This is a genomic window from Allobosea sp. 47.2.35 (assembly GCF_024655635.1).
In the GTDB taxonomy this organism is placed as follows: Bacteria; Pseudomonadota; Alphaproteobacteria; order Rhizobiales; family Beijerinckiaceae; genus Allobosea.
On record NZ_JANLGI010000003.1, the window covers coordinates 112497 to 167562 of the forward strand.

Consider the following 55066-nt stretch of genomic DNA (forward strand, 5'->3'; position numbering starts at 1 on the left):
ACGATGAGAACCTCGACGTCACCGCCGACCACATCATGGTCCTCAAGAATTGCGGCCCGGTCGGCGGCCCGGGCATGCCGGAATGGGGCATGCTGCCGATCCCGAAGAAGCTCCTGAAGCAGGGCTTGCGTGACATGCTGCGCATCTCGGATGCCCGCATGTCCGGCACCAGCTACGGCGCCTGCATCCTTCATGTCGCGCCCGAAGCCTATATCAAGGGCCCGCTCGCGGCGGTGCAAACCGGCGACATCATCAGCGTCGATGTCGAGGCGCGCAGCATCTCGGTTGACCTGACCGACGCCGAGATCGCTGGTCGCCTCGCCGTCTGGACGCCTCCGAACCGCGACTATCCACGCGGCTGGGGCAAGATGTCGGCGGCCCATATCCGCCAGGCCGACAAGGGCTGCGATTTCGATTATCTGGAGGGGACGGCAAAGGTGCCGGAACCCGAGATCCACTGATGCAGGATATCCGCGACATCGAGCGCGTCGCCATCATCGGCGCCGGGCTGATCGGCAGCTCATGGGCGGCCCTCGCCATGGGCCATGGCCTGAACGTCTCAGCCTACGACCCCGCGCCCGGCGCCGAAGAGCGGTTTCGCCATGCGGTCGACCGTGCCCGCGCTCAGCTCGCCGAGCTGGGGCTGGCGAATACCGGCCAATACCAGTTCACCGCCGATCTCGACGAAGCCCTGCAAGGCGTTGATTTCGTTCAGGAGAACGGGCCGGAGAACGAAACGGCCAAGCGCGAGCTTCTCGCCCGACTCGATGCCGCCCTGCCGCCCGCGGTGATCATCGCCAGCAGCACCTCGGCGCTGCTGCGCAGCGCGATCGTCGCCGATTGCCGGGACAAGCGCCGGATCATCGTCGCCCATCCCTTCAATCCGCCGCATCTGGTGCCGCTGGTCGAGGTCGTCGGCGAGGATGAGGCAGTGGTCGCGCGCGCCGCTGCCTTCTATCGCAGCCTCGACCGGCGCCCGGTCATCCTCCAGCGCGAGATGCCCGGCCATGTCGCCAACCGGCTGGCCTCGGCGCTCTATCGCGAGGCGGTCCATCTGGTCGAGCAGGGTGTCGCCAGCGTCGCCGAGATCGACGCCGCGCTCTGCAACGGCCCCGGCCTGCGCTGGGCCCTGATGGGCCCGCATATGACCTATCATCTCGGCGGCGGCGAAGGCGGCATCGCCGGCTATCTCGCCCATCTCGGGCCGAGCCAGGTCCGACGCTGGCAATCGCTCGGCACGCCCTCGCTCGACGCGGACGTCCAGCACAAGATCATCGAGGGCGTCGCCGAGGAAGCGGCGGGGCGCACGATCGCGCAGCTCGAGGAGCGCCGCGACGAAGGTCTTCTCGCCCTGCTACACGCCCGCAAGCTCGTCAGCGAGTAAGCGCTACAGTTCAGCGTCGAAGGCGACCGCGTCGAAAGCCGCCCTCACCCGCCCCAGCGCCTGCGCGGTAACATAGGCATAGGCGCGCTCGGCCGACTGCGCGACGACGCCCCGGTCGCTACCCTGCACGTTGATCTCCAGCGAGACGGTGGCAGTCACGCTCGGCGTCGTCCGCATCGGCACCGGCAGGGGGAGACTCTGCCGGCTCGCCGCCGCCGCGGCCTGATAGGCATCGATCAGCACCTGTCCGTCCTGCTTCAGGAAATAGCGCCGGCACAGCATCTGCTCGACGGAGAGCGGGCGCGTCGCCCAGTCGGTGGCAATCCGTCCACGCTCCAGCTTGATCCGCGCGAAACTGACCGCGCCCGCGCTCGGCGAAAGCCGCACCTGCAGCACGCCGGTGTCGCCGGCGGCAGGCGTCAACGTTACCGAACGGCGCCCGGCACCTGCCGTGATCGTGCCGGACTGGCTGCCGATCGTGACCGCGAGGCTGCCGCCGGTCAGATCATCGACCGAGAGCGTCAAGGGCAGGCTGGCGAAGGACGAAAGCCCCCAGAGCGCCGGCTCGACCGGCTGGATGATGGCGCCGGATGTCAGGGTGATGGCGAAGCCGCTCAGCGAGAGATTCGCGCCGCCCGGCGCCGCCTTCCAGCGATCGAAGCCGTAGACGCCGGCCGCCAGCGCGCCGCCGGTAAAACCACGCTGATTGATCGCCATGTCGCCATTCACCAGCAGGTTCGTCCCTGCGGCCCAGGGCGAGCCCGGCAAGGTGACGCTCCCCGACGCACGGTCGATCGCCAGCGCATCATGCCAGGCCGAGCCGTCGGCACTGACCTTCACCCGAAAGTCGTCGTCGCCGGCGAGGCCGAACTCGGCCCGGCCCGACCAGTTGCTCTGGAACAGCAGGCTCGCGGTGTTGCCGGCCGCGTTCTTGTTGATCTTCAGCCGGTGATCGCTGCCGGCATGGTTGAAGAGGCTGGCATCCGAGGACAGGGCAAGACGATTGGTCGTGTCTGCGGTCGCATTCACCCCCCAGCGTTCGGCGCCGAGGCTGCTGAGCGGGCTGTCTCGACGCCATTCCGTGCCGGTCCAGAGATTGTGTTCGGCCTCGTCGATCACCCAGGCCTGCCAGCCGGCGCGCGGCACGAGGAAGCTCCAGCCGCCATCCTCGAACAGCGCGACCTGATCGGTGCGCCCCGCGAAGGCGCCGGTGCCGCCCGCCGGCACGATATAGGCCGAGAGTTCGGTCGGCGAGATCGGCGGCGCGGTCTGCGTCCGGCTGTCGACGGTGAGATGGATCAACCCGTCGAGCCGGGTCAGGGCGTCGTTATGGGTGACGTGCTTCTGCGCCTGCCCGGCGGCGAGCAGCGGCAGGAAAAGACGGGGCGTGTCGGTCATGGGGCCTCGCGGGCGGGGATTTCAGCGAGGCGGATTATCGGGCGGCTGCAAGGACCGGGGATAAACTCAGCCGAAACGGCGTGGCCGCAATCCGGCGTGGAACCAGTTGATCAGCGAGTAGATGTCGTGGACCGGGAGCCCGGTCGCCGCCTGCACATCGGCGGCATAGGGCGGCATGTTCGTGCATTCGAGCACGATCGCGCCGACTTCCGGGTGCCGAGCGACGAGATCGAGCGCCGCCTGCACCACGTCCTGCCGGGCAAGCTCGACATCCATGTCGTCCTTCTCGGCCTTGATCAGGACGCGGAAGAACTCGCGCCCGTTCTCCGTGCCGATGACAGGCGTATCGAGCGGCACGCCAGCCGCCTCCAGATGCTTTGGCGTGAGCGACCCGGCCGAGACGGTGACGATACCGACGCGCTTGCCGGGGGGCAGTGTCGCCTGCACCCAGGGCACCTGCATCAGCGAGGAGGTCGCGACCGGCACACCGACGGCGGCCGCGAGCTCGCGCTGGAACAGCGAGAGGAAACCGCAATTGGTGGTGATCGCCTCGGCGCCGAGCCGGACGAGATCGCGCGCAGCCTCGATGAAATCCGGCAGCAGGCCCGCGGCGCCCTTGAGCACCACCTTCTCGGGGCTCGCACCGCCGACGACGCGGTACAGCACCGGGAAGGGCCAGGTCGTGCCATTGCCCATGTCGCCGGAGATCCGCGGAAAGCGGGCTTCCAGCATCAGGATGCCAAGTGGAACACCATAAATCGCCTTGCCGCCGCGCGCGATGCGCGTCGGCGAAGGTGCAGTCGAGAACTCCGTCATCCAGCCTCCGCTTGCCGATGAGTCGGTATGCTAGCGCCTGAGTGGCCGGTCCGTCACGCGCCGGAACAGCTTGCTGAAGCAAAATTGAAGAGAAACGTCATAGGGTTCGGCCGGAAACTCCGGCCGCTGCCATTGCTTCGTCGTTTTTGCATCGCCATAAGATCGGCTCTCGTTCCGCTCTCGCGCGATTCCGCCGGTTCTGGTCCGTATCTTGCCTGCAGCGCCTCGCCATTCGTCCGGAGCCCGGCCTTGATTCTTTCGCTCGACAAGCTTCGCCGCCTCGCCGTGCTTGCGGGCTGGGCTGCCCTGCTCGCGATCCTGTTCTCGACATTGTCGCCGCTGCAGGCGCGCCCGCACATCCCCTTCTTGGATCCGGATATCGAGCGCTTTCTCGCCTATTTCGCCGCCGGCGCCGCCCTCGCCTTCGCCTATCCGCGCCTGCGCTGGCTCGTGCTGGCGGGCATCGTAGCCCTCGCGATCGGCCTCGAATGGCTTCAGACCCTCGAAGAGACACGCCATGGCCTGCCGCATGATGCGATCGTGAAGGTCATCGGCGCGACGCTCGGCAGCATCCTGGCCGCAGGTTTCGACCTGATGATGCAGCGTTTCCGCAAGCCGGCCTGATTCATCCCGGCACAACACGCGCCGACACCTGCCTTTTCAGGCGTCCGCCTTCATTCCGTTTCCCCCGTCACCGCCCCGAATTGACCCGGCCCGCACCGGCACGCGGCTTGCGACCTCGCTCCCCATCATGATCCGGCGCCGGCGCGATGTGCCGTTACGGAACATGCGCAAGCCGCTGGGGGTAACTATGAGCGTCAATGATCTGAGCGGGATGCCGCAAGTCCTGCCCGACAACCGAGCGGGCATCTGGCGTGTCTGGTTCGGACCGCTGACCGCGGTGACGGATGCCGCCGTGGTCGCCGCCCTCGTCTATGCGGCCTCGTTCGCCTACCATCTCGGCGCCACGAACCTGCCTGGCATCGACCGCTCGACGCCGGAACTGGCGGCGATGCTCGCGACCCTGTTTGTCTTCGTCAACCTGATGCGCGGCCGCTATCAGATCGGGAACTATCTCTCGACTCGCGGACAGATCGGCTCGGCCTTCGCCGTCTGGAACATCACGATGGTCGCCTTCCTGGTTCTGCTGTTCCTCGCCAAGATCGCCGATCACTACTCGCGCGCCATCATGGTCGTGACCTATCTCTCCGGCATCCCCGTCATCGCCCTGTCGCGCTCGGCTGTCGTCCGGCTGATCGCAGCCGGCAGCCGGACCGGGCGGATCACGGCCGAACGCGCCTTCCTCATCGGGCGCGAGGCAAACATCATGTCCTTCGTCTCGCGGCACAAGCCTTGGCACATGGGCTTTGCAGTCACGGATGTCGCTTTCTTGAAATCATCGGCTGAAGCCGGCACCGCCGCCCTTGCGGCCGATCTCGCCGCGGCCGTCGCGAACTGCCGGGCGAAGCGACCGGACGCAGTCTTCATCGCGGTTCCCTGGTCCGATCAGCACACTATCGCGGCCTGCGTCGATGCCTTCACGAACCTGCCGGTCGCGATCCATCTCGCACCCGAACCGATCATGGATCGCTTCGGCAATGCGCATATCGTCCACACCGGCACGCTCTCGAGCCTGCGCCTGACACGCCAGCCGCTCTCCGCGGTCGAGATCGCGGTCAAGCGGGCCTTCGACGTCGTGGCCGCCGCCGCCGGCATCATCCTGACCCTGCCGCTGCTGCTCCTGATCGCGGCGCTGATCCGGCTGGATTCCCCCGGTCCCGTCCTGTTCCGCCAGCGGCGCTACGGCTTCAACCAGCAGGCCTTCCGCATCTTCAAGTTCCGCACGATGTCGACGACGGATGACGGCAAGGTCGTCGTCCAGGCCAAGCGCAACGACCCCCGGATCACACGCCTCGGCCATTGGCTGCGGCGCTATAATCTCGACGAATTGCCGCAGCTCCTGAACGTTCTCGCCGGCGATATGTCGCTCGTCGGGCCGCGCCCTCATGCGCTGGCGCATGATATCGAGTTCGAGCGCAAGATCGCGAACTACGCCCGCCGCCACAACGTCAAGCCCGGCATCACCGGCTGGGCGCAGGTCAACGGTTTCCGCGGCGAGACCGATACCGACGAGAAGATGGCCGGCAGGGTCGCCTATGACCACTGGTACATCGATAACTGGTCGTTCTGGCTCGACATCACGATCCTGTTGCGGACCGTCCTGAGCAAGAAGGCCTTTGCGAACGCGCGCTGAGTCGCCGGCCGCGCTCAGCCGCGGCTGCCACGCCGGGGCGTCACAGCGTCGGCCGGCGGAAAGGCGCCGCGTAGCTTCTGCATCATAACAATACGGCAGAAGGCCAGCCCCATTTTCGCCGCCGCTCCAAACCGGCGCAGCCGCCTCGGCAGAAAACGGCCGGACAGGGCGCCCGCCTCCCCGGCAGCAAAGCTCGGAAAGCTCCCGGGCAGGTTGACGCGTTTTCCACGGATTCGGGCCGTGTCGCATTGCGCGCAGAACTGCCGAAAACGTGCCTTCGGCAGATCGGTGACGATCACATCCGCATCTGCCGCAGCGATGTGATCGAGAACGGCGCGATCAGCCGGCCCGGCGAAGTCGGCGTCGCAGATGCCGGCGACGCGCAGCGCCGGCCAGTCCGCCGCGATTCGGTCCCTCAGCGCATAGATCGCGCGATGATCGCCACCGAAGAAGAAAACGGCCTGGTTCCGCCCGGCGCAGTCGCGCAGAAAGCCGGCCATAGCGCCTTCTCCGCCATCCCGCGCGGGCGTTGCAAGGAGGCGTGCCTGGCCCTGAATGATGCTCGACTGCACGGCTATCCCGACATGAATACGGATTGCACGCCGGACGGTCCGGCACGCTTGCGCTCCATCTCCGAGCGATATGGTAAATTTTTTATGATACGTGCCGCAACGTCAATGTATCGGCACTGCCGTTTTGCGGGGATCAGGTGACGTGGCAGGGCGCCATCTGCGCCGGATCAGACGAGGTGGCGCCACACCGTGCGGCCAAGCCAGAGGCTCCACCCGGCCACGAGAGTCAGGGCCAGCAGCGTTGCCCCGATGATCAGGGAGCGCCCGATCAGAATGCTCACGACGCTGTCCGCGATCTCCGGCTCATTGTCGTTCGCCGCCTGCGGCCGCCGGCCAAAGCCGGGAGCGTGAACAGGTGCCGGAAACCGAGGCACGCGCTCAGGTCGCATGGAACACTCTCGCAAAGTTACTCAGGCGTTAAAACAGGACCCGGTATCAATGATCCAATTCGCGACGAAATAAAAGCGCAAGATATGCGCTATCCGCCATATTGAGTGTCGGAAACCTGCTCCATCCAATCGACGACCTTGCCGTCCTGCACTTCCTGGATCGCGATATGGGTCATGGCCGTCGCCGGAGAGGCGCCATGCCAATGCTTCTCACCGGGCGGGAACCAGACCACGTCGCCGGGCCGGATCTCCATGATCGGCCCGCCCCAGCACTGTGCACGACCAAGACCGGCGGTAACGATCACCGTCTGCCCGAGCGGATGGGTGTGCCAGGCGGTGCGTGCCCCGGGCTCGAAGGTAACGCTCGCGCCCTGGACGCGCTCCGCTGCATGGGCGTTGCAGAGCGGATCGATCCTGACCGTCCCGGTGAACCAGTCCGAGGGCCCCTTCCCGGAAGGCCGGGAGCCAGCACGCGTGATGTCCAAGAAATCTCTCCTCGCTTCAACCGGAGTTCGCGGGAACCATGCCGCCGCCGGAGCCCGGAATCCAGCCCTGCGTGACTGCTGGCCGCATTCGGAACGGAGTCGATGGAATCGTCGATCGCTCACAGATGTTTCGCCGAAACCTGCGCGGCGCATCGCTTGACAGCATTCCGGGTGGATGATTGCCTATTATGGTCTATATAACATAATTACGGAATAAAAAGACGATGAGGAAACTGCTTGCTCTCATGGGGGTCGCCGCGTCGATCTCGCTTTCGTCCGTCGCGCCGAGCCCTGCCCAGCAGGCCGGCGGCATCGTCAATGTCGCGGTGATCGGCGAGCCCGCCTCGCTCGACCCGGGCATCAGCGCGACCGACCTCGTCGGCATGATCTCGCAGCATGTCTTCGAGACGCTGTTTACCTTCGACAGCAAGTGGAACGTCACGCCGCTCCTCGCCGAGGCGATGCCAAACGTCAGCGCCGACGGCACGGTCTACAAGATCGCGATGCGACAGGGAATCAAGTTCCATAACGGTCGCGACATGACCGCCGAGGATGTCGTCGCCTCGCTGAAGCGCTGGATGGAGGTCGCCTCGCGCGGCAAGCAGACGGCGCTCTACGTCAAGTCGGTCGCTGCGACCGGGCCGAGCGAGGTCACCATCACGCTGAGCCAACCCTATGCGCCGCTGCTCTCGCTGCTCGCCTTCAACAACTCCGCCGCCGCGATCATGCCGGCTGAGGCCTTGGCGACGCCGCTCAAGGAGGTCATCGGCACCGGCCCCTACAGGCTCAAGGAGCACAAGCCGGACCAGTATGTTCAGCTCACCCGCTTCGACGGCTACAAGCCGCGCAGCGAGAAGGCCGACGGCTTCGGTGGCGCCCGTGTCGCCAAGTTCGACGAGATCCGCTTCGTCCCGGTGCCGGACGCCAATACCCGCGTCGAGGCCGCCATCGCCGGCCAGTTCGACTATGTCGACTCCCTGCCCGTCGAAGCCTTCGCGCGGCTGGAGAAGGGCAAGGCGAAGCCGGCCCTGCTGAACAATTTCGGCTGGCCGATCTTCGTGATGAACAACAAGCAAGGCCCGCTCAAGAACGAGAAGATCCGCAAGGCGGTTCAGGCGGCCCTCAGCGAGACGGACATGCTGGCCGCCGGCTTCGGCGACCAGAAGTTCTATGCCGCCGACGGCGCGATGTATCCGGAAAGCTATGCCTGGCGCAGCGATGTCGGCGTCAAGGGCAACTACAATATCGCCGACGACAAGAAGGCGGCCGCGCTGCTCAAGGAGGCCGGCTACAAGGGCGAGCCGATCCGCATCCTGACCAGCCGGCAATACGAGTTCCACTACAAGATGGCGCAGGTCGCGCAGATCTATCTGGAACAGGCCGGCTTCAAGGTCGATCTCCAGGTCAGCGACTGGGCGACCATGATCCAGCGCAACAAGAAGCCGGAGCTCTGGGAAGTCTTCATCACCCACAGCCCGTTCCTGCCGGAACCCGCGCTGAACTTCATCCTGTCGAAGACGGCCGGCGGCTGGTGGGATACGCCGGAAAAGGAAAAGGCGCTCGATGCCTTCAACAGCGCGACCAGCCAGGACGCCCGCGTCAAGCACTGGGTCGAATTGCAGAAGCTGATCTTCGAGCAGGCCCCGATCGTGAAGATCGGCAATTTCAGCGCGCTCTCGGCGGTCGCGCCGGGCCTCACGGGCTTCACCCCGTCGCCCTGGCCGGCCTTCTGGAACGTCGAGATCAAGCGCTAAGCCATAAGCGCCGCGTTCCCCCGGGGAGCGCGGCGCTTCCACATCGGACTCAAGCCTAAAAGCCTACCATGCCCCGCGCCTCGCTTACCCTCGATCCCGCAACGATCGCCGCCCGCATCGCCCCGCATGTCGCGGTCTGGAACAGCGAGACCTCGCCGGGAATGGTGATCGCCGTTCTCTCAGGGGGCAAGGTCGTGCACGAGGCCGCCTATGGCATGGCCGATCTTGCCAACGGCATCGCGCTCTCCAGCCGCTCGGTGGTGCGGATCGCCTCGCAGAGCAAGCAGTTCACCACTTGGCTGCTGCTGGCGTTGGAGCGCGAGGGCCGGCTATCCCTGCAGGACGATGTCCGCACCCACCTGCCTTGGCTGCCCGATTACGGCCGGACGATCACCCTGCACCATCTCGCCTCGAACACCTCGGGCCTGCGCGACATCCTGGAGATGATGACGATCGGCGGCGTGCCGATCCTCGCGCCCTCCTCGCGCCGATACGCCTGCAATGTGGTCGGCCGGCAGAGCGAGCTCAATTTCGAGCCGGGCTATGACCTGCTCTACAGCAACAGCAACTTCCTGCTGCTCTCCGAGATCCTGGAGAAGGTCTCGGGGCTCAGCTTCAACGACCTCCTGAAGGAGCGCATCACCGGCCCGCTCGGCATGCACGATACGGCCTTGATGCCGCGCGACGACGTAATCCTGCCGCGGCTCGCCGGACATCACCGCCGCGGGCCGGACGGCAACTGGCTGAAAGCCGCCTGGGGCATCGCCATCGGCGGCGAAGGCGGCATGGTCTCGACGCTGCACGACATGATCATCTGGCAGCAGAACCTGCGCCAGCCGAAGATCGGCGACGCGCAGATGATCGCGCGCATGGAAGACGCCGGCGTGACGATCAACGGCGTGCCCTCGCCCTATGGCTACGGGCTGGTGCGCGATAGCGGCGCTCTCGGCGAGGCGGTCGGACATGGTGGCTGGATCGCCGGCGCGCGCTCCGAGTCGGTCCGGTTCAAGGAGGCCGATCTCGGCATCGTCCTGCTCGCCAACCACGACGACTGCGCGCCTTATGTCGTCGCCCGTTCGATCGCGCACGATCTGCTGGGTAAAGCCAGCGAAGCGCGGGAGCAGGCGTTCGAACTCCCCGCCGGCACCTATCGCGACGAAGCCGGCGACGACGCGTTCCAGATCGAACTGCGCCAGGGGCAGCCCTATCTGGTGATGAACATGGGCGGCGCACCGCTCCTTCCCGTCGGCGACGGAAGCTGGCAGCCGCAGGCCTCGATCCCCGCCTTCTCGCTGAAGCTGGAAGCCGGTGGCACGCTCTCGGCAACGCGCTTCGGCCGGACCCGTCGCTTCGTCCCGATCGCGCCGACCGCGACCCCGATCGATCGCTTCGCCGGCAGGAGCTTCGCGGCAGAATCCGGCGCCTTCCGCGGCGAGACCCGCAAGGCCGGCTCCGACCTGCATCTCACTCTGTCCTCGCCCGAGGGCAGCCAGCGCATCAGGCTCGTCGCCCATGGCGATGATTTCTTCTTCGCCCATCCCGTCAGCACCGAGGTGCATGACCAGTGGCGCGTCTGCCCCTGGGTGCTGCCCTGGCTCTTCACCGTCCGCATCACGAACGATCGCCTGATCATCAACAGCGATCGCACCAAGCGGTTGGTGCTGGGCGAATTGGCTCCTTAGGCAGCCCTTGCGCGGCTCAGTCGCCCCGGCTCTCACTCGCCCAACCTCACTCATAACTTCTTGGAATGAAGTTCGGATTCCTTTGAATTTGCAATGAGGGTTGGCACGCGGGAGGCTCCCATCATCGAGGCCGCGCAGAACGGCCCGCACGAGAATCGGGAGCCATCAGATGAAGCCATGGGTGTTCGCATTGTCGATGCTGGCGGCCAGCGCCGGCCCCGGCGCAGCCGAAGTCATTCACGCGACCTGGGGCGGCGGCGGCGCGGCCGTGCTGCGCGAGCATTTCCAGGTTCCGTTCACCCAGAAGACCGGCATCGCCGCTCGCATGGCCGAGGTGCCGAACACGGCCGGCGCCGTTCGCTCGCCCTCCGCCTCGCAATATAACGTGGTCGAGGTCACCTATTTCGAGGCGATCGGGCTGGCCAAATCGAACCTTCTCGAAACCTTCGAGGACAAGGAGATCCCCTCGATCGCCAACCTGCCGAAGGAGCTGGTCGTCCGGAACAAGGATGGCAAGATCGTCGGCCTTGCCACGCATTTCGGCTATTACGGCATCGCCTTCAACAACACGCTGGCCAAGGCCTCGGATTTCCAGTCCTGGAACGATCTCACCGACGCCCGCTGGAAGGGCAAGCTCGCGGTCACGCGCCCGGTCTATGCGACTTCCTACGACCTCACGATCCTCGCCCATGCCAATGGCGGCGGCGCGGCCAAGATCGAGCCTGGCATCGAGCCGCTGAAGGCGATCTTCGCCAATTCGCTGACGACCTATACCTCGCTCGCCCATATGAACACGCTGCTGACGCGTGGCGAGGTCACCGCCGCACCATTTTACTCGACGCGTGTCTGGAGCCTGCGCCGCGACGGCCAGAAGACCATCGAGCTGGCGATCCCCAAGGAGGGCGCGCTGATGCTGCCCTATGTCGTCGTGGTGCCGAAAGGCTCCGCCGAACGGGCGCAGACCATCACCTATCTCAACGAACTCCTGGATGCCGCCGCGCAGACCCGGATCTCCGGCCAGAACGGCTCGATCCCGACCAATAACAAGGCCGTGCTGCCGCCCGAATATGAGCAGGATCTCGGCATGACCCGCGAGGCGCTGATGAAGAAGATGTATATTCCCGATTGGAATGTCATCGTCAGCGACTACGAGGATCGGCTCAACCGGGTCGAGCAGATCGCCGCCGGCAAGCGCTGATCTCAGCGCCCAAGCCGCGATCCGCCGAACATTGTCTCACCCCACTCGCTTACCCGGCGGATTCGATCGATGTCCCCTGCCCAGCCTGAAGCCCTCGCGCAGGCCGCGCCCTCCCGTGCGGCCCGCGGTTCCATCGATGTCGCCGGCGTCGCCAAGGCCTATGGCGCGACGACGGTGCTCTCCGGCCTCGATCTCGCGGTCGAAGCCGGAACCTTCGTCACGCTGCTCGGCCCCTCCGGCTGCGGCAAGACCACCTTGCTGCGCCTGATCGCCGGCTTCATCCAGCCCAGCGCCGGGTCAATCGCGATCGACGGACGCGACATGGCGGGCCTGCCGCCGCAGCGCCGGCCGATCGGGATGGTCTTCCAGAACCTCGCCCTGTTCCCGCATTTCTCGGTGGAGGAGAACGTCGCCTACGGCCTGCGCCTGCGCAACGTGCCGGAGGCGGATTTGCGCCGGAAGGTCGGCACCTTCCTCGATCTCGTCGGGCTCGGCCATCTCGGCAGCCGCCGCATCTCGCAGCTCTCCGGCGGCCAGAAGCAGCGCGTCGCGCTGGCGCGTTCGCTGGTGCTCGAACCCTCGATCCTGCTGCTCGACGAGCCGCTCTCGGCGCTCGACCTGCAGCTCCGCAAGCAGTTGCAGGTCGCCCTCAAGGAAATCCAGCGCGAACTCGGCACCACCTTCGTCTTCGTCACCCACGACCAGGAAGAAGCGACCCTGATGTCGGATCGCATCGTGGTGATGAGCGCGGGTGCGATCCAGCAATACGACACGCCGCCGGCAATCTATTCGCAGCCCGCCAATCTCTTCGTCGCCAAGTTCGTCGGCGAGCTCAACGAGATCACCGGCCGCGTAGCAGCGGTGACGACCGGCAGCGTTGAGATCGACGGCCCGGGCGGCCGCCATGGCCTGCCGGCGAGTGGCGCTCGTGGCTTCTCGCCTACCGCAGGCGCCAATTGCGTGATCGGCCTGCGCCCCGAACGCATCACGATCCTGCCGCCGGATGCCGATGCAAGCGGTCGCATCGCGCTGCCCGGAACCGTCGTCGAGCGCATCGCGCTCGGCCCGGTCCTGCGTTTCGTCCTGCGCTGCGGCGAGCAGCGCCTCGTCGCCGTGCGGCTCGCCAGCGACGGCGCCGCCCTGCCGGAGGCCGGCTCGCCCTGCCGCATCGCCTTCGATCCCGCCGACGCGCAGCTCTTCGAACCGCTCGCAGCGCCAGCCGCCGCGAGCTTCGGAGAGAAGCCATGACGGAGACGCAAGCCTCCTCGCCGGCAAAGGCGCTGCTGCTCCTGCCGGTCCTCGTCCTGCTCGGCCTGTTCTTCGCCTCGGTCTTCCAGCTCTTCTCGAACGGCTTCGCCGATGCCGATGGCTGGTCGCTGCGCTATTTCCGCCAGATCCTCAACCGCAGCGATTATCAGGTGATCTTCGCGCGGACGATCCTGTCATCGCTGACGGTGGCCCTCCTCTCGGTAGCCCTGTCCTACCCGATCGCGCTGCTGCTCTGGCGGCTCGAACGCTGGCGCAACACGCTCTTGATCGTGGTTCTCGTGCCCTGGCTCGTCAGCCTCGTCGTGCGCACCTATGGCTGGCTCGTGCTGCTCGGCCCCAAGGGCGTCATCAACGGCATGCTGGCCTGGACCGGCATCATCGAGCAGCCCTTGGCGCTGATGTTCAACGATCTCGGCATCGTCATCGGCCTGACCCACGTTCTGATCCCCTTCGCGGTGATCTCGATCCTGTCTTCGCTGCTGGCGATCGAGAGCAATCTGGAGGAGGCTTCCGGCGTGCTGGGCGCGAGCCGCTTCCAGACCTTCCGGCGCATCGTGCTGCCGCTGTCGCTGCCCGGCGCCTTCACCGCGCTGATCGTGATCTTCCTGGCGAGCATCGGCGCGATCGTCACGCCGATCGTGCTCGGCGGCATGTCGCATCAGTTCGTGGGGTCGCAGATTTACCAGGAAGTCATGTACACCTTCAATCTGAACAAGGCCGCCGCCTGGTCGATCTGCCTGCTCGCCATCAGCTTCCTGTCGCTGCTCCTGCTGAAAGCCATCGAACGCCGGCTGATCGTGACCATGGAGTGATGATGATGTCGGCAAATCCCAAACTCTCGACCTGGGCCGGCATCCTGCTGCTGATCTCGCTGCCGGCGCCGATCCTGATCATCATCGGCGCCTCCTTCAGCGACACCAGCTATATCCAGTTCCCGCCGGAGGGCCTGAGCCTGCGCTGGTATCGCGATGCGCTGTTCGATCCGCGCTGGCCGCGCGCCTTCGCGATCAGCGTCGGCATCGCGGCGGTGACGGCGGTGATCGTCACCATCGTCAACTTCATGGCCGCATATTACACGCAGCGCCACGCACCGAAGCTCGCGACCTGGCTGGAGCTGGCGATCTTCTCGCCATTGTTCTTCCCGCATGCCGCGATGGGCGTCGCCATGGTCGCGCTCGTCGCCCAGTTCGGCTTGATCGGCACGGCGCCGGGCATCGTGCTCGCCCATCTCATCGTGACGCTGCCCTTCTCCTACCGGCCGATCCATATCGCTTTGCGCAGCCTCGACCCCGATCTGGTGCGCGCCGCCAATGTGATGGGCGCGAGCGAATGGCGCGCGCTCAAGGACATCGTCATCCCGATGTGCCGTTCCGGCATCCTGACCTCGCTGCTCTTCGCCGGGATCATCTCCTTCGACGAGGTCACGGTGACGATGTTCCTGATCGGGCCGAACATCTCGACCTTGCCGGTCCAGATATTCTCCTTCGTCCAGGATTCGGCGACGCCGGTGCTGGCGGCGATCTCAACGATCAGCGTGCTGATCACCTTCCTCGCGGTCATCATCCTCGATCGCGTCGCCGGTCTCACCTTCTTCGTCCGTCACGACGGCGCCTGAACCCGCGCCGTCGCGCGTGCGCCGCTGCGGCAGGCGCACGGTCAGGCTCTCAGTGGCGCGCGGATCGTCGCCATTGGCGAGCGCGGCGATCCGCCCTCGAAGCTCGGCGAGGAACGCCTTGGTCAGGGGCGAGACCGGCCGGTTGCGCGAGACGATGGCGTTGAAGGTGAAGGCGATGGTCGGCTCGAACCGGCGCGCCACCAGATCGGGCCAGAAACCCTGATGCACGGTCATCGGCTCGACGATGGCGATGCCGAAGCCGCGCGAGACGAGTGCGTTCGCCTCGACCGAGGAGAACACCTCCGCCCGCATCTTCCGTGAGATGCGCTGCTGCTCGAACACGGCATCGGTCAGGTGCCGCATCCGGCTGTTGCGGGTGAAGGAGATGAACTCTGCGCCCTCCAAATCGCGCGGCACGATCACGTCGCGCGCTGCCAGCGGATGGTCCCGCCGCATCACGCAGACCGCATCGGCATGGAAGAGCGGTTCGGTCAGCAGGTCCGGGTGGTGGAAATGGCTGACCGAGAAGCCGATATCGACATTCTGCCCGAGCACGTCGCTGCCGACGACGCTGGAGACGTCGAGCGTCACCGAGATCGCCGGATTGGCCTCGGCAAAGGCAACGAGCGCATCCGCAACCAGCGTATGGCCGATCGAGGCCGCCGAGACGATCCTGAGCTCGCCTGAACGCAGGTCGCGCAGATCCCTGGCGAAGCGCTCGACATCGCTCAGCGAGGCGAAGAGCCGGCGCACCTCCTTGTAGAGCAGTTGCGCCTGATGCGTCGGGATCAGGCGCTTGCGCTTGCGCTCGAACAGGGTGAGCGCGAGGTCGATTTCGAGCCCCGCCAGGATCTTGCTCATCGCCGGCTGCGACAACCGCATCCGCTCGGCCGCGGCCGTGACGCTGCCGGTCTCCATGAACTGGATATAGGCCTCGAGCTGTCGATGAGTGATCCGCATGCAGGGCTCCGCCGCTGGCTTCGAATCGAATATAACCAGCAGGCATGTTTTCTAGTCAAAAAGAAATTTGCGGCGCCCTGCCGGCAGCGGAATAGTGCGAGCCGGGCCAGACGGAAAACTGGAAAACACGCCAGATACCGGAAATGCCTCGCGATCCCGCCACGCTCTCAATCGCAATCGACCACCGACGGAAAACATAACTTCCAGACCTGTTCGACGCGAACATGCCTTTCGAGATGCCAATGCCGCCCCTGCCCGCCGAGACCGAAACGCCCGTCTGGGCCGATGCCTATGTGGCGCGCCTGGCCGCGCTCGATGTCGAGGCGCGGCATCGCGAGATGGAGCGCTTCAGCTTCCCCCGCAATATCGGCACCTTGCTGCGCGAGGCGGCCACCGAGACGCCGGAGGCGCTCGCCTGGAATTTCTTCGAAACCGGCGAGACGATCACCTATGCCGCGCTCGACAGGGCTGTCGACCGGATGGCGGTGGCGCTCGCCTCCTTCGGCGTGACGCGCGGCATGAAGGTCGGCGTCATGCTGCCGAACTGCCCGCAGATGCCGATCGTCTGGCTTGGGCTGGCAAGGATCGGCGCGGTGATGGTGCCGGTCAACCTGCGCTATACCGGCCGCGAGCTCGCCTATGTGCTCGGCGATGCCGGCGCCGAAGCGTTGGTCATCCATGACGAATGCGGCCCGCAATATCGCGAGGCGGTGGAGGTGGCCGAGGCCGGAAAGTTCCCGCGTCCCGATTACATCCTGCGCATGGCCGCCGAGGAGACGCAGGAGAGCCTGCTGCCACCGGGCGCCATGACGCTTGATGCCCTCGTCGCCTCGGCTCCCGAAGGCGCACGGCATGACGGGCCGGAGCCCGCTCATGACGACCTCATGAACATCCAGTACACCTCGGGCACGACCGGCTTCCCCAAGGGCTGCATGCTGACGCACCGTTATTGGCTCGGCGCCGGCTTCGTGAACGGCTTCCGCGATGCCCGCCGCTTCCGCCGCGTGCTCGCCTCGACGCCGTTCTTCTACATGGACCCGCAATGGCTGCTGCTGCTGTGCTTCTACCAGCGCGGCACGCTCTTCGTCGCGAAGCGCCAGAGCGCCAGCCGCTTCGCCGCATGGCTGCGCGAGCACCGCATCCATTTCTGCCTGTTCCCGGAAATCGTCTTCAAGCAGCCGGAGACGCCCGAAGACGGCAAGACCGAACTGATGCGCGCCAACATCTATGGCCACCGCAAGGAGATCAACGCGGCCCTGCGTAAGCGCTTCAACGCTCCGGCGATGGAGGCCTTCGGCATGACCGAGGTCGGCCCCGGCCTCTATATGCCGCTCGATGCGTTCCACATGGTCGGCTCCGGCTCCTGCGGAATCCCCGCCCCGTTCCGGCAGGCGCGCGTCGTTGACGAAGAAGGTAAGGACGTCCCGCGCGGCGAGATCGGCGAGCTGGTGCTCAAGGGCACCGGCCTGATGCTCGGCTATTACAACCGCCCCGAGGCCAATTGCGACAGCTTCTTCGGCGAATGGTTCCGCACCGGCGATGTCTTCCGCCAGGATGCGGAGGGCTATTTCTACATCGTCGGCCGGCTCAAGGACATGGTGCGGCGCGCCGGCGAGAACATCGCGGCCCGCGAGGTCGAGACCGTCCTGCGCAACATGGACGAGATCGAGGAGGTCGCGGTCGTTCCCGTACCGGACGATCTGCGCGGTGAGGAGGTCAAGGCCTATGTCCTGCCCGCCGCCGGCATCAATGGCAGCGACGAATTGATCGGCCGGATCGCCAGGCATTGCGAGGCCAATCTCGCCGCCTTCAAGATCCCCCGCTACATCGCCTTCGTCGACGACATCCCGCGCACCGCCTCGCAGAAAGTCGCGAAGACGGCCTTGACGGCCGGCGTCGCCGACCTGCGTCTCGGCGCCTTCGACAGGGTGGAAGGAATCTGGCGATGAGCATGCCCCTCTGGAGCCGCAGCGCGGCTGAGCTCCTGCCCGAGCTGCGCTCCGGCGCGCTCAAGGCCGAGACGCTGATGCAGTCCGTGCTCGGCCAGATCGAGGCCCGCAACGGGCCGGTCAACGCCTTCTCCCATGTCGCGACCGAAAGCGCGCTCGCCGACGCTCGCGAGGCCGACCGCAAGCTCGCTGAAGGCGCCGCGCCCGGCCCGCTCCACGGCCTGCCCTTCAGCGTCAAGGACCTCGTCGCCGTCGCCGGCATGCCGCTCGAATACGCCTCGCATGCCTTCGCCGGACAGGTCGCCGATACGGATGCCGAGGCCGTCGCCCGCCTGCGCCGGGCCGGCGCGATCCCCTTCGCGAAATCGACCACCCCGGAATTCGGCCACAAGGTGCTGACCGATTCCCCGCGCCAAGGCATCAGCCGCAATCCCTGGAACACCGATTATAGCTGCGGCGGCTCCAGCGGCGGCGCGGCGATCGCGGCGGCGATGGGCTTCGGCCCGCTGCATCTGACCTCGGACGGCGCCGGTTCCGGCCGCATCCCGGCCTCCTGCTGCGGCATCGTCGGCCTGAAGCCGAGCTGGGGCGCCGTACCCCACGAGACCACGACGGACCTGTTCGGCTCGCTGACCTGCCTCGGCCAGATGGGCCGCACGGTCGCGGATGTCGCGCTGATGTTCAACGCGATGAAGGGCCCCGACCGGCGCGACCCGCTCTCCTTCGGCGGTTCGGCCGAGCCCGCCCGGCTCCCTGATGATCCCGTCGCGACCCTCAAGGGCCTGCGCTTCCGCTATGCGCCGCGGACGCTCAATCGCTGGGTCGCCCCGGCGGTGGAGGCAGCCGTCGGCGAGACGGTCGAGCGCCTGCTGGTGGCCGGCGCCGAGCAAGTAGCGATGCTGGACGATATCGTCTTCGACACGCCCTCAGCCCTCGTGCTGATGCGCGCCTACCAGCATGCCCGCTTCGCTTCACTGCTGGAGGAGCACGGTGAGCGCATGGACCGTACCGCCCGCCTTGGTCTCACCATGCAACCGGACGCGCAGACCTACACGCGCCTCGCCCATGCCCAACGCGCCCGTTCCGATATCTACCGGCAGGTGGAACGTCTCTTCGACGGCGCGGACGTGTTCATCACGCCGACCGTCGCGACGCCGGCCCTGCCAATCGGCCAGCAATCGGACGGCCCGCTGGTCGTCGACGGCGTCGATCACGGCCCGCTGCGCGATGCCTGGTATCCCTACACCATCCCCTACAATGCCAGCGGACACCCCGCCCTCTCCGTGCCCTGCGGCATAAGCCCCGATGGGTTGCCGATCGGCCTCCAGATCGTCGGCCGCTGGCATTCGGAAGCCCAGCTTCTCGCGGTCGCGGCTGCGATCGAAGCCCTGAAACCATGGGCTGCGGCCTGGCCCGCCCTCTCCGGCAAGGAGCAGCATTCGTGATCATCGACTATGGCAGCCGCCCGCCGCTCCCCGCCTTCGGCCCGAAGGGCGCCGAGCATCTCAAGCGCTACCGGCAGGTCTATGCCGCCAGCGAAACCGCGGCCGAGCCGCAGCAGGACCTCGCCGGCTATCTCGCCGAATACGACAAGGCCGGCGTCAGCCATGTCTGCGTCAAGGCGCGCGACCTTGAGACAACCTATGGCTGGCGCATCAGCAACGAGGACGTCGCCGATTTCTGCCGCGAGCAGGGGCCGCGCTTCATCGGCTTTGCCGGCGTGGATCCCAACAAGGGCATGATCGCCGTGCGCGAGCTCGACCATGCCGTGCGGGTGCTCGGCCTGCGCGGACTCAACCTGCAATGCTTCGAGCATCATCTGGGGATCAACGACCGGCGGATGTACCCACTCTATGCCAAATGCATCGAGCTCGACATTCCCGTGAACATCCATTGCTCGATCAATTTCGCGACTTCGACCCTGATGCGCTACGGCCACCCGTCCCTGCTCGACGAGGTGATGGTCGATTTCCCGGAACTGCGGGTCTGCGCCTCGCCGCCGGGCTTCCCCTGGGTGCATGAACTGATCGGCGTCGCCTGGCGCCACCCGAATGTCAGCATCGGCCTCGTCGCCGTCCGGCCGAAATACCTGCAGGTCGCGGGCTCCGGCTACGAGCCGCTGCTGCAATATGGCCGCACCGTCCTGAAGGACCGCATCATCTTCGGCAGCGCCTATCCGCTTGGCCCGATCGCGCGCACCATCGCAGAGATCAGGGCGCTTCCGATCGGCGAGGAGGTGGAGAAGCTCTGGCTCCACGACAACGCCAAGCGCTTCCTGCGACTTTGAGGATCGGTGCCGTCCTGCAGCCGAATCCTGCACTCGGGATGCGCTGAGCTTCGCCTTGGAAACTATTGGCTCACGCCGGACACTGCACGCCAGGCTATCGACTTGCGTGAGGAGCCGTCATGACCAGCACAGCACAATCGCGATTGCTCGCCCTTCTTGGCGTCGAGCTGCCGATCATCCAGGGCCCCTTGGCGGTCGCGACGACGCCGGAGATGGTGATCGCCGTCAGCGAGGCCGGCGGCCTCGGCTCGCTCGCCAGCGCGCAATACGACGAAGCCGGCCTGCGCGCCGCGCTGGACAAGGTGCGGGCCGGCACGAGCCGGCCGATCAACCTGAACTTCTTCTGCCACGTCCCTCCCGCCCCCGCCCCAGAACGGCAGGCGTCCTGGCTCGACCGCCTCTCAGGCTATTATGCCGAAGCCGGGCTCGACCCCGCCATGCCGAAACCTGCGACCGGGCGCACGCCGTTCGACGCGACCTCGGCCGGCGTCGTCGAGGATTACCGGCCGGAGGTGGTCTCCTTCCATTTCGGCCTGCCCGCTCCCGAACTGCTCGAACGGGTGAAGCGAACCGGGGCCAAGGTCATCTCGTCGGCAACCACCGTGACCGAGGCGCGCTGGCTCACCGAGCGCGGTGTCGATGCTGTGATCGCCATGGGGGCAGAGGCCGGCGGTCACCGCGCCAGCTTCCTCACCGACCGGATGTCCGAGCAGGTCGGCACCTTCGCTCTCGTCCCGCAGATCGTCGATGCCGTCTCCGTACCGGTCATCGCGGCCGGCGGTATCGTGGACCGGCGCGGCGTCACCGCCGCCTTCGCGCTGGGCGCTGCCGCCGTACAGGCCGGCACGGCCTATCTGTTCACGCCGGAAGCCGGCATCTCCGCCGTCTACCGCAAGGCGCTGGGCATGGGCGAGCGGCCGACGGCGATCACCAACCTGTTCACCGGCCGGCCGGCGCGCGGCATCGTCAACCGGCTGATGACGGAGGTCGGCCCGCTCTCGGAACTGGCCCCGCCCTTCCCCACCGCGGGTACGATGCTCGGACCGCTGCGCAGCGCCGCGGAGGCGACGGGGCGCGACGATTTCAGCCTGCTCTGGGCCGGACAGGCCTTCCCGCTCGCCAGGCCGATGTCCTCGGCCGAACTCACCCTCGCACTCGCGGGCCGGTCCGATTGACACGATCCAGTCACCGGCGGAGCCTTCGGGAATTCACTTGGAGAATTCGGCATTTGAGTCCATTCGGGAGATCAGGTCAGCCTGCCGAGGGTGAATGGTCAACCTGTTCAACTATCCCGTCTGGAACCTGATCAGGCTCGAACGCGACAGCGACGCCCCGCTCTATGAGCAGATTTTCGCCCGCTTCCGGGCGGGAATCATCGAGGGCGTTCTGCCGCGCGGCACGCGCCTGCCGCCCAGCCGTGCCCTGGCCAAGGAATTGTCGATCGCCCGCAATACCGTGGTGCAAGCCTATGATCGGCTGGAAGCGGAAGGCTATGTCCGGCGTAGCCACGGCTCTGGAACCTTCGTCGACAAGATCCTGCCCGAGGACCACCAGACGCGGGCGAATCCTGCCCCGCCCGCGCCGATTGCGGGCCAGGCCGCCCTGTCGGAGCGGGCGACGCGGCTCCTCGGGTTCAGCCTGCCGGCCGAACGCTCGGAGACGCTGGGTCTCAGCCCCGGCGTGCCAGCTCTCGATGAGTTTCCCTACGAGATCTTCAGCCGGATCGCGGCCCGGCACTGGCGCTCGCGCGCGATCTCGCAGACGGGCTACGGCGTCGGCCATCCGCGCGCCGGCCTGACCCACCAGATCGCGACCTATCTGGCCGAGGCGAGAGGCCTGGCCTGCGCGCCGGAACAGGTCATCGTCATCGGCAGTACGCTCCAGGCGGCGGCGCTCGTCGCCCATGTCCTGCTCGATGCCGGGGACGAGGTCGCGGTCGAGGACCCCGGCCACCTGACCGAGCTTGCCACCTTCGAGCTCAGCGGCCTGCGCATCCGGCCCGTGCCGGTCGACGAGATGGGGCTCGATGCGGCCGCGCTCCCGACGCAAGCCGACGGGCGCGCGCTGCCGAAACTGGTCGTCGTCTCCCCGGTCGAGCAGTTCCCGTTCGGGTGCTCGATGCCGCCGGCACGGAGCCGGGCGCTCCTCGCCTGGGCGCAATCCCATGGCAGCTGGGTGCTGGAGGATGATTTCAACAGCGAGATTCGCTGGTCGGGACAGGCGCAGCCGCCGCTCTTCGCCGCCGACACGCAAGGGCGCGTCATCTATACCAGCTCCTTCAACCGCGCGTTGGCGCCGGGCCTGAGGCTTGCCTATCTCGTCGTGCCACCCCATCTCGTCGAGGCCTTCACGCAGGCGCAGCGCGTCTTCTCGCTCTATGCGCCGCAGCCGGACCAGGCCCTGGTCGCGGCCTTCATGGCGGAAGGACATCTGGCGGCGCATCTGCGGCGGATGCGGGCGATCTACCGGGAACGTTCGCTCCTGCTGGCCGACGGGCTGCAGCAGCGCATCGGCGACCGCTTCGTCATCCCTTATGTCACGGCCGGGCTGCACATGACGATCCGGCCACGCGTCCCGTTCGACGATGTCGCGGCCGCGGCGGCGCTTCTGCGCCGGGGCTTCGACTGCCCGGCCCTGTCGCGGTATTGCCGGGGGCCGGTAAAGCCGGGATTGATCCTCGGCTTCGGCAACACCCGGACCGAAAAGCTGCCGGCATGCGTCGAGGCGGTGGCCGCGGCCATCGATGCCGCCTGCGACGGGGTCGAACGCCCCGCGACTAAGCAATAGGCGCCCGCAGCGTACCCAGCCTGCCGCGCTTTTGGGCTACGGCCGGAACTGGACCCTAGCGAAAGCTCCGAATTGGACCTTGGGGGGCCTCGATCCCCCTCACATTCTGCCGTCAGCAGCGGAGTCCTCATGAACGTCGAACGCAGCACCGTCCTGGAAGTCGAGGGCATCCGGAAGAGCTTCGGGGACCTGGCCGTCCTCAAGGGGCTGGACCTGACGGCCCGCAGCCATGACGTCGTGACGATGATCGGCGCCAGCGGCTCGGGCAAGAGCACCTTCCTGCGCTGCATCAATTTCCTCGAACTGCCGGATGCCGGCACCATCCGCTTCGAGGGCGAGACCGTTCGACTCGCGCAGCAGGGAGCTGGTCGCGGCAAGCTCGACCGCAAGCAGGTCAACCGGATGCGCAGCCGCATCGGCATGGTGTTCCAGAGCTTCAATCTCTGGACCCATCTGACCGTGCTGGAAAACGTCGCGGTGGCACCGATCAAGGTGCTCGGCCTCAGCCGCAAGGAGGCGACGGAGCGCGCCGAGGCCTATCTCGAAAAGGTCGGGCTGATCGAGAAGCGCAATGTCTATCCCGCCCATATCTCCGGCGGGCAGCAGCAGCGCGTCGGGATTGCCCGAGCGCTGGCAATGGAGCCGGCGCTGCTGCTGTTCGACGAGCCGACCTCGGCGCTCGACCCCGAGCTCGTCGGCGAGGTGCTCGCGGTGATGCGCGCGCTCGCCGCCGAGGGGCGCACCATGATCATCGTGACCCACGAGATGGGCTTTGCCCGCGAGATCTCCAGCGAAGTCCTGTTCCTGCACCAGGGTGTCGTCGAGGAGCGCGGCCCGCCCGAGCAGGTCCTCGGCAATCCGCGCTCCGAGCGCTGCCGCGCCTTCCTGCAACGCGTCCTGTGAACCGAGTCGTCACATAAAAGGGGAGAACGACATGCTGAAGCGAATTCTCGTCGCCGCCGGACTGCTCGGCGCCTTCACCGCGGGCGCTGCGGCGAAGGACATCAAGGTCGGCAGCGAATGCACCTACCCGCCGTTCAATTTCCGCGACGCCAAGGGCGAGCTTCAGGGCTTCGACATCGACGTCGCCCGCGAGATCGGCAAGCGCCTGAACGCTAATCTCGTCTTCGTCTGCCAGCAATGGGACGGCATGATCCCGGCGCTGCTCGCCGGCAAGTTCGACCTGATCGTCGCGAGCATGTCGATCACCGACGAGCGCAAGAAGTCGATCGACTTCAGCGTGCCCTACCGCTCCTCGACCGCCCGCTTCGTCGGCGCCAAGACCCTGAACGTCCAGCCGATCGGGGCCGACGGCAAGCCTGACCCGAAGGCGCTCGCCGGCAAGACGGTCGGACTCCAGCGCTCCTCGACCTACGAGCAGTTCATGACCAAGGAATTCCCCGGCGTGAAGCTCGCGCAGTACGACACGGTCGATAACCTGCTGCTCGACCTGCAATCGGGCCGGATCGACCTCGCCTTCGCCGGGCCGATCAAGCTCGACGGCGATTTCCTGCAGAAGCCGCGCGGCGAGAAATTCCATTTCGTCGGCCCCGAGATCAACAACATCGCCCTGTTCGGCCCCGGCGTCGGCGTGGCGCTCCGCAAGGAGGACAGCGCGCTCCGTGACCAGATCGACGCGGCGCTGAACGCCTCGTTCAAGGACGGTTCCTTCAAGGCCATCAACGATCGCTACTGGTCGTTCAGCGTCCTGCCCTGATCGCGCGACGCGGCAGCGGACCCGAGAGCGGCGGAGGTCGTGGCGATGGATGTCCTGATGGGCTGGGGCGGCCAGCTCCTGCACGGTACGCTGGTGACCCTGGAAGTCGCCTTCGCCGCGCTGGCGCTCGGGCTCGTCTGGGGCATCCTCGGCGCGCTCGCCCAGCTCTCGCGCTGGTGGGCGGTCCGGCAGTTCGGCTTCTTCTTCACCCTGGTGATGCGCGGCACGCCGGAGCTTCTGATCATCCTGATCATCTATTTCGGCGGCTCGGTCACGCTGACCGGGCTCGCCAAGTCGATCGGGATGGCGGCTGGCTTCGTCGAAATCCCCGCCTTCGCAGCCGGCGTCTTCGCGCTCAGCCTCGTCTTCGGCGGCTATGCGGCGGAGGTGCTGCGCGGCGCCTTTCTTGCCATTCCGAAAGGCCAGATCGAGGCAGCGGAGGCCTTCGGCTTCTCCTGGTGGGATGCCTTCACGACGGTGCGCCTCCCGCAGATCTGGCGCTTCGCCCTGCCGGGACTCGGCAATAACTGGATCTCGCTGATCAAGGACACTTCGCTCGTCTCGGTCGTCGGGCTGGAGGAGATCATGCGCGTCAGCGGCATGGCGACCGCGGTCACCGGCGAGCCGTTCCGCTTCTACCTGATCGCGGCGATCATCTTCTACGCGCTGACCACCAGCAACGGGCTCATCGTCGCGAAACTGGAACGCCGCGCCAGCCGCGGCGAACGGGAGCTGGCGCGATGAACCCGGCCCTGATGATCGAAAGCCTGCCCGCCCTGATCGAGGGCACCTGGCTCAGCCTGCAGCTCCTGACGGCAGCCATCGTGTTCGGGCTGGCTCTGGCCGTGCCGATGGCGATCGCCAGGCTCGAAGCGCCGCTACCGGTGCGCGCGGCGATCGCCTTCTACATCTCGTTCTTCCGGGGCACGCCGCTCCTGGTCCAGATCTTCCTGGTCTATTACGGCCTGTCGCAGTTCGATTTCATCCGCGAGAGCGCGCTCTGGCCCTTCATCCGGGAGCCATGGTTCTGCGCGGTCCTGACCTTCGCGCTGCATACCGCGGCCTATACGGCGAACATCCTGCGCGGCGCCATCCAGGCGGTGCCGGCCGGTGAAATCGAGGCGGCTCATGCCTGCGGCATGTCCGGCGCGATGGCCTATCGCGTCATCATCCTGCCGCGCGCCTTCCGGCTCGCTCTTCCGGCCTATGCCAACGAAATCGTCAGCATGCTCAAGGCGACGTCGCTGGCGAGCACCATCACGCTCATGGAGTTGACCGGCACCGCCAACACGATCGTGGCGCGCACCTTCGCGCCCTATGAGCTCTTCGTCACCGCCGCCGCGATCTACCTCGTCATCGCCGCCATCCTGACCGCAGCCTTGCGAGCCCTCGAATACCGGCTCGCCAGACACCAGCGCCCGCTCGCCACGACGGCGGTGACCGCCGGAGATACCCATGTCCAAGCCTGACATCCATGCCTTCGCCGGCTTCGCCCAGCGGCTCGCCGATCTCAGCGGCGCGATCATCCGCGAGGCCATCGCCAAGGGGCGCAGCTTCGACACCAAGGCCGATCGCAGCCCGGTCACCGAGATCGACCGCCGCGTCGAGGACCGCCTCCGCCGCGAGCTCGCAAGCTCTCATCCCGATCACGGCATTCTCGGCGAGGAGTACGAATCCATCGGCCTCGACCGCGACTTCGTCTGGATCATCGATCCGATCGACGGCACCAAGGCCTTCATCACGGGCATCCCGACCTTCGGCACGCTGATCGCGTTGGCCTACAAGGGCACGCCGATCCTCGGCGTCATCGACAATCCCGTCACGGCCGAGCGCTGGATCGGCGGTGACGGCCTGCCGACGCGGCGCAATAGCGAGGTGGTGCAGACCCGGAAAGCAGCCTCGCTCGCCGACGCCATCCTCGGCAACGGCAATCCCGAGCCCTTTGATGCCGGCGAGCGCGCCGCCTTCGAGCGGCTGCGCAGCGACACGAAATGGTGCGTCTATGGCGGTGGCTGCCATGCCTATGGCCGCGTCTCCGACGGCGCGCTCGACATCAGCATCGATGGTGGGCTCGACCCGTTCGACTACTGCGCGCTGACCCCGATCGTGCGCAATGCCGGCGGCGCGATCACCGACTGGCAGGGCCGCGAGCTGACGATCCATTCCGGCCATCGCTGTGTCGTGGCGAGCGGCAGCCCCGCCTTGCACGCGGAGGTTCTTGGCCGGCTGGCGCATTGACGGCGACGGCGCGCCTGCACTGCCCCGTCGCGTCGCCGCTGGAAAACCGGCGCGCGAACAAATGAGATGGCCAGCCCAATGCCGGGATTCTGAGCCAATCCGCATTCCCTCCGGTATTGCTAGCGTACCCCGAGGACTTGGGGCGCGGCGCTCTTCTCGGCGACGGCAGCAACAGGAGCGGCGGCGATATGACCTTCGACTGGAGCCTTGGATCGGAGGCCTCCGCCTGGGCCGCTTCGACCGCTCGGCTCGATGATTTCCGGCCGCTGCTTCCGGCCGAAGAGGAGATCGTCGCCAAACTTCAGTCCGGCAATTTCGACAAGCTCGGCGACGGTATTCTGCCCGTGGAACGGAGCCCGGAACGGGTGGTTCGGGCCGGCTTCCTGCGCTTCCTGATCCTCGGCGGCGAGGCCGGCTGCCGGCCCCATGAGAAGGGCGTGCTCGTTCGCGGCGCCTGGATCATCGACGTGCTCGACCTCGAGGCCTGCCGCGTGTTCCGCGATATCGGCCTGAACGATTGCCATTTCGAGGCCACGCCGATCCTGCGCGCGGCCATCATCAACCGGCTGTTCCTCGACGGCTCGCGCCTTCCCGGCCTCCAGGCCGAGCGACTGGAGGCTCGCGGCGGAATCTATCTGCGTGGCGCGGAGGTCGAAGGGACCATCAATCTCGACCAGGCGCGCCTCGGCGGAAACCTCCAATGCGACGGCGCCGCGATCCGCAGCCGCGGCGACTACGCCGTGCTGGGGCGGAGCCTCGAAGTGCGCAACGTGCTCCTGCGCGGCGCGACGCTGCGCGGCGGCATCAGCCTGTCGGGCGCCGTGCTCGCTGCCGATCTCGACATCGCCGGTGCGACCGTCGTCGCGTTCGAGCGCATGGCGCTCGATGCCGGAGAGATGGCCTGCCATGGCAGCGTGGTCCTGCGCAGCGCCCGCATCACCGGAGAGGTGAAGCTCACCGCATCCGAGATATCCGGCGACCTAGACTGCTCCGGCACGATTGTCGACAACCCCGGCGAAGCCGCCATTGAGGCCAGTCGGGTAGCCGTCCGCGGTGCGTTCTTCCTGCGTCGAGAGGCCCGCCTCGACGGCACGCTGGCGCTGACCGGAGCCTCGATCGGCACGATCCATGACGAGGCCGCCTGCTGGCCGAAGCCCGGCGATCTCATGCTCAATCGCTGCCGTTACGGCGCCTTCATCGATGCGCCGGTCGATGCCGACAGCCGGCTGGACTGGCTGGCGCGCCAGACGCCCGCGCGCTGGGGCGAGGATTTCTGGCCGCAGCCCTATGAGCAGCTCGCCACCGTCTTCCGCGAGATGGGCTATGGCGAGGATGCCGCTTCGGTGCTCGCCATCAAGGAGCGTCTGCAGCGGCGGGCCCGCCGCGCGCGTGCCGAGAATCCGATCTGGCGGGCGCTGCTCTTTGTATCCGACGGCATCCTCGGCATCACCGTCGGCTATGGCCGCAGGCCGCTTTTCGCCCTTCTCTGGCTTGCCTTCTTCTGGCTGACGGGGACCGCGGTCTTCACCTATGCCGAACGGCAAGGCGCGGTGATGCCCAACAGCGCCGTCGTGCTGCGCGCGCCGGAATGGACCTTGTGCGGCATCGAGCGGGGCGATCAGAGATCGTTGCTCGCCAGCGGGGTGTCGCAAGGACTCGCGACACCGGGGCAGACCCAGCTCGCCTGCTTCCGCGATCGTTGGGAGGCGTCGAGCTTTCCTGCCTTCAAACCCTGGGCCTATTCGCTCGACACGCTCCTCCCCGTCCTCGACATGGGACAGCGCAGCTTCTGGCGGCCGAACCCGACGAAGCCCGGCGGACGTCTCGCGATCAACTATTTCTACTTCCAGTCGGTCGTCGGCTGGGCCTTGAGCCTGCTGGCCGTCGCAGGCTTTTCGGGCCTGGTGAAATCGTCTTGATCGAGCTGTCTCCCGAACCAGCAGCGGGCGTGCATCGAAACCAAAAAGGCGGCAACCGGCCGTCGTCATCGCCCATGCGGGTCTCACATTTTGGGACAAGCGGCGCAGCGTCTGGGATTCCCTGCCGATGTCCTTTCCCCAGAGGGACTTAAGGTCGTCACCAGAATTCGGGATTCTGTTTGCGCCCATGTGAAGCCGGGGGCCGGCTCAGGTTGCGCGCCTGAATAGCGAAGACTCTGGCGTGAGGGGGATACGCGATGGCGACTGCAGCAGCACCGAAAACGGTCATACAACGGTTTCTCGACACGGTCGAGAAGGTGGGCAACATGGTGCCCCACCCCGTCATCATCTTCCTGATCCTGATCGCGATCGTCATCGTCCTGTCGGCCGTGCTGGGCTTGTTCGGCACCGCCGTCACCTTCGAGCGGATCAACCCTGAGACGCACAAGATCGAGACGGCAAGCACGGCGATCCGAAGCCTGCTGACGATCGACGGCATCCGCTTCATGTACTCGTCGCTGATCCCGAACTTCATGAGCTTCACGGCGGTCGGTCTCATGATCGTCGCCATGATCGGCGCCGGTGTCGCGGAGGAATCCGGGCTCGTCACCGCGTTGATCCGCAAGCTCGTGATCATCTCGCCGCGCTGGGCGCTGACCTATATCCTATCCTTCGTCGGCATCATCGCCAGCATCGCGGCCGATGCCGGATATCTCGTCCTGATCCCGCTGGCCGGCATCGCCTATCTCGCCGTCGGCCGCCACCCCGTCGCCGGGTTGGCCCTCGGTTTCGCGGCGGTCGCCAGCGCCTTTACGGTCAACATGCTGATCAAGCCGCTCGACGCGGTACTGGTCGAGTTCACCAACGATGCCGCGCGCCTCGTCGATCCCAACCGCACGATCGGCCTCGCTTCCAATCTCTGGTTCTCGATCGCCTCGGTGCTGTTCCTGACGGTGATCATCGCCTTCATCACCGACAAGATGATCTCGCCGCGTCTGGGCGCCTATGATCCGAAGCTGGCGGCCGAAGGCACCGTCACCGAGCAAGGGGCCGTGCTGTCCGAGGCGGAGTCGCGCGGCCTGCGCTTCGCTGGGCTCGGCCTGCTCGCGCTGGTGGCCGTGTTCTGCCTGCTGACGATCCCCGCCGGCGCGCCGCTGCGCAACCCGACGACCGGCGAGCTGATCGGCAACTCACCCTTCATGAACGGCCTGATCGCCCTGATCATGCTCTTGTTCCTGGTCACGGGCTGGACCTATGGCATCGGCGCCGGCACGCTGAAGACGCTGTCCGAGGTGATCGCCGCGATCGAGAAGTCGATCAAGAACATGGGCGGCACCATCTTCCTGTTCTTCGTGCTCAGCCAGTTCGTCGCCTATTTCACCTACACCAATATCGGCACGGTGATGGCGCTCAGCCTCTCGAGCGCGCTGCAGGCCGCCAATATCGGCGCGCTGCCGCTGCTCCTCGGCTTCATCGTCGTGGTCGCGCTGATCGACCTGCTGCTGACCGGTGCCATAGCGAAATGGGCGATCTTCGCGCCCGTCTTCGTGCCACTGCTGATGAAGCTCGGCGTCGAGCCGGAAGCCGTGCTCGCGGCCTATCGCATCGGCGATTCCCCGATGAACGCGATCACCCCGCTCAACGCCTATTTCGCTCTCGTGGTCGGCTTCATCCAGAGATACGACCGGAATGCCGGCGTCGGCACGGTCGTGGCGCTGATGCTGCCCTATGTCGTCTGGATGTTCGTGCTGTGGACCGCGCTCTTCGCCGTCTGGAAAGTGCTCGGCCTGCCCTGGGGTCTCTGACCTCCCACGCTATCTATTCCGTCGCCCATTCAAACCGCCCGGATGCAGATCATGACGACACCGTCCATCCCCCTCGACGTCGAAGCCGCCATCGCGCATCTCATGCGTTTCCTCTCCGTCGAAGGCGTCACCGGCAAGGAAGCCGATATCGGCGCGGCCGTCAGCGACGCGCTGAAGGCGGTCGGCGTACCCGCCTCCGCCATCCGCTTCGACGATGCCAACAAGCGCATCCCGCTGCCGACCGAAACCGGCAACCTGATCGTCGACCTGCCCGGCACCAAGGCCGGGCCGCGCCTGCTGTTCTCGACCCATCTCGACACCGTGCCGCTCTGCGCCGGCGCCAAGCCGGAGCGCAAGGGCAACCGCATCGTCTCGGACGGCACCACGGCGCTCGGCGGCGATGCCCGCACCGGCGTCGCCCTGCTGGTCGTGCTGGCCGAGACGCTGATCAAGAACAAGTTGCCCCACCCGCCGATCACCTTGCTCTTCACCGTGCGCGAGGAAAGCGGCCTGCACGGCGCCCGGGAGCTGAATCCCAAGGATCTCGGCGGCGCGGCGATGTGCATCAATGTCGACGGCCAGCTCGCCTCCGAACTGCTGATCGGCGCGGTCGGCCAGGAGAACTGGGAGGTCGAGATCACCGGCAAGGCCTCCCATGCCGGTGTCGCGCCTGAAAAGGGCATCTCGGCGACGCTGGTCGGCTCGATCGCGATCACCGAGGCCCGCCGCGAAGGCTGGTTCGGCAAGATCGTCAAGCCTGACGGACGCGGCACCAGCAATGTCGGCATCTTCGGCGGCAAGGGCGGCACGACCGCCGCCGGCGACGCGACCAATGTCGTCACCGACTACGCTTATATCCGCGGCGAGGCACGCAGCCCCGAAGCCGCCTTCGCAACGAAGATCGCCGAAGCCTTCAAGGCCGCCTTCGCCAAGGCTCAGGCCGAGGTCAAGGACGATGCCGGTGAGACCGCACAGGTGAAGTTCAGCCACAAGCCGGCCTATCCGCCCTTCGAGCTCGCCAAGGATTCGCCGGTCGTGGCGCGCGCGACCAAGGCGCTCGGCCTGCTCGGCATCGAGCCGAACTACCTGTTCTCGAATGGCGGGCTCGATGCCAACTGGCTCGACAAGCATGGCGTGCCGACCATCACCATCGGCGCCGGCCAGGCTGAGATCCACACCATCAAGGAATATGTGAATCTCGACGAATACGAGAAGGGTTGCCGTCTCGGCATCCTCATGGCGACGATGGAAGACTGAGGCCCCAGGGCACGTACCGCTCCGTCTGCTTCGCAGTCAGATCGATGCATGTTCTTATCAACACTTGGAGCCGGGCCCGATCAGGTTCATTCAACCTGATCGGATTCGGCTTTAGCCGGTCCTGCCCTGAGCAGAACCCATAAGGAGCCGCCGCTTGAGCCCGATCGCCTATACCGGCCTCATCATCGCCATTGCCGTCGTCCTGTTCATCACGAACAAGGTGCCCGTCGTGCTCGTCGCGATGGGCACGGCGCTCGGCCTCTGGGCGACCGGCGTGCTCACCTTGCCGCAGGCGCTCGCCGGACTCGGCGACCCCGCGGTCATCTTCATCGCCTCGCTCTTCGTCGTCAGCTCGGGGCTCGAGGTCACCGGCGTCACCGCCTGGGCGGGCCAGCTTCTGATCAAGGGCGCGGGCGAGGAAAGCCGCACGCGCCTGCTCCTCATGATGATGGGTCTGGTCTCGCTGCTGGTCGCGCTGATCAGCCTCAACGGCGCGGTCGCGGCCCTGCTGCCGGTCGTCGTCGTCATCGCGGTCCGGCTCAAGCGCAACTCCTCGCAGCTCCTGATGCCGCTGGTCTTCGCCGGCCATGCCGGCTCCATGCTGGCGCTGACCGGATCGCCGGTGAACGTGCTGGTCTCCGAGGCCGCGCTCGATGCCGGTGTCAGCGGCTTCAGCTTCTTCGAGTTCGCGCTGGCCGGCATCCCGCTGCTCGCTGGCACGATGGCGATCATCATCCTGTTCGGCGAGAAGCTGCTGCCGCAGCGCAACGGCGCGACCATGCCGGCGGATTTCAGCCGCCATGCCAAGACACTGGTCGAGCAATACGGCCTCGCCAGCGGCATTCACCAGCTGCGCGTCCGCGCGACCTGCCCCTATATCGGACAGCCCTCCAGCGGGGTCGATCTCGGCTCATGGTCGGGGCTCCAGCTCGTCGCGATCCAGGACGGCGACACCGCCGGGCCGCTGCGCCGGGCCGCGATCGCCGAGGGCGACCATCTGCTGCTGCGCGGCGATGCCGAGGCTGCGGCCCATTTCGCGGCGCAGATGCACCTCGCCTTCCGCGAGGAAGGGGCCGGCGACAGCGAGGAGACCTTGTTCAATCGCCGCTCCGGCCTCGCGGAGGTGGTGATCCCGCCGCGCTCCGGCCTGATCGGCCAGACCGTGTTTCCGGGCATGGTCACCGAAAGCGGGGATTTGATCGTGCTGGCCGTCCAGCGCGGCGCGAGCGACGCGCAAGGCTCCGGCGAGGCGAAATCGGCAGGTGTCATGCTGCAGGCCGGCGATACCATGCTGCTGCAAGGCACCTGGAAGGCGCTCGACACCCATCTCGACGACCCCGATGTCCTCGTCGTCAGCTCGCCGGAACTGGTCCGGCGCCAGGCCGTGCCGATGGGGCCAGGCGCCAAGCAGGCCATCGTCATCCTGCTGGCGATGGTGCTCATGCTAGCGACCGGCATCGTGCCCTCCGCCGTGGCGGGCCTGCTGGCGGCCGGCGCCATCATCCTCTGCGGCATCATGACCGTCGAGCAGTCCTATCGTGCGATCAGCTGGACCACCGTCATCCTGGTCGGCGCGATGATGCCGCTTTCGACCGCGATGATCGAGACCGGCGCTGCCAAGATGCTGGCCGACCGGCTCGTCGCCCTGGTCGGCGATGCCGGGCCGACGGCCCTGCTCGCCGGCCTGTTCGTGCTGACCGCGATCCTGGGCCAGCTCATCAGCAACACCGCGACGGCGCTGATCATCATCCCGATCGGCGTCGCGGCCGCGACCGCCATGGGCATCTCGCCGCGTCCCGTGCTGATGAGCACGGCCGTCGCCGCTGCCGGCGCCTTCCTTACGCCGATCGCGACGCCGACCAACCTGATGGTGATGGGACCGGGCGGCTATGTCTTCAGCGACTACTGGAAGCTCGGCCTGCCGCTGCTGCTCTGGTTCTTCGTCGTCGCCGTCTTCATCGTGCCGCTGATCTGGCGCTTCTGAGAAAAGCTGGGCGCGACGGCGCCACCAAGGCCGAAGCGTGGTCCCTGCTGTTTTCAGCCTGCCCAGCCCCGCATCCGCAACGCCTGCGGGGGCGAGGCGTTCGGCCGGCTGGAACGGTCAAGCGAAAGCGAGAGATCGATCGCGCCCGCCCGCAGAACAGCAGGCTGGCGCATTCCTTGATTCCGGAAGCGAAAACAGCAGCGATGCCGCGCTTGTTTCTGGCGCGGCCCGAAAGCACGTGGAATAAATTCAATGATCAGGAAAAAGGTGGTGGGGGAAGCAGGACTCGAACCTGCGAAGGCATAGCCAGCGGATTTACAGTCCGCCCCCTTTGCCGCTCGGGACATTCCCCCGCCTGCGCCCATGATCGGCTCTGTAAGCCCAGGGCCACCGATATGTCACTTTCGCGACGACCGGTAGGCGCGGCCGGACTTATGGTGACCGCGCCGCGCCCTGTCAACGGCAAAAAGACCGATGACGCGAATTCCTTGTGAAGGCGCTGCGAGCCACGCGGAAAAACCTTCAATCCGCGGCCAGCAGGCGGTCGAGCACGAAGCTCACGCGCTCGGTCACGCTCACTCGGGGCAGTTCGACCAGCGCATAGCCGTAACGGGGATACGTTGCGGCCATGGCCGCGTAAGTCCTCTGCGCTTCGGCGAAGTCCTGTTTCCGCTCGGCATCCTGCGTGAAGATATCGCGCCAGGGCGGGGCGATGAAAACCGTCCGGCGGTAGCGCTGTTGCTGCGCGGCTCGCTCGACATGATCGGGAATCGGCAGGCCGCAGAGCGTCAGATATCCCGCGATGTCGGGAACGCCGCGATCGAAGAATACGTTGCCCTGCCCCGCACGGGCCTCGGCATGGCCGCGCAGGTCGGACGACAGCATCAATTCGGCGAACAACACCGGATCGACCCAGGGCAATCCTCTGCCGCCGATCGCCTGCTGGTCGCGGATGATCGCGCGCCCGGCCTCGGGCCACACCGCATGGCCGCTGCCGGCCAATGCCTCGATCAGGCTGGTCTTGCCTGCCCCGGGACCGCCGGTGATCACGATCAGCCGGTCCGTCTCGTCTGCCATCTGGTTTCCTTTCTCGTAGATATGTTCGCAAAAGACGGTTCGCGCTGGCCAAGCGGGCCGTGTCGTGGCACGGCAATCCGGCAATCACTGGAGAGAGCGATGGCTCCGCCGTTCCGCCCGAAACATGCCAGGCCCGCCGGAGGCAGACAGGGCGCCCGCCGCCCCGACGGGCCGCCGCCGCACCGGCCGGGCGATATCGACGAGGCCGTGCTCTACGGCGTGCATCCGGTCGTCGAGGCGCTGAAGAATCCGCAGCGCCGCCACCGGCGCCTGCTCGCGACGGAGAATGGCCTGCGCCGCCTGCAGGAGCAAATCGATCCTCTGCCGCTCGTGGCCGAGATCGTGCGCCCTTCCGAGATCGACCGTCTGCTCACGCCCGATTCGGTGCATCAGGGCCTCTATCTCGTCTGCGATCCCCTGCCCTCGCCGGATCTCGACAGCCTGCCGGATGATGCGGTCGTGCTGGCGCTCGACCAGATCACCGATCCGCACAATGTCGGTGCCATCCTGCGGTCCGCCGCAGCCTTTGCCGCGGCAGCCGTGATCGTCACGATCCGGCACTCCCCCGCCGCGACCGGCGTGCTCGCCAAGTCCGCCTCGGGCGCGCTGGAGCATGTGCCGCTCATCGCCGTGCGCAATCTCGGCGACGCGCTCGATTCACTGGGCAAGCGCGGCTTCCTGCGCGTCGGCTTCGATTCGGATGGCGATGTCTCGCTCGACGATGTCGCGCTGCGCCGCCCGCTGGTGATGGTGATGGGCGCCGAAGGCAAGGGTCTGCGCCAACGTTCGCGCGAACTCTGCGACCATGTCGCCCGGCTCGAGGTGCCCGGCGCGATCACCAGCCTCAACGTCTCGAACGCGACTGCGATCGCGCTCTACGCGGCCAGCCGGCGGCGCTAAGCAGCCGGCTCAAGCGCCCCACCGTTAGTCTCATAGACGAACGGTGCAAGACCAAGTGCCTGATTGCCCCTGCGACAATCCGCGCGCAATCCTCTGAAGCGAGCCGGGGTGACGGGACTCAACCGCTCTCCGGCCGCGCGGCCATCGTCAATGAGAACGCGAACCGCGCGAAACGAGGTTGCCGGGCATGCCCGGCTTCAGGGCTTCATCAGGGGAGACAAACGCCATGAGCATGGCATCGCAAGCATCGGGAACGAGGGCGACGCCCCGCCCGATGACCAGAGAGGAAAAGAGGGTCATTCTGGCTTCGTCGCTCGGCACGGTGTTCGAGTGGTACGACTTCTATCTCTACGGCTCGCTCGCCGCCATGATCGGCGCGCATTTCTTCTCGGCCTTCGACCCCAACACCCGCGCGATCTTCGCGCTGCTGGCGTTTGCGGCAGGCTTCCTCGTCCGCCCGTTCGGCGCGCTGTTCTTCGGCCGCCTGGGTGACCTCATCGGCCGCAAGTACACCTTCCTCGTCACCATCGTGATCATGGGCGCCTCCACCTTCCTGGTCGGCCTCCTCCCCAGCTACGCCACGATCGGCTGGATGGCCCCGGTGGTCCTGATCGTCCTGCGCATGCTCCAGGGCCTCGCGCTGGGCGGTGAGTACGGTGGCGCGGCGGTCTATGTCGCCGAGCACGCCCCCGTCGGCCGCCGCGGCTTCTACACCTCCTGGATCCAGACCACGGCGACGCTCGGCCTGCTGCTCTCGCTGATCGTCATCCTCGGCATCCGCACCACGATGGGCGAGGCAGACTTCGCCGCCTGGGGCTGGCGCATTCCCTTCCTGGCCTCGATCTTCCTGCTCGCGATCTCGGTCTGGATTCGCCTCCAGATGCAGGAATCGCCGGCCTTCAAGAAGATGAAGGAAGAGGGCACCGGCTCGAAGGCGCCGCTCTCGGAAGCGTTCGGCCAGTGGAAGAACGCCAAGATCGCGCTGCTGGCGCTGTTCGGCCTCACCGCCGGCCAGGCCGTCGTCTGGTACACCGGCCAGTTCTACGCGCTGTTCTTCATCCAGAGCATCCTCAAGGTCGATCTCTACTCGGCCAACGTGCTGATCGCCTGGTCGCTCATCCTCGGCACCGGCGGCTTCATCGTCTTCGGCGCGCTGTCGGACAAGATCGGCCGCAAGCCGATCATCCTGGCCGGCTGCCTGATCGCGGCGCTGACCTATTTCCCGCTGTTCGGCGCCCTCACCAAGGCCGCCAATCCGGGCCTCGCCGCTGCGCATGAGAACGTCAAGGTCCAGGTCGTCGCCGATCCCGCCACCTGCGGCTCGGTCTTCGATCCGGTCGGCGTGCGCACCTTCACGCAGCCTTGCGATGTCGCCCGCCGCACGCTGGCGACGCAGGCGATCGTCTACACTCAGGCCCCGGCTCCGGCTGGAACCCCGGCCAAGGTGACGGTCAACGGCGCGGAGATCGCCATCGACGGTTCGTTCGCGGCGAACATCGCCAAGGCGGCGGTCGCGGCCGGCTACCCGGCTGCTGGCGATGCCCGCATCGTCAAGACCGGCTTCGTGGGCGCGCTGTTCAACGGCCAGTCCCTGACGATCATCGCCATCCTGACCGTGCTCGTCATCTATGTGACGATGGTCTACGGCCCGATCGCGGCCGCGCTGGTCGAGCTCTTCCCGACCCGCATCCGCTACACCGGCATGTCGCTGCCCTATCACATCGGTAACGGCTGGTTCGGCGGTCTGCTGCCCGCCACCTCCTTCGCGATGGTGGCCGGTACCGGCGACATCTACTACGGCCTCTGGTACCCGATCGTGATCGCGCTCATGACCTTCGTGATCGGCATGCTCTTCGTGCCGGAGACCAAGGATCGCGACATCATGACCTACGAGAACGACTGAGCTTCAACAGCCGGTCCGACGAACGAGCCCCGCCTGGTCAGGCGGGGCTTTTCTTTTACCCAGGCCGATCCGCCCGCTCTGCCGTGTTATTCTGCCCGCCAGGGCCCGGCATTGAGCCAACGCCTGTCCGCACCGGCGGTGACGATCTGCCGCCGGCAGATGCTTCCCCATAAACAGGCCGGGCCGGTTTCAGGGAGTGGCGCGATGACAACCTACATCATGCTTGCCAATTGGACCGATCAGGGCGCCCGCAACATCAAAGCCTCGCCAGGCCGCCTCGATGCGGCGAAGCAGGCGCTCAAGGAAATGGGCGGAGACTTCAAGGCGTTCTTCATGACCATGGGCAAGTACGACATGGTGATCGTCTGCGAGGCGCCCGACGATGCGGTCCAGGCGCGGTTCTGCCTGCAGCTCACCATGCTGGGCAACGTCCGAGCCGAGACCCTCAAGGCCTTTCCGGAGGCGGCCTATCGCGAGATCATCCGCTCTGTGAGCTGAAATGCCCGCCGGGCGATATAATCAGGCCGATACTCCAACAGTCCCTATGACGCCATCGCCCGTGCATGCTCCGCCATGGCCGCCTTGCAGCCATGGCGGAGGTGCTTGCTCTGGCGGCCATCGACTGGTAACCGCTACGGCATCGCCGACGAGGGGAAGACCTCGTCGGCGGCCTTCTGGCCAACCAGCCAGCGGCGCCGGCGTAGCACAGCGGTAGTGCAGCGGTTTTGTAAACCGAAGGTCGGGAGTTCGATCCTCTCCGCCGGCACCATTCACAAGGGACTTAACCCCTTGAAAGCGCAGATTTTGCTTGATTTTGGGGCGATAACCCCATTTTCTCGCCCCAAAGGCCGCCCCAAATTTGGGGCGGATGGCGAGAGACATCATGGACTATCTGCGCAGGAAGAGCGACGGCCGTTGGGTGGTCCGCGTCGTCGTCCCGGAACGGCTTCGCGAGATCGTCGGGCAGAAGCAGTTAGAGCGCGCCCTTGGTCGCGATCCACGCACCGCGCAGAAACGAGCTTATCCCCTGATCGCGGAGTTTCAGGCGACCATTGCTCGCGCCGAGCGCCAGCTTGAGCTTCAGGGCGGCGGCAATGGCTCCAGCCGACCCCGTCGCACCTTCAGCCTCTCCGAGATCGCCCACGCCCACTATGGCGAGGAACTAGCGATAGATGAGAGCGCGCGGAACATCCCCGGCCTCTACACGTCCTTGCCGTTCTCCCGGCCTATCCGCGCCGATGGACTGCGCCGCGTTGCCGCCGGCATCGCACCTGCTGACGAAACCGAAGCGCTAATCGGATGGGCGGTGAACAAGTTCGCTGAGCGCGAGGGGCGCGAATCGCCCCTTGAACCTGCCGAGCGACAGTCCCTCGCTCGCACCCTGGCCCTTGTGCAGCTTGAGATTGTTGAGCGGGAGGCCGAGCGCGACCGGGGCCATTTCACCGGCACCCCTGCCCTGCCCATCCTTCAGCGGCCGATGGAAGCGCAAGAGCCCGAACTAGAACCGCTGAAGCTTCAAGACCTGTTCAACGCGCATTTTCGCGAGCTAGAGATTCAGGGCGCAGGTGCAGAGGCGAAGCGCCGGTGGCAGCCTGTCTTTGACGACCTCAAGTCCTTCCTGAAGCGCGACGATGCCCGGAAGATCACACCGGAGAAGCTGGACGAGTGGAAGGAGAACCTGATGGGGCGGCTCAAGCCGAAGACCATCAAGGATGTCTACTTCGCAGCCGTGCGCGCGGTGTTCCGCACGGCCCTAAAGGCCCGCAAGCTGCCCTCCAATCCTGCCGCCGACCTGACTATCAAAGTCGCCAAGCCTAAGCTCCCACGCGAGAAGGGCTTCAATGACGATGAGGCGCTTGCCGTGCTGAAGGCCGCGAGCGCTTATCGCTCCAAGCCGTCCGACAACCCTTCGAACCAAGAGCACCCGAAGACCGAGGCAGCGAAGCGCTGGGCGCCGTGGCTTTGCGCCTACACCGGCGCACGCATTGCCGAGATGACGCAGCTTCGCGGCGAGGACGTAACGACCAAGGACGGCATCCACTACCTGCGGATCACGTCCGACGCCGGAAGCGTGAAGAGCGGCCAATACCGCGATGTGCCTTTGCACCCGCATCTCATCGAGCTTGGTTTCCTCGACTTCGTGAAAGCGTCCGGTTCGGAGCCGTTGTTCTACAAGCCAATACCTGACCGAACGACCGAGCACCCATGGCACTCTGTTGCCCGCCGCGTCTCGGATTGGATTCGCGACTTAAAGATCGTGGACCCCAGAGTGGCGCCGAACCATGGCTGGCGCCATCGGTTCAAGACTGTCGCGGTTGAAGTCGGCATGAACAATCGCGTCATGGACGCTATCCAAGGCCACGCTAGCCGCACGGCTGGCGAGAATTACGGCGACGTTACGCTAAAAGCGAGGAAGGTGGCTATCGACACGCTACCGCCTTACAACATCAAAGCCTGACCAATGGAAGAGCGATCATCGTGAATAGTGCGATGACTACTCCGGTGCGTATCCAAACCCCTGAATTGCGGCTACTCAACAGCACTGGATAGCTCCCCATTTTTGTTTGACGCAACGGAACATGGCGTCAACGAGTCTGCAAGGCCGTTACCTGTGTGGGGAACGCCACCCCCAGCTAAATTAACTCAGCATCCCCCGCATCAGTCGCGGTTTCGGTTTCGGTCGCCGCGATAACCCACGCCTCCCTAAGCTGCCAAACATGCGCCCCAGCGCAAGCTGGACAAGGGGAAAGTGTCTTTCGAATAATCGAGCGTGGCACGCTCCGCTGGGCGGTTATCTCGCCTGTCGCGACTGGAAGCCCCGTTTCAGGGCATCGAATAGCAAGCTCATACATAGGCATAACCTAACGTCACAGCGCTCCTGCTTAATCACGAAGGCGCTTTAGGAGCAAGATTTAATAAACAGGCATACGATCCTATAATGGGTAGATAATAGGAATTTATGATTGCATCGCGATTCCGCTCGTGAGAGAATCTTCACCGTTGCGTAAGGTGAAGGTTGAGTTGTGTTCCACGAGTTAGTCGGAAGCGTAAGGAAGTCACTCGGATTTCAGCTCGATCAAAAGGCGATCCCCCTTTCTGATCCTTCGATCTCTGAGCTATTCGGCACGCTGCCGACCGCCTCCGGTGTCACCGTTACTGCAAGCACCGCGCTTCGTGTTCCCGCCGTTCTTCAGGCCGTGCGCCTGATCGCTGAAACGGTCGGCTCCCTATCTTGCAAGCTCTATCGAGACGCAGATGGTAGCAAGGAAGCCGCGAAGGATCACGCTGGCTATCGGCTGGCGCACCGCTACGTCAACGGCTGGACGACTTCCGGCCAGCTTCGCGAGGAGCTGACGGCTGATGCTGTTCTACATGGTGCTGGCTATGCCCATGTCGTTCGCACCAGCGACGGGCGCCCGGTTGAGATCACCCGCCTTCCTCCCGGCACTGTGCAGCGTCGTTTCCGCGACGATGGCGAGCCGTTCTATGTCGTCACCTTCGCCAACAATGTCCGGCGCGAGCTTTCCTTCCGCGACGTGCTCTATCTCCCGGCCTTCGGCCATACCTCACCGATCACCTTCGGCAAGGAAGCCATCGGCATGGCGATGGTTATGGAGCGCGACGGTGTGCAGTTCTTCGGCTCCGGCCGGCGCCCCTCTCTCATCATCACCAATGAGAACAAGGCCATTGGTGAGGGCGACAAGGGCGCCGCGACCATCGGCAATATCCTGAAGTCGTTCCGCAAGTGGCAGTCGGGACCGACCAGCGATCCGCTCATCATGGATGGCGGCTGGAAGAGCGACATGCCAACCATGAAGAGCACCGACGCGCAGTTTATTGAGAACCGCGTTGAACAGGTGCGCGAGATCGCCCGCGTTCTCGGCGTCCCGCCGACCATGATCTTTGAGCTTGAGCGCGGGACTTGGAGCAACGCCGAGCAGATGCTTGCGATGTTCCTTCAGCATGGTCTTCAGCGTTGGCTCGATCGCTGGCAGGACGCCTACGCGACCGTTCTGCTCACCGAAGAAGAGCAGGACAGCCTCTATTTCGAGTTCACGACCGCTGGCCTTCAGAGCACCGACGCTGCCGCTCGCGCCGAGATTTACGGCAAGCTGATCGCGGCCCGCGTCATGACGCCGAACGAAGCCCGCGCCCGCGAGAACATGCCGGCTATCGAAGGCGGCGACGAGCTTGCCAATCCCTACACGACGACCGGCCCCGCTGCCGGCGCGAACGACAACCCCAGCACCGACAAGGAAGCCGCGTGAGCGACGAAGACGACAAGCAGATCATCAACCTTGAAGCGCGCATCGCTGAATTCGAGCGCGCGATTGAAGAGCGGTTCAAGCCGAGGCTGCGCAAGGCGATCTTGGCAGCTCTCGACGAAACCGCTGCCGAGTTTCTTGAGATGGACCTTGCAGAGGTTCGCGAGGCGCTGAAGTGAAGCACGTCGCCTATTTCGGTGACGGCGAAAAGACCTTCGCCCTCACCATGCCCATGATTGCCGAGCTTGAGCGTAAGACCGGCGTCGGTATCGGCGCCCTGTATCAGCGCGTCGCGCTCACCCTTCAGTTCCATGTCGGCGACGTGATCGAAATCATCCGGCTCGGCCTGATCGGCGGCGGCACGTCCCCGACCGAGGCCCAGAGCCTTATCGACGCCTACACCCCGGAGCAGCCGCTTATCCCGCTGGCCATGCTCGCCGTGGACATCCTCAACGCGCGTTGGAATGAGCCCAACGGTGAGGGCCAGGACGAAGAGCCGGCCGCAACCGGCGAACTCGCTGCCGCGATCAAGGCCGCCTACGCGGACGTGTCCGATGTCTGAGCGCCTTGAGATCAAGGCCGCGCTCGCGATTGACGACGCCGGCACCATCACCGGCACCGCGTGGCCGTTCGGCAGTGCTGATAGCGTCGGCGACATCATCACCAAGGGCGCCTTCAACATCCTCGGCGAAGACACGCCGATGCTGCTTCAGCATGATCCCGGCCAGCCTGTCGGCATCTGGAACGAGATCACCGAAACCGTTGACGGCCTTCAGGTGAAGGGGCGCCTCTTCATCGACGAAAGCCAGCGCGCCCGCGCCGTCCGTTCCATGGTGAAGAGCGGCCTCATCTCCGGCCTGTCCATTGGCTTTCGCCCCATCGAGGCGAAGCAGAGCGGCCGGAACCGCATCATTTCCAAGCTCGACCTCTTCGAAATCTCTGTCGTCCGCAACCCGGCTCATCCGAAGGCCCGGATCACGAACGCCAAGGACGCCACGGCTGCCATTGCCGAGGCAATCAACCGCGCCGCCGTGGCGCTCAATCCCTGAAAGGACCAACGTGAACAACCTCGCCCACATTGAACTGAAGTCCGACGACGCCGACAACGTGCCGGCCGATGTCGCTTCGGCGCTCGCCAATTTGACGAGTTCCGTTGATTCCCGTCTCAAGGCTATCGAGACGAAGAACGACGCCCGCCTCGACAAGCTGGAAGCCAAGGCCAATCGCCTGCCGGCATCGAACGACAACCACGCCGACAACGCCCTCGAAACCAAGGCCTTCACCGACTTCCTGCGCTCTGGCCAGATCGACCAGAAGTCGCTCACCGTCGCGGGCGATGCGCCGGGCTATGTGCTCGCTCCCGAGGACCGCGCCAGCGAGTTCATCCGCAACCTTATCGAGTTCTCCCCGGTGCGCGCGATCGCGGACGTGAAGTCTGCCGGCTCGCACACCGTCATCCTGCCGAAGCGCCTTTCGGTCACGAATGCGAAGTGGAAGGGCGAAGCCGTCGCGTCGGAAGCGTCCGAGCCGACCTTCGGCGAGATGGAAATCGCCATCAAGGAGCTGAACACCCACGTCGATATCAGCAACTGGCTTCTGGAGGACGCGCAGAACGTCGAATCCGAGGTTCGCCTTGCCCTCGCCGAGGACTTCGGCGCCAAGGAGGGCACCGCCTTCGTCAACGGCAGCGCCGCCGCCGAGCCGAAGGGCTTCATGACCGAAGCCGGCATCGCCCAGACCATCAACGGCCACGCCGCGAACCTGTCCGCCGATGCGCTGATCTCGCTCATGTATGCCATGCCGGCGACCTACCGGAACCGTGGCACTTGGGCCATGAACGGCACGACGCTCGCGACCATCCGCAAGCTGAAGGACGGACAGGGTAATTACCTGTGGCAGCCGAGCTATCAGGCCGGCCAGCCCGAGACGATCCTCGGCCGCCCGGTTGTCGAGCTGATCGACATGCCGGACGTTGCCGCGAACGCCTTCCCGGTCATCTTCGGCGACTTCAAGGCCGGCTATCGCATCTATGACCGGATTGAGCTTGCGGTTCGCCCGAACCCGAATCTGCTCGCGACCGAAGGTCTGGTGCGCTTCCACGCTCGCCGTCGCGTCGGTGCCGGCGTCGTCCGCACCGATGTCTTCCGCAAGCTGAAGATGGCCACGGCCTGACCATGACCTTGCGGCCCGCATACGATGAGATCGTTCTGGAGCACGGCAGCAATGCCGTGATCCTGCGCCCCTCATTGCGGGCCGCGAGCGCTCTTGAACGCAATATCGGCTTCGACCGTCTCTTTCAGCGTATCGCCGAATTCCACGTCGGCACCGTGCGCGAGATCATCCTGACGGCCGCGACCGACCGCGAATGCGCCGCCTGCTTCCTGCGCTCCCTCGACAGTAAGTCGCTGCTTACTTTCCAGCAGATCGCCCAGATTCCAGCCGCGCAGCTTGTCGTCGGCTTCATGCCTCAGAGCGAGGGCAAGTCCACCCCGCACGCCAAGGCGGTGCCGTGGCGGGAGGCTTATCGCAACCTGTTCCGCGCAGCGACCGGCATTCTCGGCTGGTCCCCGCAGCAGGCTTGGAACGCGACCCCGACCGAAATCAACGAGGCCTTTATCGGCCGCGTCGGCGAGGACGCGCAGCAGGCTCGGCACGATCCCGAACAGGCCGCCCGTAACGAAGCCGCCGGCCTCGACCCCGAATTTGACCGCGCCGGCCTTCAGGCCCTCAAGGCCAAGTATGGACGGAAGCCACGATGAGCCGCCGTCCGCCCCGCCTTTGCTCTTGCGGAAGCATTGTCGCCCATGGCGCCCGTTGCCAGTGCCAGCGCGAGCAGGATCGAGTTCGCGGCGCCCGCCACGATCGAGCCCGACCGAACGCCCGCCAGCGCGGCTATGATCGCCAGTGGGAAGAGGTAGCGCGCACCTATCTGCGCCAGCCCGGCAACGAGCGCTGCGAATGCGGCGCACCCGCCACCCTTGTCCGGCACCGTATCAGCATCCGCCAGCATCCCGAGCTTCGCATGTCGCCCGCCAACTGGCGCCCCGGCTGCCGTCGCTGCAACGCCCTCGACTACATCCGCGAACGCCAGAGAGAACCCCGATGAGCCTTGTAAAGAAGATCACCCTTCAGCCCGGCGTGTGGACGCCGCTGGAAATCACCATGACGTGGCAGGTTATTGGCCAGAAGTCGCTTCGTTACACCTTTGGATGGTTTCCGCCGACCGGAGATAAGAGCCCTGAGAACCTTATCGCCCCCGATGCGTCCACGCCGTATTTCGTGACGCAGAACTACGACCAGCGGCCAGCGCCAATGTATGACTATTATTGGTCACCCAACGCTTACTTTATGCCGGATGGCGATGAGCCGGTTGACGTGGTGTATCTGTGACACCCGCAGAGGCCAACGAGATCGACCGGCTTGAGTTCGAAGCCGAGTGCGCTGCTATTCGGCAGCGAGCCTATGCGCTGATCCGGCACACCCCAACACCGTCACCCAAGCCGACCAGACATGTTGTCGCTGCGAAGGTCAGTGAGGACAAGCCGATAGCTCGACGCCGTCAGCCCAAGCCGCGACTGCAGAATACGTTCGCTGTTCGATATTACACCGCGCTCGGCAAGAGGCTCAGCCTCAATGAATGGGCGGCCGAGACAGGGTTCTCAGTCCATACCATTCGCAACCGGCTCGGCTACGGCTGGACAATCGAGCGTGCCGTGACGGAGCGTCCCAAGACCGGCCGAAGAGGCCGGGGGGTGGTCTTCAATTTTCCGCCTGTTTCGGGGACCGGCGCGGGGAGCACCGCGCAAGAGACGCCCGAAATAACTTTTTCTGAAGAGGCCAATTCCTGATGAGTAGCGTAACGCTTTCGCTCGCGAAGGCGCATCTGAACATCGACCATTCGAGCGACGATGAGCTTATTCAGCTCTATCTCGACGCTGCCGACGACTGGTTTCAGGCCCAGACCGGCCGCAAGCTCGCTGATCTCTCTCCGGTTCCGGCTGACATCAAGCTCGCGATGCTGAAGCTCGCCGCGTTCTATTACATGCACCGCGAAGCCGTTTCTTACGGCGATGCCGTCCGTTTGGCGCCCTACGGCGTGCAGGCAGTGGCCAATTCCTACCGGGAACGGTGGTTCGGCGAGCCTGCACCGGAGGATACCGACGATGAGTTCTGACCTCGACAGGCTCAATCGCCGGTTCGCTGCCGTGATGAAGAACGTTCGTGAGGTGGTTCATCCCGCATTGGTGAAGGGCGCGAACGAGATCGCCGACATGCAGCGCCAGCTTGCGGTCGAAGATACAGGCGCCCTGAAGGATTCCATTACCGTGACACCGCCCGGTGGCACGACGCCGCCTTATTCGCAGCCCGGCGGGAGCCGCGTCGTCGGTGAGAATGAGGCTGTCGTGACGGTTGGCGGCACCGATGTTCGGTATCCGCATCTTGTCGAATACGGGACCAGCACGACGCCAGCGCAGCCCTTTTTCTGGCCCGGCTTCCGGCTCACGCGCAAGCGCGCGCTCAATCGCATCAAGCGTTCAATCCGAAAGGCCGTCCGCACCGGATGGGATACGCCGTGATCGAGCCGACTATCGCCTTCCGCGAGGCCCTTGGCGCCCATCTGGCCAGCGACTTGGCCGTCGCCGCGCTTGTAGACCCCGAGAACATCCGGGCCGGTGACTTCGCTCCGGATGAGCTTCCGGCCATCCTGTTCGGCGCCGGGAATGTCATGATGCACGGCCGGGGATCGGGCGCCCAGTTCGTCGCGACCGTGTTCATGGACCTGCATATCTGGGCCTTGGAACCGGGCCTCGACACTGCCCAGACCATCGGCGCGACCGTTGCGCGGCGCCTTATGGACTGGCCTTTCTGCGACGGCTTCAACCTCGATCAGTTCAAGCACACCCGCACCGTTTGGCCCCGCGATCCTAATCCCGATTACGGGCACGGCGTCATGTCGGTGGAAGCTGTCATCCGGTGGAGCATCTGATGCTCGCGGCCGGCACTCTCTTCCACACCATCACCATTGAGCGTGAGACGAAGACGCGCACGCCCAGCCGTAGCACCGCTTCCGCCTGGACGGAAATCGCCACGACGCGGGCCGAGGTGGTGAAGGCATCCGCTGCCGACTTCCTCACCGGCTTCGGCACCGCCCAGCAGGGCACCGTTATCTTCCGCATCCGCTGGCGGGACGGCCTGACGGGCGCAGAGCGCATTGTCTTCAACGGCCGGGCGTATCAGATCAAGGAAATCGCCGACATCGGGCGCCGCGTTGGCCTCGAAATCAGGGCGGTTGCGTCGGCGTCGTGACCCATCTTCGCGGCGTCAAGCCGGCCTTGTCCCCTGATCGCGAGCCCCTGACGAAGACCCCGCCCGCCCCGAAGTGGCTGAGCGAGGACGCGCGCGGCGAGTGGAAGCGGATTATGCCGCGCCTGATCGCTGACCGCATCGTCACGCGGGCCGATCTCACCGGCATCGAGAACTATTGCGTTGCTGTCGGGCACGTCCGCGCCATCGAGCGGACTTTCGCCACGACCGGCACGCTCGATAAGACGCTTTTCGGCATGCAGAACCGCGCCATGCAGACTGCGCGGCAGCTCGCGGCCGAATATGGCCTGTCGCCTGTCTCGCGCGCCCGCGTCGGTGGCAATGCGGCCGATGACGATGACGACGACAATCCGCTCACCATCGGCAGGAACCGCCGATGAGCACGAGCGCGTTCCCGAACTGGATTTATGACGGCAGCCCGATCCCGGACCCGCTCGGCTATGGGCAGGAGGCTGTGGACTTCCTCAGGGCGCTGAAGCACCCACTGAGCACTGCGCCGCGCCGGGCGTTCCAGCTTTACGAGTGGCAGGAGCGCATTATCCGCCGCATCTATGGCCCGCGCGATGAGGACGGCGAACGTCTCGTTCGCGACGTTTTCCTCTATCTTCCGCGCGGGAACCGCAAGACCGCGCTTTCCGCCGCTTTGGCGACCTTGCATTTGCTTGGCCCGGAAGCGGTCCCGGCCGGCCAGATCATCTTTGCGGCGTCCGACCGCGAGCAGGCCAGCGTCGGCTTCCGTGAAGCTGCCGGCATCGTCGGCATGGACACCCGCCTTACGGCCGCGACCAAGATTTATGACTCGCAGACCGGCAATCTCATTATCAGGAGCCGGCTGGACGGCTCGACTTTGAAGGCCGTTTCGTCGGACGGTAAGGCCCAGCACGGCACCACGCCGACCTTCGTGCTCGCCGACGAGATCCACATTTGGAAGAACCGCGACCTGTGGGAAGCGCTTCAGTCCGGCATGGCGAAGCGCAAGGGCGGCTTGACTGTGGTCGCGACGACTGCCGGCCGTGGCAATGAAGGACTTGCTGCCGAACGCTACCAGTATGCGCGCAAGGTCGCGCTCGGCTTGGAGCATGCGCCATCCTTCCTGCCGATCATGTTCGAAATCCAGCCAGAAGAGGATTGGCAGAACGAAGACGTGTGGCACCGCGTCAATCCCGGCCTCGCGCTCGGCTTCCACGATATCAAGAAGCTGCGCGCCGACGCGAATGAGGCCCGCGCCAATCCGTCGAAGGCATACGAGTTCCAGCAGTTCCATTTGAACAGGTGGTTCGGCAACAGCCGCGACCCGCTGTTCGATATGGCGACCTATGACGCCGGCAGTTTCTCGCTCGACCTCGCCGAGCTTGAGGCGTTGCCGTGCTTCCTTGGCGTGGACATGGCCATCAACGGCGACCTTACTGCCATCGTCGCGGCGTGGCGCCATGATGACGGCCGGATCACCATCGCCCCTTGGTTCTTCGTCCCCGGCGATGACCTGATCGGCCGCGCCCAGCGTGACGGCGTGCCTTACGAGCGCTGGCGCGACGAAGGTCATGTGATCGTCACCGAAGGCCCGATCATCGATCCCGGCACGGTGGAGGATCATATCCGCGAGCTGTGCGCCCGTTTCGATGTGCGTCAAATCGCCTTTGACCCGCACCTTGCCCGCACGACCATGCAGCGGCTCTTTGACGATGGCCTGCCGACCGTAGAGATGCGCCAGAACATCACGACCATGGGGCCGGCGATCGGCACCCTTGAGCGCTTCGTGAACGGCCGGCTGCTCCGTCATGGCGGGCACGCGGTCCTTCGTCATCACTTTGATAGCGTCGTCGCCAGCCGGAACGACACCGGCCTTGTCCGCATGCACAAGGGCAAGAAGACCGACCGCATTGACGGTGCTGTCGCTGCCGCGATGGCCGTTGCCCGCGCCGCTGCGAACGACAACCGCCGTAGCATTCACGACATGACCGAAGAAGAGGGAGCCGAGTTCTGGACCAAGGTCCACGATCTCGCCGCGTGAGGAATAGACATGGCCGAATCCGCCGAACAGCTTGTCGTCGCCCTTGAGGCCCGCATGCGGGAGTTCGAGAAGAACTTTCAGCGCGCCAAGAACGCGAGCAATGACAACTGGCGCCAGATCGAGAGCCGTGCCCGCAGGGGAGCCCGAAATCTTGAGCAGTCCATGGGCGGCGCCACGACCGCCATGGCGCGCCAGCTTGAGAACTTCGGCAACGCTGCCGCCGGAAAGCTCAAGGGCGCTTTCGCCGCCATCGCAACCGGCGTGGTGCTCAACGGAATTCGGAAGACGGCGGACGAATACACCAAGGTCATGAACAGCCTGAAGGTGGCCGGCGTGAAGGACGCCGACCTGTCCGGCACCTTCGATAAGCTGTTTGCCAGCGCCCAGCGCAACTATGCACCGCTTGATGCCCTCGCGACGCTCTATGGGCGCGTCTCGGCCGCCCAGACCACGCTGAAGGCGTCCAGCGCTGACGTGATGCGCGTCACCGACATCACCGCGCAGGCCCTTCGTGTATCCGGCACGTCCGCGAGCGAGGCACAGGGCGCGCTCTTGCAGTTGGGCCAGGCATTGGCCGGCGGGAAGATTCAGGCCGAGGAATACAACAGCCTGCTCGACGGCATGCGCCCGCTTTTGGAGGCCGCTGCCGCCGGCATGCTTGAAGCGGGTGGCGATGTTGCGAAGCTCACTGCGCTGGTGAAGGACGGTAAGGTTTCGAGCGAGGCGTTCTTCCGCGCCATCCTCGCCGGCTCCCCCATCCTTGAAGAGAAGCTTGCCGGCGCGACGACGACGAGTGAGCAGGCGTTCCAGCGGCTTCAGAACGAGCTTACGAAGGCCGTTGGCGAGTTCGACCGGATGGTCGGCGTCACCCCGGCCGTTGTCTCTGGCATGGAATCGGTCGCGAACAGCATTGGCCCCATCGGCGCGGCCGCCGCTGACGCCACGGTGAAGGTGCAGGGCCTTTTGAAGGCCCTTGGCGATGTCATGGCCGCGTCGGGGAAGGCGATCTCTGGCGCGCTCGAATCCGCGCAGGCCGATACCGCGCGGACGCAGCGGACCATTCTCGAGGCGAAGCTTCGTGGCGCCATCGGCCCGGAGCGTGCTGGTATTGAGGCCCAGCTTCGTGCGCTGGACGCTGGCCCGCAGAATCCTTCGGCGAAGGCGGCGCGCGCCGCCGCCGAACGCGAGCGTCATATTCAGGCTGGCCGCGATGCCGGCGACTTCGGGAACATCGGAACCGGCATCGGCATGCCGAATGCCCCATTGCCGCCTAGCCGCCCGGCTGGCGTCGGCGGCAACGGCGTTAAGCCGATCAGCTTGAAGGACTACGCTGTCCCCGGCGAGGAAGGTAAGGGCGGCGGTGGTGGCGGTGGCTCCGGTGCTGAGAAGCAGAGCCGCTTTGACCGCGACCTTGAAGCTATCCAGCGCCGCACCGAGGCCCTGCGCCTTGAGGCCCAGATGGTCGGCAAGGGCCGCGAGGAAGTGGAGCGGTCGAAGATCGCCCTTCAGCTTGAGCAGGCCGCGAAGCGCGATGGCCTCACCGTCACCGACGAAATGCGTTCGAAGATCGAGCAGGCCGCACAGGGCTATGCTGCCGCGAAGATGAAGGTCGAAGACCTGAAGGAGGCGATGGATGGCGTTCGCGACGCGCAGAAGTTCTTTGCGCAGGAGGTGACTGACGGCTTCGTGGATATGATCGTGGAGGGCAAGAGCGCGACCGAGGTTGTGCAGCAGCTTGGCAAGGCGCTGTTGAAGGCTGCCCTTCAGGCCATGCTCATGGGCAGCGGCCCGCTCGCCGGGCTGTTCGGAACGAAGGGCGCTGACGGCGCGGTCGGCGGCTTGTTCGGCTTCCTGCCGAAGCTCTTCGGCTTCGCAGATGGCGGCTACACTGGCCACGGCGGGAAGTATCAGCCGGCCGGCATCGTCCACCGTGGCGAGTTCGTTATGTCCAAGGCCGCGACCAGCCGCATCGGCGTCCAGAACCTTGAGGCCATGCACCGGGGAGCGCTGCGCGGCTTCGCGGATGGTGGCTATGTCGGCAGCGCGCCGGCCATTCGCCAGCCGGAACTTGCAGGCGCCAATGCCGCGCCGGTGCAGGCCATCAGCATCTCCGCGCCGATCACCGTCAACGGTTCTTCCGGGACCCCGGAGCAGAATGACGATTTGGCCAAGCGAATGCAGCGAAGCCTTGAGGTGACGATGCGATCGGTGGTGGCCGATGAGATGCGGAAGCAGACCCGGCCGGGGAACTTCGCGAACACGAGGAACCGCTGATGCCCCTGCCGACCTTCACGCCGCCTATCGGCCCGACGCCGGGCACCGCGCATAAGCCGAAGGTGAACCTGCTCAAGGCCGAGTTCGGCGACGGCTATTCGCAGCCGACGCCGAAGGGGATCAACCACATTCGCCGGACGTGCAGCCTGAAGTGGGATGCGCTCACGCTCGAACAGATGCAGGAGCTTGCCGCGTTCTTCGAGCGGATGGGCGGAAGCCAGCCGTTCTATTACCAGCCGCACGGCGCACGCTCGCCGGTGAGGTGGACTTGCGAGGACTGGTCGCATCCGCAGGCGCAGGACGGTGTTTGGACCTTCACGGCGGAGCTGGTGCAGAGCTTCAGCAACGCCGCGTAGCCGATTGCCTCATGCTGACTCAGGGAAGGCCCAGGACTGGCGTTCGTGCGCGAGCAGGTGGCGGAGGGGCGGCCAGAGGCTGGCGCCGGCTGGTGACTCTCTAAACGCTTCCCGGCGGAGCGGTCCCGTTCGGCCATGAGATCGGTGACGGCCGGGAGCGGAGCGACCGGGCCGGCGCCCTCTCTATCCGAGGACGGGATAGCTGGTGCCGGGCACCCTACGCCTTCGGCTACCGGAGGAGTTCCTGCGGATAGGAGAGGGATGAACTTTCCGGACGCGCCAGCGTCCGGGCAAGGCCGAAGGCCGCGCAGGCGAGCGCCGTAGGCGCGAGTAGTCGGGGCAAGAGCGAGAAATGTCCTCCCCCATTTTTCGTAGGTTATCTCTTCTTCAAATACAGACATACATATACATAAGGGAAAATGGGGGAGGACATCTCGGTAGCGGTTTGCTGTGGAAATTAGGGGAGGAGATAGGAACGCAGTCCTTGATTGCAAGCGTATACTAGTATACGCTTAATCATCGTCACAGGAGTTTCCATGTCCCCCGCTTCCGTTATGCTGCGCCTTCCGCCTCGCCGGCTCGACCAGTTGAAGACTCTCTCGGCTGTGCTCAATCTGAGTCTCGCTGACACCATCGGCCACATGCTCCGCAAGGAGATCGCCGCAGGTGTTATCCCGGCCATCATCCCCGGCATTGTTGTGCAGCGCGCAGGAGACAAGGTGTCTGTTGCGATCGATGACCATCCGGCCACGCTCTACAGCCTCGAAAGCGCGCGCGAGTTCGCTGAGACGATCAGGGCCGTTGTGGACGGCACCGCCAGTCCTGACACGATCAAGGTTGGTGCTTGGTTCCGGGTCCAGCGCGTCGGCATTGGCTTCAAGATCCACCTGCGAATGGGCGGGCCGGAAGTCACCCTTTCTGGCGATCTCGCGCGTGATCTTGCCGACCTGATCGAGAAGGCAGCGATCTAAAAAGAAACGGCCCAGGCGTTGGCGCGCCTAGACCGTTCAGAACTGATTGATAGCGAGAAAATTCTATGGATACCGACGACGAAAGTCAATCGAACGGTGCATCCACGCGCCCACTTACTTCGCTTGAGTTGGAGGCGCTGGCCGCGCTCGACGCACTAGACCTCACTGTTCCGGCCTCGGAGGACATAACGCCAGCAGCGCCCAGCCCCGCCCCGGCAGCGCCGGCTCTGGGCCGGTTCCGCAAGGCGATTAGTCAGGCGAAGGCCAAGCTCGCGAACGACCGAGATTCGAAGCTGGAGGTTAAGCGCAAGGCTGACAGGGACGCCTATGCCGCGCTCATCATGGAGACAGAGAAGCGCACCGTTCGCAGCCATCAACCGTTGACCCCCGAACGTAAGAGGGAAAAGGAGCGCGCGAAGTATCACGCGAAGCCGACCAGCGAGCAGAGCCAGAAGCGGAAGGAGCGGCGCCATCGCGCCAAGGAGCGCAAGGAGGATACTTCGCTGCCCGAGGGCTTCGGAAAGTTTTGACGATCACCAGCAGTCGCACCGGCGACTGCGCTATAACGTAATCGCCAGCCTCTTAGCGGCGGCTGGTGCTCCGCCAAGACAGATTGCCGGCCCTCACCGGCAATGGCGGATTGAACCCCTCGCGACCGGCAAGCCGCGAGGGGTTTTTCGTGGCAAGAAAAGTAAGTAAGCACTTACTTAAGCTGTTGTTTTTATTTGCTAATTTGTCTACGTCGCTATTGCGACATGGTTCCGGCCGTGCGAGTCTTTGGCTGCCAAATCACTGGCGCCAGAGACAAGCCTATGAGCCCGATCAATCACGCTTCCTACCTCGCCGACCAGACGCACCGGACGTTGGTCGACCGCCTTGCTATGGCGCACGTCGACCCCGGTTACGATCTCCGCAGCACCATCATCGAGATTTTGGGCGACGCCGATATCTGGCCGATCATGTGCCTTGAGGACCGGCTGGAGGAGCGCCAGCGGCGCCGGGCTCGCGGGCTGGAAGTTTGATCTTGACATTTTCTTACTGTTTTGGCATAAGAACAAACAGTAAGGAGATTGACGCGATGGCGAAGACCAATGCCGAGCACCAGCGAGAATGGCGCCGTAGGCGTCGGGAGGCGAAGGAGGAGGCGCTGAAGACCGAGGAGGCTGGCGCACTTACCGATGTATTCTGCGCCCCGTTCTTCGAGGCACCCGCGCTGACGGCCAACTGGTCGGACATCGAGTTGGAATTAGACGCTGCCGGATTGGACGCTCGCCCATTCGACGATGACCGAGGCCCTTCCTCCGCCACTGGCATCATTGAGGACACCCATGAGGCGGAACGGCTAGGCCCGGCTTACGCGGGCAGCCCCCATAATTCGCTCAGTCGGGCAGAAGTCATGATCGGCGGCCTTATCAGCGCCGCCGCGCAATTGGCCGCTGTTGTCAATGACTACAAGCAGACCGAGATCAAGGCCCGGATAGCCGAAATCGAGCAGTCCGACCTTTCGGACCCCGAGACGAAGCGCAGGGCGCTGGCCGACATTGTGCGGCTTCAGAAGATGCTGGACCAGCTTTCCAAGCAGGTCCGCTGGGCCTTCCCGCAGTGGAAGGTAACGGGCGTTTGAGCCCTTAGCAGCGACCGGCCCGACTCCGCGTCGAAACTTTGTCAGGCCGGCCATCCGTAACCATCGCAAGAAAAGGAAAAGCGATGACCACTGAAAATAACACGCCGATGGCCAAGCCGTCGAGCGACCGGACGTGCACGCGCATGAGCCGCAGGCAGTTTAACAGCTTTCTCTATGATCTTTACGGATGCAAGGGGAAGAATGACGTGGCCGCCGATGCGGTTTACGAGGCCGAGGATTTCTATGTGGAAGTTTTCACGGCTTCTCCTGCGGGCCTTATGATCGCCGTTCACCACGGCTTTAGGGGGTTCAACTATCAGATTGTCGATGTGATGCGCCCTGCCACGGACGTGGCCGTTGAGAAGGTGGCCGCGTGATGTGGGTGCAGAAGAACATGGACCTGTCCCCGCGCGAGAACGTGCTGGACTACATCCACAGTCGCCTGAATGAGGCTGTGACCCACACCGGTCCCGGCGTCTTCGATTCGTGGCAGGTAGCGATGGAAGTTCTTCAGTTCGTGGAGGAACGCGCCAAGGCCCGTAAGCCTGACGGCGAGCTTGCCTTCGTGAATCCTGACTTCCCTATTCAGATGCTGGAACCGTGAGGATGGCGCTCAATCCCATCCTCCGCCAGATCGTAGC

At 65.4% G+C, this 55066-nt stretch carries 57 protein-coding genes and 2 tRNA genes (2 of these 59 only partly in view); 52 read left to right on the top strand and 7 right to left on the bottom strand.

Features of this window, described 5'->3' with window-relative positions:
- Together araD and NUV79_RS05570 are read left to right on the top strand one after the other, a co-directional pair.
- A protein-coding gene (gene araD / locus NUV79_RS05565) for an L-arabinonate dehydratase (protein ID WP_257732071.1) crosses the window boundary here: on the top strand, positions 1 to 461 show its 3' portion. Its footprint begins 1273 nt before the window's first position; the window shows 461 of its 1734 coding nt (coding positions 1274-1734); its start codon lies off the left edge, out of view; its stop codon occupies positions 459 to 461.
- The gene (locus NUV79_RS05570) at positions 461 to 1384 is read left to right on the top strand and encodes a 3-hydroxyacyl-CoA dehydrogenase NAD-binding domain-containing protein (protein WP_257732072.1); all 924 of its coding nucleotides are present in this window, start codon (positions 461 to 463) and stop codon (positions 1382 to 1384) included. Before araD ends, NUV79_RS05570 begins: the two co-directional genes overlap by 1 nt.
- A 3-nt stretch (positions 1385 to 1387) precedes the next feature.
- Here NUV79_RS05570 and NUV79_RS05575 read toward each other — a convergent pair whose 3' ends face one another.
- A complete protein-coding gene (locus tag NUV79_RS05575) occupies positions 1388 to 2782 on the bottom strand; it encodes a DUF2793 domain-containing protein (RefSeq protein WP_257732073.1) in 1395 nt (464 codons plus the stop codon).
- A gap of 66 nt (positions 2783 to 2848) precedes the next feature.
- The gene (locus NUV79_RS05580) at positions 2849 to 3598 is read right to left on the bottom strand and encodes an aspartate/glutamate racemase family protein (RefSeq protein ID WP_257732074.1); all 750 of its coding nucleotides are present in this window, start codon (positions 3596 to 3598) and stop codon (positions 2849 to 2851) included.
- 249 nt (positions 3599 to 3847) lie between these two features.
- Here NUV79_RS05580 and NUV79_RS05585 point away from each other — a divergent pair, with 249 nt between their 5' ends.
- Positions 3848 to 4222: a hypothetical protein gene (locus NUV79_RS05585; RefSeq protein WP_257732075.1), complete on the top strand. Its 375-nt coding sequence runs from the start codon at positions 3848 to 3850 to the stop codon at positions 4220 to 4222.
- Between the two features lie 187 nt (positions 4223 to 4409).
- A complete protein-coding gene (locus NUV79_RS05590) occupies positions 4410 to 5852 on the top strand; it encodes an undecaprenyl-phosphate glucose phosphotransferase (RefSeq protein WP_257732076.1) in 1443 nt (480 codons plus the stop codon).
- Positions 5853 to 5866: 14 nt separating this feature from the next.
- Here the strand turns inward: NUV79_RS05590 and NUV79_RS05595 are convergent, their stop codons facing one another.
- Complete coding sequence (locus NUV79_RS05595; RefSeq protein ID WP_257732077.1) at positions 5867 to 6424, bottom strand: WecB/TagA/CpsF family glycosyltransferase; 558 nt, start codon at positions 6422 to 6424, stop codon at positions 5867 to 5869.
- Positions 6425 to 6902: 478 nt separating this feature from the next.
- Positions 6903 to 7298, bottom strand: a complete 396-nt coding sequence (locus tag NUV79_RS05600; RefSeq protein ID WP_257732078.1) for a (R)-mandelonitrile lyase — start codon at positions 7296 to 7298, stop codon at positions 6903 to 6905.
- Positions 7299 to 7522: 224 nt separating this feature from the next.
- On the opposite strand from NUV79_RS05600, the gene NUV79_RS05605 reads away from it, so the two are divergent.
- From NUV79_RS05605 to NUV79_RS05630, 6 genes are all read left to right on the top strand, one after another.
- On the top strand, positions 7523 to 9052 hold the full coding sequence (locus NUV79_RS05605; protein ID WP_257732079.1) for an ABC transporter substrate-binding protein: 1530 nt from the start codon (positions 7523 to 7525) through the stop codon (positions 9050 to 9052).
- Between the two features lie 68 nt (positions 9053 to 9120).
- Positions 9121 to 10734: a serine hydrolase domain-containing protein gene (locus NUV79_RS05610; RefSeq protein WP_257732080.1), complete on the top strand. Its 1614-nt coding sequence runs from the start codon at positions 9121 to 9123 to the stop codon at positions 10732 to 10734.
- 169 nt (positions 10735 to 10903) lie between these two features.
- Positions 10904 to 11932 carry an extracellular solute-binding protein gene (locus tag NUV79_RS05615; RefSeq protein ID WP_257732081.1) on the top strand — a complete coding sequence of 343 codons (1029 nt, stop codon included), beginning with the start codon at positions 10904 to 10906 and terminating at the stop codon, positions 11930 to 11932.
- 69 nt (positions 11933 to 12001) lie between these two features.
- Positions 12002 to 13180, top strand: coding sequence for an ABC transporter ATP-binding protein (locus tag NUV79_RS05620; RefSeq protein ID WP_257732082.1), 1179 nt, complete (start codon positions 12002 to 12004; stop codon positions 13178 to 13180).
- Positions 13177 to 14013 carry an ABC transporter permease gene (locus NUV79_RS05625; RefSeq protein WP_257732083.1) on the top strand — a complete coding sequence of 279 codons (837 nt, stop codon included), beginning with the start codon at positions 13177 to 13179 and terminating at the stop codon, positions 14011 to 14013. The genes NUV79_RS05620 and NUV79_RS05625 overlap by 4 nt, the downstream gene beginning before the upstream one ends.
- 5 nt (positions 14014 to 14018) lie before the next feature.
- Positions 14019 to 14816, top strand: coding sequence for an ABC transporter permease (locus tag NUV79_RS05630; RefSeq protein WP_257732084.1), 798 nt, complete (start codon positions 14019 to 14021; stop codon positions 14814 to 14816).
- Here NUV79_RS05630 and NUV79_RS05635 read toward each other — a convergent pair.
- Positions 14724 to 15776: a LysR substrate-binding domain-containing protein gene (locus NUV79_RS05635; RefSeq protein WP_257732085.1), complete on the bottom strand. Its 1053-nt coding sequence runs from the start codon at positions 15774 to 15776 to the stop codon at positions 14724 to 14726. The two genes, NUV79_RS05630 and NUV79_RS05635, sit on opposite strands and share 93 nt — an antisense overlap.
- 242 nt (positions 15777 to 16018) lie before the next feature.
- Between NUV79_RS05635 and NUV79_RS05640 the strand changes: the two genes are divergently transcribed.
- From NUV79_RS05640 to NUV79_RS05705, 14 genes are all read left to right on the top strand, one after another.
- Complete coding sequence (locus NUV79_RS05640) at positions 16019 to 17725, top strand: class I adenylate-forming enzyme family protein (protein ID WP_257732086.1); 1707 nt, start codon at positions 16019 to 16021, stop codon at positions 17723 to 17725.
- A complete protein-coding gene (locus tag NUV79_RS05645) occupies positions 17722 to 19170 on the top strand; it encodes an amidase (protein WP_257732087.1) in 1449 nt (482 codons plus the stop codon). The genes NUV79_RS05640 and NUV79_RS05645 overlap by 4 nt, the downstream gene beginning before the upstream one ends.
- Positions 19167 to 20012, top strand: a complete 846-nt coding sequence (locus NUV79_RS05650; protein WP_257732088.1) for an amidohydrolase family protein — start codon at positions 19167 to 19169, stop codon at positions 20010 to 20012. Before NUV79_RS05645 ends, NUV79_RS05650 begins: the two co-directional genes overlap by 4 nt.
- Positions 20013 to 20131: 119 nt before the next feature.
- On the top strand, positions 20132 to 21187 hold the full coding sequence (locus NUV79_RS05655; protein ID WP_257732089.1) for an NAD(P)H-dependent flavin oxidoreductase: 1056 nt from the start codon (positions 20132 to 20134) through the stop codon (positions 21185 to 21187).
- Positions 21188 to 21281: 94 nt separating this feature from the next.
- Positions 21282 to 22799 (top strand): MocR-like pyridoxine biosynthesis transcription factor PdxR, encoded by a 1518-nt coding sequence (gene pdxR / locus NUV79_RS05660; protein WP_257732090.1) that lies wholly within the window; start codon positions 21282 to 21284, stop codon positions 22797 to 22799.
- 129 nt (positions 22800 to 22928) lie between these two features.
- Positions 22929 to 23702 (top strand): ABC transporter ATP-binding protein, encoded by a 774-nt coding sequence (locus NUV79_RS05665; protein ID WP_257732091.1) that lies wholly within the window; start codon positions 22929 to 22931, stop codon positions 23700 to 23702.
- A gap of 31 nt (positions 23703 to 23733) precedes the next feature.
- Complete coding sequence (locus NUV79_RS05670) at positions 23734 to 24516, top strand: transporter substrate-binding domain-containing protein (protein ID WP_257732092.1); 783 nt, start codon at positions 23734 to 23736, stop codon at positions 24514 to 24516.
- A gap of 45 nt (positions 24517 to 24561) precedes the next feature.
- Positions 24562 to 25260, top strand: coding sequence for an ABC transporter permease (locus tag NUV79_RS05675; RefSeq protein ID WP_257732093.1), 699 nt, complete (start codon positions 24562 to 24564; stop codon positions 25258 to 25260).
- Entirely contained in the window at positions 25257 to 25985 is a 729-nt protein-coding gene (locus NUV79_RS05680; protein WP_257732094.1) for an ABC transporter permease, read from the top strand. Before NUV79_RS05675 ends, NUV79_RS05680 begins: the two co-directional genes overlap by 4 nt.
- Positions 25972 to 26754 (top strand): inositol monophosphatase family protein, encoded by a 783-nt coding sequence (locus NUV79_RS05685; protein WP_257732095.1) that lies wholly within the window; start codon positions 25972 to 25974, stop codon positions 26752 to 26754. Before NUV79_RS05680 ends, NUV79_RS05685 begins: the two co-directional genes overlap by 14 nt.
- Before the next feature lie 188 nt (positions 26755 to 26942).
- Entirely contained in the window at positions 26943 to 28673 is a 1731-nt protein-coding gene (locus NUV79_RS05690; protein WP_257732096.1) for a hypothetical protein, read from the top strand.
- A 257-nt stretch (positions 28674 to 28930) separates the two neighbouring features.
- A complete protein-coding gene (locus NUV79_RS05695) occupies positions 28931 to 30478 on the top strand; it encodes an AbgT family transporter (RefSeq protein ID WP_257732097.1) in 1548 nt (515 codons plus the stop codon).
- A 51-nt stretch (positions 30479 to 30529) separates the two neighbouring features.
- Positions 30530 to 31735: a M20/M25/M40 family metallo-hydrolase gene (locus tag NUV79_RS05700; protein ID WP_374678874.1), complete on the top strand. Its 1206-nt coding sequence runs from the start codon at positions 30530 to 30532 to the stop codon at positions 31733 to 31735.
- A 154-nt stretch (positions 31736 to 31889) separates the two neighbouring features.
- Positions 31890 to 33719, top strand: a complete 1830-nt coding sequence (locus NUV79_RS05705) for an SLC13 family permease (protein WP_257732099.1) — start codon at positions 31890 to 31892, stop codon at positions 33717 to 33719.
- A 268-nt stretch (positions 33720 to 33987) separates the two neighbouring features.
- On the opposite strand, the gene NUV79_RS05710 is transcribed toward NUV79_RS05705, so the two are convergent.
- Together NUV79_RS05710 and NUV79_RS05715 are read right to left on the bottom strand one after the other, a co-directional pair.
- Positions 33988 to 34072, bottom strand: a tRNA-Tyr gene (locus NUV79_RS05710).
- Between the two features lie 169 nt (positions 34073 to 34241).
- A complete protein-coding gene (locus NUV79_RS05715; RefSeq protein WP_257732100.1) occupies positions 34242 to 34796 on the bottom strand; it encodes an AAA family ATPase in 555 nt (184 codons plus the stop codon).
- Between the two features lie 99 nt (positions 34797 to 34895).
- On the opposite strand from NUV79_RS05715, the gene rlmB reads away from it, so the two are divergent.
- From rlmB to NUV79_RS05855, 28 genes are all read left to right on the top strand, one after another.
- Entirely contained in the window at positions 34896 to 35696 is an 801-nt protein-coding gene (gene rlmB, locus NUV79_RS05720) for a 23S rRNA (guanosine(2251)-2'-O)-methyltransferase RlmB (protein WP_257732101.1), read from the top strand.
- A 274-nt stretch (positions 35697 to 35970) separates the two neighbouring features.
- Positions 35971 to 37599, top strand: coding sequence for an MFS transporter (locus tag NUV79_RS05725; RefSeq protein ID WP_257732102.1), 1629 nt, complete (start codon positions 35971 to 35973; stop codon positions 37597 to 37599).
- A 204-nt stretch (positions 37600 to 37803) separates the two neighbouring features.
- Positions 37804 to 38097, top strand: coding sequence for a GYD domain-containing protein (locus NUV79_RS05730; protein ID WP_257732103.1), 294 nt, complete (start codon positions 37804 to 37806; stop codon positions 38095 to 38097).
- A 196-nt stretch (positions 38098 to 38293) separates the two neighbouring features.
- Positions 38294 to 38368, top strand: a tRNA-Thr gene (locus tag NUV79_RS05735).
- Between the two features lie 114 nt (positions 38369 to 38482).
- Positions 38483 to 40057 (top strand): DUF6538 domain-containing protein, encoded by a 1575-nt coding sequence (locus tag NUV79_RS05740; protein ID WP_257732104.1) that lies wholly within the window; start codon positions 38483 to 38485, stop codon positions 40055 to 40057.
- Positions 40058 to 40622: 565 nt separating this feature from the next.
- Positions 40623 to 41867, top strand: coding sequence for a phage portal protein (locus NUV79_RS05745; RefSeq protein ID WP_257732105.1), 1245 nt, complete (start codon positions 40623 to 40625; stop codon positions 41865 to 41867).
- On the top strand, positions 41864 to 42043 hold the full coding sequence (locus NUV79_RS05750; protein ID WP_257732106.1) for a hypothetical protein: 180 nt from the start codon (positions 41864 to 41866) through the stop codon (positions 42041 to 42043). The genes NUV79_RS05745 and NUV79_RS05750 overlap by 4 nt, the downstream gene beginning before the upstream one ends.
- The gene (locus NUV79_RS05755; protein ID WP_257732107.1) at positions 42040 to 42426 is read left to right on the top strand and encodes a gene transfer agent family protein; all 387 of its coding nucleotides are present in this window, start codon (positions 42040 to 42042) and stop codon (positions 42424 to 42426) included. Before NUV79_RS05750 ends, NUV79_RS05755 begins: the two co-directional genes overlap by 4 nt.
- Positions 42419 to 42913, top strand: coding sequence for an HK97 family phage prohead protease (locus NUV79_RS05760; RefSeq protein ID WP_257732108.1), 495 nt, complete (start codon positions 42419 to 42421; stop codon positions 42911 to 42913). The genes NUV79_RS05755 and NUV79_RS05760 overlap by 8 nt, the downstream gene beginning before the upstream one ends.
- Before the next feature lie 10 nt (positions 42914 to 42923).
- Entirely contained in the window at positions 42924 to 44036 is a 1113-nt protein-coding gene (locus NUV79_RS05765; protein ID WP_257732109.1) for a phage major capsid protein, read from the top strand.
- 2 nt (positions 44037 to 44038) lie between these two features.
- Positions 44039 to 44623, top strand: a complete 585-nt coding sequence (locus tag NUV79_RS05770) for a hypothetical protein (RefSeq protein ID WP_257732110.1) — start codon at positions 44039 to 44041, stop codon at positions 44621 to 44623.
- 343 nt (positions 44624 to 44966) lie between these two features.
- Positions 44967 to 45254 (top strand): hypothetical protein, encoded by a 288-nt coding sequence (locus tag NUV79_RS05775; protein WP_257732111.1) that lies wholly within the window; start codon positions 44967 to 44969, stop codon positions 45252 to 45254.
- Positions 45251 to 45712: a hypothetical protein gene (locus tag NUV79_RS05780; protein WP_257732112.1), complete on the top strand. Its 462-nt coding sequence runs from the start codon at positions 45251 to 45253 to the stop codon at positions 45710 to 45712. The genes NUV79_RS05775 and NUV79_RS05780 overlap by 4 nt, the downstream gene beginning before the upstream one ends.
- Positions 45712 to 46038 (top strand): head-tail connector protein, encoded by a 327-nt coding sequence (locus NUV79_RS05785; RefSeq protein WP_257732113.1) that lies wholly within the window; start codon positions 45712 to 45714, stop codon positions 46036 to 46038. Before NUV79_RS05780 ends, NUV79_RS05785 begins: the two co-directional genes overlap by 1 nt.
- Positions 46028 to 46441 carry an HK97-gp10 family putative phage morphogenesis protein gene (locus NUV79_RS05790; protein ID WP_257732114.1) on the top strand — a complete coding sequence of 138 codons (414 nt, stop codon included), beginning with the start codon at positions 46028 to 46030 and terminating at the stop codon, positions 46439 to 46441. Before NUV79_RS05785 ends, NUV79_RS05790 begins: the two co-directional genes overlap by 11 nt.
- Complete coding sequence (locus NUV79_RS05795) at positions 46426 to 46851, top strand: DUF3168 domain-containing protein (RefSeq protein ID WP_257732115.1); 426 nt, start codon at positions 46426 to 46428, stop codon at positions 46849 to 46851. The genes NUV79_RS05790 and NUV79_RS05795 overlap by 16 nt, the downstream gene beginning before the upstream one ends.
- Positions 46851 to 47171, top strand: a complete 321-nt coding sequence (locus tag NUV79_RS05800) for a phage head closure protein (RefSeq protein ID WP_257732116.1) — start codon at positions 46851 to 46853, stop codon at positions 47169 to 47171. The genes NUV79_RS05795 and NUV79_RS05800 overlap by 1 nt, the downstream gene beginning before the upstream one ends.
- A complete protein-coding gene (locus NUV79_RS05805; protein WP_257732117.1) occupies positions 47168 to 47569 on the top strand; it encodes a phage terminase small subunit P27 family in 402 nt (133 codons plus the stop codon). Before NUV79_RS05800 ends, NUV79_RS05805 begins: the two co-directional genes overlap by 4 nt.
- The gene (locus tag NUV79_RS05810; protein ID WP_257732118.1) at positions 47566 to 49200 is read left to right on the top strand and encodes a terminase large subunit; all 1635 of its coding nucleotides are present in this window, start codon (positions 47566 to 47568) and stop codon (positions 49198 to 49200) included. Before NUV79_RS05805 ends, NUV79_RS05810 begins: the two co-directional genes overlap by 4 nt.
- Positions 49201 to 49209: 9 nt before the next feature.
- Complete coding sequence (locus tag NUV79_RS05815) at positions 49210 to 51474, top strand: tape measure protein (protein ID WP_257732119.1); 2265 nt, start codon at positions 49210 to 49212, stop codon at positions 51472 to 51474.
- Complete coding sequence (locus NUV79_RS05820) at positions 51474 to 51830, top strand: phage tail protein (protein WP_257732120.1); 357 nt, start codon at positions 51474 to 51476, stop codon at positions 51828 to 51830. The genes NUV79_RS05815 and NUV79_RS05820 overlap by 1 nt, the downstream gene beginning before the upstream one ends.
- Before the next feature lie 536 nt (positions 51831 to 52366).
- Positions 52367 to 52801 (top strand): hypothetical protein, encoded by a 435-nt coding sequence (locus NUV79_RS05825; protein ID WP_257732121.1) that lies wholly within the window; start codon positions 52367 to 52369, stop codon positions 52799 to 52801.
- Between the two features lie 65 nt (positions 52802 to 52866).
- A complete protein-coding gene (locus tag NUV79_RS05830) occupies positions 52867 to 53331 on the top strand; it encodes a hypothetical protein (RefSeq protein WP_257732122.1) in 465 nt (154 codons plus the stop codon).
- Between the two features lie 282 nt (positions 53332 to 53613).
- Entirely contained in the window at positions 53614 to 53823 is a 210-nt protein-coding gene (locus tag NUV79_RS05835) for a hypothetical protein (protein WP_257732123.1), read from the top strand.
- A 56-nt stretch (positions 53824 to 53879) separates the two neighbouring features.
- Positions 53880 to 54425: a hypothetical protein gene (locus NUV79_RS05840; RefSeq protein WP_257732124.1), complete on the top strand. Its 546-nt coding sequence runs from the start codon at positions 53880 to 53882 to the stop codon at positions 54423 to 54425.
- Positions 54426 to 54508: 83 nt separating this feature from the next.
- A complete protein-coding gene (locus tag NUV79_RS05845) occupies positions 54509 to 54802 on the top strand; it encodes a hypothetical protein (protein WP_257732125.1) in 294 nt (97 codons plus the stop codon).
- Between the two features lie 17 nt (positions 54803 to 54819).
- Complete coding sequence (locus NUV79_RS05850; protein ID WP_257732126.1) at positions 54820 to 55029, top strand: hypothetical protein; 210 nt, start codon at positions 54820 to 54822, stop codon at positions 55027 to 55029.
- A gap of 2 nt (positions 55030 to 55031) precedes the next feature.
- On the top strand, positions 55032 to 55066 hold the 5' end (the start) of the coding sequence (locus NUV79_RS05855) for a hypothetical protein (RefSeq protein ID WP_257732127.1). It continues 223 nt past the right edge of the window; only the first 35 of its 258 coding nucleotides appear in the window; it begins with the start codon at positions 55032 to 55034; the stop codon falls past the right edge of the window.

What these genes read in the sequence shown, in the direction of transcription:
- NUV79_RS05570 (WP_257732072.1), top strand. Translation starts at nt 461, where the DNA reads ATGCAGGATATCCGCGACATCGAGCGCGTCGCCATCATCGGCGCCGGG.
- NUV79_RS05575 (WP_257732073.1), bottom strand. Translation starts at nt 2,782, where the DNA reads ATGACCGACACGCCCCGTCTTTTCCTGCCGCTGCTCGCCGCCGGGCAG.
- NUV79_RS05580 (WP_257732074.1), bottom strand. Translation starts at nt 3,598, where the DNA reads ATGACGGAGTTCTCGACTGCACCTTCGCCGACGCGCATCGCGCGCGGC.
- NUV79_RS05590 (WP_257732076.1), top strand. Translation starts at nt 4,410, where the DNA reads ATGAGCGTCAATGATCTGAGCGGGATGCCGCAAGTCCTGCCCGACAAC.
- NUV79_RS05605 (WP_257732079.1), top strand. Translation starts at nt 7,523, where the DNA reads ATGAGGAAACTGCTTGCTCTCATGGGGGTCGCCGCGTCGATCTCGCTT.
- NUV79_RS05610 (WP_257732080.1), top strand. Translation starts at nt 9,121, where the DNA reads ATGCCCCGCGCCTCGCTTACCCTCGATCCCGCAACGATCGCCGCCCGC.
- NUV79_RS05615 (WP_257732081.1), top strand. Translation starts at nt 10,904, where the DNA reads ATGAAGCCATGGGTGTTCGCATTGTCGATGCTGGCGGCCAGCGCCGGC.
- NUV79_RS05620 (WP_257732082.1), top strand. Translation starts at nt 12,002, where the DNA reads ATGTCCCCTGCCCAGCCTGAAGCCCTCGCGCAGGCCGCGCCCTCCCGT.
- NUV79_RS05625 (WP_257732083.1), top strand. Translation starts at nt 13,177, where the DNA reads ATGACGGAGACGCAAGCCTCCTCGCCGGCAAAGGCGCTGCTGCTCCTG.
- NUV79_RS05630 (WP_257732084.1), top strand. Translation starts at nt 14,019, where the DNA reads ATGTCGGCAAATCCCAAACTCTCGACCTGGGCCGGCATCCTGCTGCTG.
- NUV79_RS05635 (WP_257732085.1), bottom strand. Translation starts at nt 15,776, where the DNA reads ATGCGGATCACTCATCGACAGCTCGAGGCCTATATCCAGTTCATGGAG.
- NUV79_RS05640 (WP_257732086.1), top strand. Translation starts at nt 16,019, where the DNA reads ATGCCGCCCCTGCCCGCCGAGACCGAAACGCCCGTCTGGGCCGATGCC.
- NUV79_RS05645 (WP_257732087.1), top strand. Translation starts at nt 17,722, where the DNA reads ATGAGCATGCCCCTCTGGAGCCGCAGCGCGGCTGAGCTCCTGCCCGAG.
- NUV79_RS05655 (WP_257732089.1), top strand. Translation starts at nt 20,132, where the DNA reads ATGACCAGCACAGCACAATCGCGATTGCTCGCCCTTCTTGGCGTCGAG.
- pdxR (WP_257732090.1), top strand. Translation starts at nt 21,282, where the DNA reads ATGGTCAACCTGTTCAACTATCCCGTCTGGAACCTGATCAGGCTCGAA.
- NUV79_RS05665 (WP_257732091.1), top strand. Translation starts at nt 22,929, where the DNA reads ATGAACGTCGAACGCAGCACCGTCCTGGAAGTCGAGGGCATCCGGAAG.
- NUV79_RS05670 (WP_257732092.1), top strand. Translation starts at nt 23,734, where the DNA reads ATGCTGAAGCGAATTCTCGTCGCCGCCGGACTGCTCGGCGCCTTCACC.
- NUV79_RS05675 (WP_257732093.1), top strand. Translation starts at nt 24,562, where the DNA reads ATGGATGTCCTGATGGGCTGGGGCGGCCAGCTCCTGCACGGTACGCTG.
- NUV79_RS05680 (WP_257732094.1), top strand. Translation starts at nt 25,257, where the DNA reads ATGAACCCGGCCCTGATGATCGAAAGCCTGCCCGCCCTGATCGAGGGC.
- NUV79_RS05685 (WP_257732095.1), top strand. Translation starts at nt 25,972, where the DNA reads ATGTCCAAGCCTGACATCCATGCCTTCGCCGGCTTCGCCCAGCGGCTC.
- NUV79_RS05690 (WP_257732096.1), top strand. Translation starts at nt 26,943, where the DNA reads ATGACCTTCGACTGGAGCCTTGGATCGGAGGCCTCCGCCTGGGCCGCT.
- NUV79_RS05695 (WP_257732097.1), top strand. Translation starts at nt 28,931, where the DNA reads ATGGCGACTGCAGCAGCACCGAAAACGGTCATACAACGGTTTCTCGAC.
- NUV79_RS05700 (WP_374678874.1), top strand. Translation starts at nt 30,530, where the DNA reads ATGACGACACCGTCCATCCCCCTCGACGTCGAAGCCGCCATCGCGCAT.
- NUV79_RS05715 (WP_257732100.1), bottom strand. Translation starts at nt 34,796, where the DNA reads ATGGCAGACGAGACGGACCGGCTGATCGTGATCACCGGCGGTCCCGGG.
- rlmB (WP_257732101.1), top strand. Translation starts at nt 34,896, where the DNA reads ATGGCTCCGCCGTTCCGCCCGAAACATGCCAGGCCCGCCGGAGGCAGA.
- NUV79_RS05725 (WP_257732102.1), top strand. Translation starts at nt 35,971, where the DNA reads ATGACCAGAGAGGAAAAGAGGGTCATTCTGGCTTCGTCGCTCGGCACG.
- NUV79_RS05730 (WP_257732103.1), top strand. Translation starts at nt 37,804, where the DNA reads ATGACAACCTACATCATGCTTGCCAATTGGACCGATCAGGGCGCCCGC.
- NUV79_RS05740 (WP_257732104.1), top strand. Translation starts at nt 38,483, where the DNA reads ATGGACTATCTGCGCAGGAAGAGCGACGGCCGTTGGGTGGTCCGCGTC.
- NUV79_RS05760 (WP_257732108.1), top strand. Translation starts at nt 42,419, where the DNA reads ATGTCTGAGCGCCTTGAGATCAAGGCCGCGCTCGCGATTGACGACGCC.
- NUV79_RS05770 (WP_257732110.1), top strand. Translation starts at nt 44,039, where the DNA reads ATGACCTTGCGGCCCGCATACGATGAGATCGTTCTGGAGCACGGCAGC.
- NUV79_RS05775 (WP_257732111.1), top strand. Translation starts at nt 44,967, where the DNA reads ATGAGCCTTGTAAAGAAGATCACCCTTCAGCCCGGCGTGTGGACGCCG.
- NUV79_RS05785 (WP_257732113.1), top strand. Translation starts at nt 45,712, where the DNA reads ATGAGTAGCGTAACGCTTTCGCTCGCGAAGGCGCATCTGAACATCGAC.
- NUV79_RS05790 (WP_257732114.1), top strand. Translation starts at nt 46,028, where the DNA reads ATGAGTTCTGACCTCGACAGGCTCAATCGCCGGTTCGCTGCCGTGATG.
- NUV79_RS05795 (WP_257732115.1), top strand. Translation starts at nt 46,426, where the DNA reads ATGGGATACGCCGTGATCGAGCCGACTATCGCCTTCCGCGAGGCCCTT.
- NUV79_RS05800 (WP_257732116.1), top strand. Translation starts at nt 46,851, where the DNA reads ATGCTCGCGGCCGGCACTCTCTTCCACACCATCACCATTGAGCGTGAG.
- NUV79_RS05810 (WP_257732118.1), top strand. Translation starts at nt 47,566, where the DNA reads ATGAGCACGAGCGCGTTCCCGAACTGGATTTATGACGGCAGCCCGATC.
- NUV79_RS05815 (WP_257732119.1), top strand. Translation starts at nt 49,210, where the DNA reads ATGGCCGAATCCGCCGAACAGCTTGTCGTCGCCCTTGAGGCCCGCATG.
- NUV79_RS05820 (WP_257732120.1), top strand. Translation starts at nt 51,474, where the DNA reads ATGCCCCTGCCGACCTTCACGCCGCCTATCGGCCCGACGCCGGGCACC.
- NUV79_RS05825 (WP_257732121.1), top strand. Translation starts at nt 52,367, where the DNA reads ATGTCCCCCGCTTCCGTTATGCTGCGCCTTCCGCCTCGCCGGCTCGAC.
- NUV79_RS05830 (WP_257732122.1), top strand. Translation starts at nt 52,867, where the DNA reads ATGGATACCGACGACGAAAGTCAATCGAACGGTGCATCCACGCGCCCA.
- NUV79_RS05835 (WP_257732123.1), top strand. Translation starts at nt 53,614, where the DNA reads ATGAGCCCGATCAATCACGCTTCCTACCTCGCCGACCAGACGCACCGG.
- NUV79_RS05840 (WP_257732124.1), top strand. Translation starts at nt 53,880, where the DNA reads ATGGCGAAGACCAATGCCGAGCACCAGCGAGAATGGCGCCGTAGGCGT.
- NUV79_RS05845 (WP_257732125.1), top strand. Translation starts at nt 54,509, where the DNA reads ATGACCACTGAAAATAACACGCCGATGGCCAAGCCGTCGAGCGACCGG.
- NUV79_RS05850 (WP_257732126.1), top strand. Translation starts at nt 54,820, where the DNA reads ATGGACCTGTCCCCGCGCGAGAACGTGCTGGACTACATCCACAGTCGC.